Here is a 42,041-nt window from a genome sequence, read left to right as displayed (position 1 = left end):
GCCGTCTTATGAACAACGGCAAGGCTCACAGGCAAGCCATCATCGCCTGTGTCAGAAAGCTCCTCATCTTCGCCAACACCGTCGTCGAACGCGGCACTCCGTGGAGCAAAAGTCCACCCGCAAAACACGCCGCCTGAGCTAATGGTTGCGCTTCTCCCACAAGGGGAGAAGGGAAAGGCGCACCTTGTCTCCGCCCCTCCCACGGTGTACCCAATTCCCAACTCGAACATCTGGAAGGAGGGCTGCGTGAACCACTATCACCACCGTCAGCGCGGCCCTGTCTGTGCCCTGCGAGCTTGCTTGCAGGGCTGACCAGGACGGTCCGGGTTTTCCCGCTTCGATTTTTGGTCTGCCCTTCGTGGTGCCGCCGAACCTGGCCTGATGGCTTGTGGGCGCACCGTCAAAGTGCATCACAGCCCGAGTTCCTCCGGACAGACCAGAGAAATCGACATGGCCCTGATCAGCCTCAAATCCCTCGGCGTCATCATGAGTGCGCCGCTCTTCTCCAACCTCGACCTCATCATCGGCGCCGGCGACCGGCTCGGCATCGTCGCGGCCAATGGCCGTGGCAAATCCACACTTCTCAAATGCCTGGCCGGCGAATTCGAAGCCACCGCCGGCGACATCACCCGGTCGCGCGGCCTGCGCGTTGGCCATGTCGAGCAATCCGTTCCCGACGCGCTGCTCGGTCGCAGCTTCCATGACGTCGTCGCCGATGCCTTGCCGCCCGAACAGCGCGACAGCGAATTCTGGCGCGTCGACGTCGTGCTGGATTCGCTCGAGGTACCGGAAGACATGCGCGGCCGGCCTATGCGCGCGCTGAGCGGCGGCTGGCAGCGTCTGGCGCTGATCGCCCGCGTCTGGGTCACCGATCCCGACGTGCTTCTGCTCGACGAGCCGACCAATCATCTCGACCTCGCCAGGATCAGCCAGCTCGAAACATGGCTCAATGCGCTGCCGCGCGACGTGCCTGTCATCATCGCCAGCCATGATCGCGCCTTCCTCGACGCCGCCACCAACCGCACGCTGTTCCTGCGCCCGGAAGACTCGCCGGTGTTCGCCCTGCCCTATTCCCGCGCCAGGCAGGCGCTCGACGAGCTCGACGCCTCGACGGCGCGCAAGTTCGAGCGCGACATGAAGATCGCCCAGCAGTTGCGCAAGCAGGCCGCCAAGTTGAACAATATCGGCATCAATTCCGGCAGCGACCTTTTGACCGTGAAGACCAGGCAGCTCAAGGAACGGGCCGAGAAGCTGGAGGATGCCGCCGTACAAGCGCATCGCGAGCGTTCGGCCGGCGCGATCAAGCTGGCCAACCGCGGCACCCACGCCAAGGTACTGATCACGCTGGAGGACGCGGCGGTCGAAACCCCTGACGGCACGCCGTTGTTCAGGACCGGCAAGCGCCACATCTGCCAAGGCGATCGCATCGTGCTGCTCGGCCGCAACGGCGCCGGCAAGACGCGCTTCATCGCAATGATCCGCGGCGCCATCGCCGAGCCGGGATCGGTCGCGAACATCAAGGTGACGCCGTCGACCGTGCTCGGTTACAGCGATCAGGCGCTGTCGGGCATCGATGGCGGCGACACGCCCCTGGCGATGGTCTCGCGCCGCTTCGAGCTCGGCGAGCAGCGCGCCCGCTCGCTGCTCGCCGGCGCCGGCGTCGCGATCGAGATGCAGGAGAGGAAGATCGGCGCTCTGTCCGGCGGACAGAGATCGAGGCTGATGATGCTGGTGCTCAGGCTCATCCATCCCAATTTCTATCTGCTCGACGAGCCGACCAACCATCTCGACATCGACGGCCAGGAAGCATTGGAGGACGAATTGTTGAAGCATCAGGCGAGCTGCTTGCTTGCCTCGCATGACCGCTCCTTCATCCGCGCCGTCGGCAATCGCTTCTGGCTGATCGACAAGCGGCGGCTGACCGAGGTCGACGACCCGGAGGCGTTCTTCCGCTCAGTCGCCGAGATGCCGAACTGAGACGACACCTCTGTTGGGCAGGCACTGCCGGCCCGACAGGCGTTGCTGCCGGCTCGGCGATACTTTTCCACCTGCTAAAAAAAGCGCATGCTGAACTGCTTAGCCATGGAGGGAATGGGCCATGCGTGCAGTGGAAATCGTCAGCAATCTCTATCAGGCCTATGCGGACCGCGACATCGAAGGCGCTTTGTCTCGGTGCGCCGAAGATGTCGTGTTCCGCTGGATTGCCGATCCCCGGCAATCGCGTCATGCCGGCACCGCGCACGGCAAGCAGGAATTCCTCGCCAGGCTCCTGGCGCTCGACGACGACTTCGAATACCGGCACTTTGTCCCTGTCGAGATCATCGACGGCGGCGACAAGGTGGCCGCGCAGGTCGAGATCCACATGACGCGCCGCGCCACCGGCGAGGAGCTCATCATGCGCACCGCCAATTTCTGGACGGTCCGCGACGGCGAGATCATCGAGATGGTGGAATATTACGACACCGCGCTGGCCGCGTCGGTGTTCTGAAAAAAATCGAGGCGATCTGTCGGATCGCCGATTGCCGCCTCGTCCTTGGGATGCCGACACGATGATGCCGGCATCAACCAGGGAGAGACATCATGTCGGTACTGTCATCCATCGGCCGTCTTGCCAACCACTATGCCCAGGCGCGCGCGCGTCACCGCAGCGAGCGCATCCTGCTTTCGCTGCCGGCCGAGCTGCGCAAGGACATCGGCTTTCCGGAGATTTTCGAAACTCGCGAAAGCCGCCGCGCCGCCACCTTCTCGGCGAAGGTCATATAAGTCGCGCTTTTGATGCGATTGTTTTGCAGCCATGCTTGTCGCCGGAGCTGCCTGGACCAGCTACTCTAAAAATAATTCGCGGGCCATGTAGGATCGCCGCCGCTTCATCCGTCCTGGGGTCGCAAATCCGGATCAACCCGTGAAGAGGAACACGAGAATGAACGACCAGACCCCGCCCCGCGCCAAGGTCCTTGGCGGATTGACCCCCTACCTGCAGGTCGATGGCGCCATCAAGGCCGCCGAGTTCTACAAGAAGGCTTTCGGCGCGGAAGAAGTGTTCGCCTATCCGCCCGACGACAACGGCCGCACCATGCACATCCATCTCTACGTCAACGGCTCGACGCTGATGTTGGGCGATGCCTATCCCGAACACGGCCATCCGCACCAGGCGGCGCAGGGCTATACGCTGCAGCTCCATCTCGGCAGCGACGACATCGATGCCTGGTGGAAGCGCGCTGTGGATGCCGGCTGCGAGATCGTCACCCCGCTGCAGGTGATGTTCTGGGGCGACCGCTGGGGCCAGGTGAAAGACCCCTTCGGCGTCGCTTGGGCGATGAACGCGCCGGTGAAGTGAGCCCGCCGACCTCTCCGCCTGTGGGAGAGGTCGGATTGCCCCGATTTGCCCTTCGCAAATCGCCAAGCTGGAACACCCCTCATCCGTGTCGGCGCTGCGCGCCGATCCACCTTCTCCCAAAAGGGGAGAAGGAAAAAACGCCACCAAAGAGGAGAACCGCCATGTCCTACGTCGATGGCTTCGTGCTCGCCGTGCCGAAGGCAAATCTCGATGCGTACAAGAAGATGGCCGAGAACGCCGGCACCGTCTGGATGGAGCACGGCGCGCTCGCCTATGTCGAATGCGTCGGCGACGACGTGCCCTATGGCGAGTTGACCTCGTTCCCGCGCGCCGTGCAGGCGAAGGACGACGAGGTCGTCATCTTCTCCTGGGTCGTCTACGAGTCCAGACAGAGCCGCGATGCGGTCATGGCCAAGGTGATGGCCGATGAGCGTCTCAAGATGGACTGGTCCGCCATGCCGTTCGACGGCAAGCGCATGATCTTCGGCGGCTTCCAGCCCTTCATCGAGCTTTGAGGAGCGACGGAACGCCAGTGTCGGCTGATCGCAATCATTTGCGGTTGGCCGAGACGCTCGTCAGGTCGTCATCCTCGGGCGGAGCAAGGAGCGAAGCGACGCGGCGCAGACCCGAGGATCCATTCCGTGACCTATGAGCGTTGCAGCGGTGCGGAACAATCTCCGTTCTGCGCCGCCTTTAACCTTCGCGCGAGGTCACGGAATGGATCCTCGGGTCTGCGCGTCCGCTTCGCTCCCGCTCCGCCCGTGGATGACGAAGTTCGGGCGCTTCGGCCAATCGCTGACGCGTGTGCTAGTTCAGCCGATCCAGCAGCGGCTTCAGCCGCTCCCCATAACGCTTCCACAGATCGACCGAGCCCTGATACATCGGCTGGCGCACCTGCGCGGCGGAAGCGGTGCGGACCGGCCGGTCCGTCTCGTGGAAAGACAACACCTTGTCGTCCCAGGGCAGGCCGAGATACGCCATCAGCGCCCGTGACTGCCCGTCCTGGTCGGCGACGAAATCCTCATAGCGCACATCATGCACGACGCCCGGCAGCACCTTGTGCCAATGCGCCATGATGTCGGTGTAGAGATTATGGAAATCGGCGAGCTCGCCGAGGTCGTAGCCGTAGCGGTGGCTGTCGCCGCGGAAATGCACCTTGAAGATCGACAGGCACGTGGCCGCCGCGTCGCGCGCGCAATGGACGATCTTGGCCTTCGGCAACATCATGTGCAGGAAGCCGACCAGAAGGAAGTTGCCCGGCATCTTGTCGGTGACATGGCGGTAGCCCGGATAGCGGGCATGCAGCATGTCGAGATAGGCCTGGCCGGCCTCGGCGAAGGCTTTGTCGGGCATGTCGGCGATACCGGCGGGGAAGCCGCCCGGCATGCTCATCGGAAACTGCTTGCCGACGGCCGTCTTCAAGATGTTCAACTCGCCCGCGCCAAAGACCGCCGGGTGGCTGGCGATGATCTGCTCGACCAGCGTGGTGCCGGAGCGCGGCATGCCGACGACGAAGATCGGCGTGTCGTCGGAAATGCCGCTTGGCCTGTGCTTCTCGAAAAAGGCTGTGTCGAATGTCGCCTTCATCGCCTCGAATTCGCTGCGCGTGCGCGCGGGATCGTAGTCGATCACGCTGCGGCGAACGGCATTGCCCTCGGCGAAATAGTCGAAGGCGCGGCCGTAATCCTTGAGGTCGTCATTGACCTTGCCCAGTCCGAAGGAGAGCTGCATGCGCGCGAGGCTGCCTTGCGGCGCCTTGGCGTGCTCGGCCTCCATGCCGGAAAGCTCCTTGTCGCGCTCGGTCTGGCGCTTGACCTGCGTCAGCAGCAGCCAGGCTTTCGACATGTTCGGGGCGATCGCCAGCGCCTGGCGGGCGAGATCGGCCGCCTCGTCGAGCTTGCCCTTCTCCATCATCGCGACGCCAAGCCCGTAGAGAAGCTCGGCATCCTTCGGCCGGATCGACAGCGCCTCGCCAAACAGCTTGATCGCCTCGTCCAGCCGCCCGGCCTCCTGCATCGTCTCGGCAAGGCCGATGCGCGCGCGGACGTGGAACGGGTTGCGGCCGATGGTGCCGCGATAGATCTCCTCGGCCGCGTCGAGCTGTCCGAGCTGCTTCAGCGACGAGCCGAGATTGTCGCGCGCGGCCAGCTGGTCCGGCCGGATATCCACGGCGCCGCGGAAGAAATCGATCGCGGCGGCGAAGCGCCCGAGATCGCGCATGACCGTGCCCATATTGTTGAGGAAGTCGGCATTTTCGGGCTGCAGCGTCACCGACTGCTCGATGAGATCAAGCCCTTCCTCGCTCCTGCCGGTCTGGTGCAGCAGCAGCCCGAGGAAATGCAGCGCGGCGGCATGGTTCGGCTGCTGCCCCAATACCTGCCTGTAGAGGCTCTCGGCCTCCTGGCGCCGGCCGGCCTGATGCAGTTGCAGCGCCTTTTGCACATAGGGATCGAGCGGGCTCGCCGAACCACCTGGCCTGCCGCCGGCATTTGCCGCTCTTCTGTGATCTTTTTTAATGGGAAACCTGCCGTATTTGTTGGTCCGCCGGACCTAAGCCATGCCGGCAAGAGATTCAAGACAAAGCGTCAGCGCGCCTCGCAGTGTCTACCTGCCCAGATGGACACCGCGGTCCTCTCAGCACGGTCCGTCGCCGACGATGCGATAGTCCGCCGCGCGCGCCTCGCATGCGTTCGGGAAGGTCCGCACTTGCCCGTGGCGCCTGGCGCAGACCGGCGCGTATTCGCGCGTGCAGAAGGCCTGTTCTCCACCGCCACCGCCACCGCCACTACCGCCAGCGTCGCGGCAAGGACCGTCCCGCACGATGCGGTAGCCTTCCCGTTCGGCCAGGCAGGCATTGGCGAAGGTCTGCCGGTCGCCGTCGCGCCGGGCACAGACCGGTTGGTACTGCATGGTGCATAGCTGCGGATGCGGCCTGGGCGGACGCGGGCCATCGTCGACGACGACGGCGCAGGCCGCCAGCAGCGCCGACAGCATGAAAACGACAACGCCCTGCCGTGACACCGCAACTAACCGCATAGACTCCTCCTTCGTCCCGGCGCGCGATGCCGGCTCGCGGTATCCTCGCATCCTGCGCGCTAAACGCAACCGTCGTTTGTGGAGCCGCGGAACCGGTTGTCGCCTTGGCCCATGCTTGGCCCGCCTCTGGCCGATGACCGGTGATGGGGCCGGGTCTATCGAGGCCCAGCGTTGGACGCGCCGCTGGCCGCCCGCGAGCGTCGTCTTGCAACCATCACGTTTCCGTGTAATAAAAATCATGTTCGGGCATTTGCGACCCGGAGAGCGGAACGTTTTGGACGACCTTTCCCCGATAAGTGTGAATCTCTGACAACCCCGTTTTTCGGCGGGGGGTTTGACCATGCGCGAATGCATGACCGCCGAAGCAACCACCGGGATTTGCCCAAGGCGCGAGGCAGCGGGCAAACCACAAGACTGACACGGGTGAAGGAGTTTTCCCCAATGGCCCAGACCGGTACTGTAAAGTTCTTCAATGCCACCAAAGGCTTCGGCTTTATCACGCCGGATGGTGGCGCCAAGGACGTGTTCGTCCACATTTCCGCGATCGAGGCTTCTGGCCTGCGCACGCTGGTCGATGGCCAGAAGGTTACCTTCGACGTCGAGCCGGACCGCATGGGCAAGGGCCCGAAGGCGGTCAACCTGCGCGCCGCCTGATCCGCCGGAACAGCCTGTCCTTTGCGGATGCAATGGTGCGGCAGGATCATGAACCGGCTTCAGGACAGGCCTGAAATTGCGAAGGCGCGGCCGAAACGGTCGCGCCTTTTTTGCGCGCAAATGCTTGGATCGGCAGGCGAAAACTTTCTCTTGCCGATAGCGCTAAAATAAAGGACAAATTTCCTCTCGGGCAGTTTGCCGGCCCGAGACTTGACTTGATGGGATCAAAGGAGTTTCCCATGCCGCAGACCGGCACCGTCAAATTCTTCAACCATGCCAAAGGCTTCGGCTTCATCACGCCCGATGATGGCGCGAAGGATGTCTTCGTCCACATCTCGGCTGTGCAGGCGTCGGGCCTTCCCGGTCTTGAGGATGGGCAGAAAGTGACATTCGACACCGAGCCGGACAAGCGCGGCAAGGGTCCGAAGGCCGTCAATCTGTCGGTCGGCTAAGCCGGCTCGCGACGGATCCGACGGAAGCTTTTCAGGCGGGACCGCTCCCGCCCCGGAACGGGTTGTGCCCAGGTCCGGAAAGGTCGCCGGCTTCGAAAATCGCCGAGCTTCGAAAAATCGCCAAGCCACGAAAAATCCCCAGGCCACGAAAAATCGTTTACGCCGATTTCCGTTCAGCCTCCGTTCAGCCACGGTCTTCTATTAACCTTTGCTAAAGCCGGTCCGTATCCCCGAAAAATGCGCGGGCCGGCGCGAAGGAGACCGAAGATGAACCGTTTTCTCAAGACCGCTGTCCTCAGTGCTGGCATTGCCGCGACCACCTTGGCCACCTTCTCGGCGGCCAATGCCGACGACTGGCGCTGGCACCATCATCGTCACCATGGCGGTGACGCCCTCGCCGCCGGCGTTGTCGGCCTCGCGGCAGGCGCCTTGATTGGCAGCGCGCTCAGCAACCCCGGGCCGCGCTATTACGAACCGGCCTATGGTGACGACTATTATGTCGACCGGCCGGTGCGCCGCTACTACGTGCAGGAGCCGCGTGTCGTCTATGCCGACCGCTACGCCGAACCGTGGACCCGGGGCTGGTACGAGTATTGTTCGGACCGCTACCGCAGCTTCAATTCGCGCACCGGCACTTTCACCGGCAGTGACGGCGCCCAGCATTTCTGCGTCGCCAACTGACCGATCGAAACATCGCCTGGGTTCCCTGCCCAAGACAAGCGCCGCCCGCAGCGGCGCTTTTCTTTTTGAAGGTCAGGTCAGAAACGGATTGGTCCGCCGCTCGTCGCCAAGGCGGCTGCCCGGGCCATGGCCGCAGATGAAACCTATGTCGTCGCCAAGCGGTAGAAGCTTGTCCTTGATCGAGGCGATCAGCGCGGCGTGGTTGCCGCCGGGCAGGTCGGTGCGCCCGATCGAGCCGCGGAACAGCACGTCGCCGACATGCGCGAATTTGGCCGCCCGGTTGTAGTAGACGACATGGCCCGGCGCATGCCCCGGGCAATGCAGCACTTCGAACACATGGTTGCCGAACGACACCGTTTCGCCTTCGGTGAGAAAACGGTCCGGCACGCAATTGCGCACCTGATCGGTGAGGCCGAAACGTTTGGCCTGGTTCTCGAGATTGGCAAGCAGCGGCTTGTCGGCCACATGTGGGCCGATAATGTCAATGCCCAGCGCATCCTTCAGGTCCATGGCGCCGCCGGCATGGTCGATATGGCCATGCGTGATCCAGATTGCACCGGCGGTGATGGCATTGTCCTTCAGCGCTGAAAGTATGTTGTCGACATCGCCGCCGGGATCGACCACGACGCCTGACCTGTCGTCCATGTCGAAGAGAATGGTGCAGTTCTGCTGGAAGGGCGTGACCGGCACGATACCGGCATTGAGCTGACCCATGGCATTCCTTTCCCTTCCTTCGAAGTGTCGCCCTGATGTAGACAGCCCGGCGAACCTCGTCCACCATTGTCCGAACTTCGGGAGGAAATGCGCGACCGAGGCCGCCGGCCGTGTTCCAAAAGGAATGGGCGGCCGAGGCCGCCGGCTTGGTCAAAAAAGGAATGGGCGGCCGAGGCCGCCCATGGCAAAGTCCGAGAGAACCGGACCTATTTCTTCATTGCATTCATGACCGCGCCGATGATGCCGGTCAGGATCGCGCCACCGCCAACGCCGCCGAGGAGGTTCTTCAGGTCGAGCGCGCTGCCGATGCCGCGCGCCGCCGCTGCCGCGTCAACGCCGCCGCCGCCGAGCAGACTGCCGAGAATGGCCGCGCCGCCGACGCCGCCGATCGCACCGCCGAGGATTTTGGTAAGTTGGCCCATCGCCGCCTGCTTGAACGCCGCGCCAACCGCCTGGCCACCGATAACGCCGGCAATTACCTGTACAACGATCTGAATAATCGTGTTGCTGTCCATGTAACTAGTCCCTCCATAGCCGCCAGCCTCCTCGGGCCGACGCCATCATGAGACGCCGAATTGTTCGAAAGTCAAATGCGCGCGTGCTTAAATAAAAGGGGCGGCTCGAAAACCGCCCCTATTGCACAAAAAAGCTGTGACTATCCCTATTCTGCAGCGATTGCGTGCTTTGGCTGCACCGCGGCGGAATAGTCATTCATCAATGTCTTGGCGATCTCGCCGACCTCGAATCGGTATGAACCGATCTCGGAAACCGGCGTGACCTCAGCGGCGGTGCCGGTGAGGAAGCACTGCTCGAAATCTTCGAGTTCCTCCGGCATGATGACGCGCTCGATCACCTCGAAACCGCGGTCCTTCGCCAGGCCGATCACCGTGCGGCGGGTTATTCCGTCAAGGAAACAGTCGGGCGTCGGCGTATGGATCTTGCCGTCCTTGACGAAGAAGATATTGGCGCCCGTGGCTTCCGCCACCTGGCCGCGCCAATCGAGCATCATGGCGTCGGCGTAGCCCTTGGCCTCGGCGGCGTGCTTGGACAGCGTGCAGATCATGTAGAGGCCGGAGGCCTTCGACTTGGATGGCGCGGTGCGCGGATCGGGCCGGCGCCATTCGGCGACGTCGAGCCGAATGCCCTTGAGCTTCTGTGCGGGATCGAAATAGCTCGGCCACTGCCAGATGGCGATGGCGCAGTTGATGCGGTTGTTCTGCGCCGAAACGCCCATCTGCTCGCTGCCGCGCCAGGCGATCGGACGCACATAGGCGTCCTGGAAACCCTGCTTCTTCAACAGCGTGCGGCAGGCCTCATCGATCTCGGCGACCGGATAGGGAATCTTGAAGCCGAGCAGGCGCGCCGATTCATGCAGGCGCTCATTGTGCTCGGTCAGCTTGAAGATCTGGCCGCCATAGGCGCGCTCGCCCTCGAAGACGGCGCTGGCATAGTGCAGGCCATGGGTCAGCACATGGATCTTGGCGTCGGCCCATTTGACGAACTCGCCGTTCATCCAGATGAAGCCTTCCAATTGATCGAAGGGAACGGATGCCATGGAAACCTCCCGCGGGCAGGCGCCCGCAAATCGTTGTGTTTATGACCATTCGAACCGACCCCGCCACAGGATCCGAAACGCTGGCCAATGCTTGAAAGCGTAGGCGGATATTCAATCCGTGGCAAACTCAGGAAGTTCCGGAAAAATGGCTTCCTCTTGCCTTTTTGTTCGCAATCCGCCGAAAAGCTTGTCAAAAATTATCATTGCCCGGAAATTACGTCAATAGTACTGACATAATTCCCGCCTCGCATGGAGAAACGATGACGAGCCCCGCAGCCGGAAAACCGATCAGGACGGCCATCGCCGATGAGGACGGCATCGACTTCGCCATCATCGAACTGTTTTTCTTCGCCTATCGCGATTTCACCTCCGACCCGGACCAGATCCTCGCCGATTACGGCTTCGGCCGCGCCCATCATCGCGTGCTGCACTTCGTCAACCGCAGGCCGGGCCTCACCGTCGCCGAGCTGCTCGATGTGCTGAAGATCACCAAGCAGAGCCTGGCGCGGGTTTTGAAGCAGTTGATCGACACCGATCACATCGTCCAGGTGCAGGGTCCGCGCGACCGCCGGCAGCGCGAGCTTTACCCGACCGCCAAGGGTCGCGCCCTGGCCCTGGCGCTGGCGCGGCCACAGTCGCGCCGCATCCGTGCGGCATTGGAGGATTCCGGAACCACCGAACGCGCCACGATCGAGCGTTTCCTGGAAGCGATGGTCAATCCGGAACTAAGAGCGCAGATTGACATTGTGCCTGCGCAAACATCGGGGAAGAACCATGGAGACCATTGAGAAGGTCGATCATCCGTCAGCGCCCGACGATGACGCGCCGCATCTTCTGGTCGTCGACGACGACACGCGTATCCGCAACCTGCTCAAGCAGTATCTGTCCGAGAACGGTTTTCGCGTCACCGTGGCCGGCAATTCCGGCGAGGCCAGGCGCAAGCTCGCCGGCCTCGACTTCGACCTTCTGGTGCTCGATGTGATGATGCCGGGCGAGACCGGCGTCGATCTCACCAAGGCGCTGCGGGCCGAGAAGAACGTGCCGATCCTGATGCTGACGGCGCTGTCCGAGACCGACAGCCGCATCACCGGCCTGGAAGCCGGCGCCGATGACTACCTGCCGAAACCGTTCGATCCGCGCGAGCTGATCCTGCGCATCAACAACATCCTGCGCCGTGGCGGCCCGGCGGCGACGCCGAAGGTGGAGCAACTGGTGTTCGGGCCCTACACGTTCCAGATCGCCAAGCGCGAATTGAAGCGCGGCGGCGAGGCGCTTAAGCTGACCGACCGCGAGCAGGAGATCCTCGCGATCTTCGCCGCGCGCGCGGGCGAGACCATACCGCGCCATGAGCTGGTGGGCGATGAATCGGATGTCGGCGAGCGCACCATCGACGTGCAGATCAACCGGCTGCGCCGCAAGATAGAGCGCGACCCGTCCAATCCGGTGTGGCTGCAGACGGTGCGCGGTATTGGGTATCGGCTCAGCGTCGAATAGGTTACCGTCGAAGGCCCTTTGCTGAACGGCCATCGACGAGCGGAAGGGCGAATGGCGACCACGCAACTGGACAAGCCGAAAGGAAGCGGTCCCGGCGATCTCGCACTGCGGACGCTGAGGGCGATGCCGCGTGCCTGGAACCGGTTCTGGCGCCTGATCGCGCTCTACATGCCGAAGCGGCTTTACGCCCGCTCGCTGATCATCGTCATCGCGCCGATGATCCTGCTGCAGTCGGTGGTCGCCTTCGTCTTCATGGAGCGCCACTGGCAGACGGTCACGCAGCGCCTGTCGCAGGCGACCATCTCGGACATAGCGGCGGTCATCGACATGATGGAGACCTATCCGCACGACGCCGACTATGCCAACATCATCCGCATCGCCCAGGACCGCATGCAGTTGAAGGTGGATCTGCTGCCGCCGGACCCGCTGCCGCCGCCCGGCCCCAAACCGTTCTTCTCGATCCTCGACGAGGCCTTGTCGTCGGAGATCACGAAGCAGATCAACCGCCCGTTCTGGATCGACACGGTCGGCAACTCCAACGTCGTCGAGGTTCGCGTCCAGCTTGAAGGCAAGGTGCTGCGCGTCTTCGTGCGGCGCAGCCAGGCTTATGCCTCGAACACCCATATTTTCCTGATCTGGATGGTCGGCACCTCGCTGGTGCTGTTGATGATCGCCATCCCTTTCCTGCGCAATCAGATCAGGCCGATCCTGACACTCGCCGAGGCCGCCGAGAGTTTCGGCAAGGGTCGGCCGATGCCGCGCGATTTCCGCCCGCGCGGCGCCGAGGAAGTCCGTCGCGCCGGCTTCGCTTTCATCCAGATGCGAGAGCGCATCGAGCGCCAGATCGAGCAGCGCACCGCGATGCTGACCGGCGTCAGCCACGACCTCAGGACCATCCTCACCCGCTTCAAGCTGCAGCTGGCGCTGGCCGGCGGCAAGTCCGAGACCAAGGCCGCGCTGAACCAGGACATTGACGACATGCAGTCGATGCTGGAAGGCTATCTCTCTTTTGCCCGCGGCGAGTCCGCGGAGGACACCGGCCGCTTCGACCTTGAGACCTATTTCCAGAAGCTCGGCGAGGAAGCGCAATTGCGCGGCTGCAAGCTCGCGACGACGCTGGCCGGGGATCCGACCGTGCATGTGCGGCCGAACGCCTTTGCCCGTTTGCTGTCGAACGTCATCGGCAATGCTTTCCGCTATGCCAAGACCGTCGAAGTCCACGCCAATCATGGCCGCGGCTCGCTCACCGTCACCATCGACGACGACGGACCGGGCATCGCGCCCGACAAGCGCGAAGAGGTGTTCAAGCCCTTCCTGCGGCTCGACGAGGCCCGCAATCTCGATGCCAGCGGCACCGGCCTTGGCCTGTCGATCGCCCGCGACATCGCCCGCAGCCACGGCGGCGAGGTCAGCCTCGAGGACAGCCCGCTCGGCGGCCTGCGCGCCGTGATCAAGGTGCCTGCGTAAGTCGAGCCGAGACAGGCTTCATCCGCCCGTCATGAAATCATGGTCAAGAGCGCGCATGAAGCGCGCGACCTCTGTTGATTCGGCCCTGCCGCATCGCTTCGATCCGGCCCCTGCCCGGGTGCGCTGGAGCGAGGCGCGAGCGGCTGCCTGGCTGCCGTTCCGGCACCGCGCCGGCGCGCTCAGGATTTATTGCGGCGAAGGCCCGTCATCCGTGTCGGGATCGCCATGCGTATCGGGATCGCTATGCGTATCCTGATGGTCACCGACGCATGGCGGCCCCAGGTCAATGGCGTGGTGCACACGCTGGAACGCCTCACCGAGGCGCTGAAACCCTTCGACGTCGAGCTCGATTTCCTGACGCCGACCCTGTTTCGCACCTTGCCGATGCCGACCTATCCCGACATCCGCTTGGCGCTGACCACGCCTGGCCGCGTCGCGCGCATGATCGAGGCCGCCAAGGCCGACCACATCCACATTGTCACCGAGGGTCCGCTCGGCATCATGGCGCGCCGCCATTGCCGGAAGGTTGGCCGCCCCTTCACCACCAGCTACCACACCCGCTTTCCCGAATATCTCAGCGCCCGCCTGCCGGTGCCTGAGAGCTGGGCTTACAATTGGCTGCGCGACTTCCACAATTCCGGACAGGGCACGCTCGTCGCCACGCAGTCGCTGGCGGACGATCTCGCCGCGCGCGGCTTCAACAGGCTGAGGCCCTGGACGCGCGGCGTCGACACCGACCATTTCCGGCCCAACAAGCGCAAGGAAACCGGATTCCCGCGTCCGGTTTTCCTATGCGTCGGCCGCGTCGCGATCGAAAAGAACCTGACCGCCTTCCTCGATCTCGACCTGCCCGGCAGCAAGGTTATCGTCGGCGAAGGGCCCGAGTTGGCAAAGCTCAAGGCGCGCTATCCCAACGCGCATTTCCTCGGCCACCGCCCGAACGACGAGCTGGCCGAGATCTACGCGTCTGCCGACGTCTTCGTATTCCCGAGCCGCACCGACACCTTCGGCAACGTCATCATCGAGGCGCTGGCCAGCGGAACGCCCGTCGCCGCCTATCCGGTGACCGGACCGATCGACATTGTTGGCGACGGCGTCGGCGGAGCCGTATCGACCGACCTGGGCGAGGCGGCGATGAAGGCGCTTGAAGTCGATCGCGCCGAAGCGCGCCAGCGCGCGATGCGCTACAGCTGGCAGGCCTGCGCCGAAATGTTCCTCGACGCCGTCGACGAAGCGCTGGGAATGCCAAGCAAGCCCGCCGATCAGGACAGAGCGGCTCCAGTTCGCCCCAGGCTCGCCCTAGAATAGGCGCCCGCCGTCCGGCACCTTGCGCTCGATGGCGCCGAGCACGACCGCACCCTCTTCGTCGGGAAAGCCCAGCGTCAGCACTTCCGACATGAACGGGCCGATCTGGCGCGGCGGGAAATTAACCACCGCGAAGACCTGGCGGCCAATCAGCTTTTCCGGCGCATAATACTTGGTGATCTGCGCCGACGACTTCTTCACCCCGATCGCCGGGCCGAAATCGATCTTCAGCTTGATCGCAGGCTTGCGCGCCTCCGGAAATGGCTCGGCCTCGACGATCGTACCGGCACGGATGTCGACACGGTCGAAATCGGCAAAGCTGATCTCGGGCTTTCGCTCGCTGCTGGAACTCATCGGCGATGTCGGCTTCGCTCAGGCGTTTCCATGGGTCTCGAAGAGCACGCTGGACAGCGCGTCCTTGGCCGATGTACCCGACCAGACGACGAACTGGAAGGCCTGGAAATAGCATTCGCAGGCCTCCAGCGCCGAGGACAGCAGCACCTCGACCTGTTGGCTCGAAGGCTCGACCCCGCCGGCAAGCAGCAGCGACTGCCGGAACATGATCGCGCCTTCCTGTTCCCACAGATCGAAATGCCCGAACAGCATCTGCTCGTTGATCAGCGAAAGCAGCCGCATCACTTCCAGCGTACGCGTCTCCGGCACCTTGATGTCGAAGGCGCAGGCCAGATGCAGCGCCTCGAAATCCTCCATCCAGGAAAAGGAGACGTGATAGTCGGTCCAGCTGCCGGCCACCGAAATCGAAATCTCGTCGTCGCCGGCGCGTTCGAAGGACCAGTCGTTGTTGTGGGCCACCTGCTCGATGACATCTACCGGGTGGATTTCGCGGGAGAATTCGAGTTCGAGGAGTTCCATGAATGCTTCCTGTGTTCAGGGGAGCGCCACACGCTCCGCGGGGCACACACGACGAACAATCTTGTCTAGAACTCGGACGGTCAGGACTTTCCAACACAAAGACCCAACCGGACCCCACCGCCCGGCGCATGACCCTGCTTCGAATCATGCAACAAATTCAGTCTATTGATCGGGAGTCGCGTGAACAGCCCAATTTTTCGCACTGCGTCATCCGCATGTGGAAAGGTGGCTGTCACGAAGATTCATGCAATGCCGGTAAGCGATTCACGGCAAAGCGATTTTTCGGATCGCGCTATGTGGAAAAGTTTAACGATTATTTTTTTGCGCGGGGCTTCGCGGCACCCGTTGGTGCGGCCTGTCCGGTCAGTTCGGCGAGCTTGGCCTCGAGCGCCTCGACGCGCGTCGCCAGCTGGATGTTGTCTTCCCGCGCCTTGACCGCCATCTCGCGCATGGCCTCGAACTCTTCGCGCTGCACCACATCCATGGAATTCAGCATGCGCTCGGCCTGCGCCCGGAACGCCGTCTCCACTTCGCGCCGCACGCCCTGCGCGGCACCCGCAGCATCGGTCATGATCTTTGCGAATTCGTCGAGAATGCGGTTCGGTCCGGTCGACATGGCAGATCCTCGCTTTGTCGTTTTGACGTAGTCGCGCGCGGCGCGGAATGCAAGAACGTTGGGGTTTGATGCCGCCTCTGCGTTGCTATGGCGCATGGCGGCGCGCCATGCCTGAACAAAGCTATCACATCGCCCGACCTGTACTTGAAACCACCAAATCGCCTATTGTGCTGTGTATTGTTCCAGCACTCAGTTAGGATCGACCAATGGCAACGCCCCCGCGCCGACCGACAAACCCGATCGCAGCCGCGGAAGCTGCCTTCAAGCCCGTCAAAAAGCCCGTGGCGCCAATTCGCGAGGCCGCGGCGGTGCCAAATGTCAGAGAGCTTGTTTCGATAAGGGTCGATCGCGCTGTGCTCGACCACTTCCAGGAAGGTGGCCCCGGCTGGCAGGACAGGATCAACGAAGCTCTAATACGGATTGTCGCCGGCAAACCTGAAGTTTGAAATCGCTCGTCCTGGCGTTCAGAACGTCAATCGCCTTGCCTTGACCCCGCCAAAACCCTGCCGCATGGTCCGCGCCCAATCGTGACCGTCATCGGGGAACCGTTTTGAGCGAATATTTCCTGCTGCCGCTGGCCTCCCTGCCCTTCCCCAACATCGATCCGGTCATCGTCCATATCGGGCCGCTGGCGGTGCATTGGTACGGCGTCGGCTACATCGTCGGCATCCTCTTTGCCTGGTGGTACGCCAAGCGCCTGATCACCAATCCGCGCCTGTGGCCCGACGGCAATCTGCCGATGAAGCCCGAGGACCTCGACGACTTCATCGTCTGGGCGGCGATCGGCGTCGTGCTTGGCGGGCGCACCGGCTACGTGCTCTTCTACGACCTGCCGCGCTACATCGCGCATCCGCTCGACATCTTCGCGGTCTGGCAGGGCGGCATGTCGTTCCATGGCGGCCTGCTCGGCGTCATCCTCGCCATGACGCTGTTTTCGCTCAAGCGCCGCATTCCCACCTGGACATTGTTCGATGTGGTGTCGGCCGGCGTGCCGGTCGGGCTCGGCCTGGTCCGTGTCGCCAACTTCATCAATTCGGAGCTTTGGGGCCGGCCCTCGGACGTGCCGTGGGCGATCGAATTCCCCAATGGCGGCCCGTTCACCCGCCACCCCAGCCAGCTCTACGAGGCGCTGCTCGAAGGTCTCGTGCTGTTCCTGGTGCTGCGCTTCCTCACCCATTCGCGCCTGAAGCTGAAGACGCCGCGCTTCGTCGGCGGCGCCTTCATCTGCGGCTACGGCTTGTCACGCATCTTCGTCGAGTTCTTCCGCGAGCCCGACCAGCAGCTCGGCTATCTGCTCGGCACCGGCTGGCTGACCATGGGCATGATCCTGTCCACGCCGATGGTGCTGGCCGGCATCTGGGCCATGGTCACCGCAAGGCCGGCGGCCGAGCCGCGGGCGGCATGACCCGGCTGAAGGAGCGCATCATAGGCCTGATCGCCGCGGCGGGGCCGATCCCGGTCAGCGAATATATGGCGCTCTGCCTGTTCGATCCCGACGAGGGCTATTACACGACGCACGAGCCCTTCGGCGCCGCTGGCGACTTCATCACCGCGCCCGAGATCAGCCAGATGTTCGGCGAGCTTGTCGCCGTCTGGCTCTATCAGGCCTGGCAAGGTGCCGGCCGGCCGTTGCCCGCAACCTTCGCCGAAATCGGTCCCGGCCGCGGCACCTTGATGAAGGACATGCTGCGCACCTGGTCGCGGCTCGACCCGGCGCTCGTGGCCGGCGCCTCCTTTGCCATGATCGAGACCAGCCCGCGCCTGGCTGAGATCCAGAAGCAGACGCTTGCCGGCGAGAGCGCGCCGCTTGCCTGGCACCAGACCATCGACACGCTGCCGGGGCAGCCGCTCTTCATCGTCGGCAACGAGCTGTTCGACGCGGTGCCGATCCGGCAGTTCGTCCATGTCGGCGAAAGCTGGCGCGAGCGCGTGGTCGGCCTCGATGGCGCTGATGAACTGCGCTTCTTCGCCGGCGCGGGGTCTGTCGATCCGGCACTGCTGCCGGCCGCCGCGGCCGATGCGCCGCAAGGCGCCATCGTCGAAATGGCGCCCGCCCGTTCGGCGCTGATGGCGGCGATCGCCGAACGCATCGCCGGCCAGGGCGGCGCCGGCCTCTTCATCGACTACGGCCACCTCCGGCCGGGGATCGGCGACACCTTCCAGGCGCTGCGCCGGCATCGGCGCGAAGACGTGCTCGCCAATCCAGGTGAAGCCGATCTCACCGCCCATGTCGATTTCGCCCCGCTTGCAGACATGGCGCGCGCTCACGGTCTCGATGTGCAATTGTCGACCCAGGGCGAATTCCTGCTCGGCCTGGGACTGCTCGAGCGCGCCGGCACGCTCGGTGCCGATGCTGACGCCAAGACACGCCAAGCGATTTCGGACGCGGTCGAACGCCTGGCCGGCCCCAACGCGATGGGCGAGCTGTTCAAGGTGATGAAGATCCTGCCGGCCGCGAGAACAGGCTGAGATCGAACGGCGGTCATGCCGCATGGTCCCGTCGTCGTCCGAACTTCGCCTTGACGAGACCGCCCCGCACGGACGACAAACCCAACCATGCTGAATCAGACCAGACCCGATCCAGTGCGTTCGCCGCTCCTTGAAAAGGCGCAAGGCATGCGCCACGGCTATTTCACGCGCATCGGCGGCGTCTCCGACGGCATCTATCGGGGGCTCAACATTGGTACCGGCTCCAGCGACGATCAGACACTGGTCGCCGAGAACCGGCGGCGCGTTGCCGCCTGGATGGGCGTGCCGGCGGATCATCTGTTGACGGCGCACCAGGTCCATTCGCCGGATGTCGTTGTCGCCAGGGAACCCTTTGCGGGGGCCCGCCCCAAGGCTGATGCCATCGTCACCGACCGTCCGGGCATCGCCATCGGCGCCTCGACCGCCGATTGCGGGCCGGTGTTGTTCGCGGACGCCGAGGCGCGCGTCATCGGTGCCGCCCATGCGGGCTGGAAGGGTGCCTTCACCGGCGTGCTGGAAAATACCGTCGCCGCGATGGAGAGCCTCGGCGCCAGCCGCGAGCGCATCGTCGCCGTGCTCGGTCCTTCCATCGGCCCCGACAATTACGAGGTCGGGCCGGAATTCGTCGCCCGCTTCGTTGAGGCCGACGCCGGCAATCATCGCTATTTCAGGCCATCGAGGACCGCCGGCCACTCGATGTTCGATCTCAACCGATATACGGTCGACCGGCTGCGCAAGGCCAGCGTGACCGCCGAGGGGCTTGGCCGCTGCACCTATGCGGAAGAAGACCTGTTCTATTCCTACCGGCGCACCACACACCGCAAGGAAGCGGATTACGGGCGCCAGGTTTCGGCAATCGTTCTGGAGAAAGAATAATGGCGCTGCATTTCGAACGTTCGGAATTCGACGCGCGGCGCGACCGGCTGCTGATCGAGATGGCCGAGAAGAAGCTCGACGCCGTGCTCCTGTTCGCGCAGGAGAGCATGTATTGGCTGACCGGCTACGACACGTTCGGCTTCTGCTTCTTCCAGTGCCTGGTGGTGAAGGCCGACGGCTCGATGGTGCTGCTCACCCGTTCGGCCGATCTGAGGCAGGCACGCCAGACCTCGACCATCGAGAACATCGTGCTGTGGACCGATCGTCAGGGGGCCAATCCGGCGATCGACCTGCGCAACCTGCTCAACGACCTCGATCTGCTCGGCGCCCGCATCGGCGTCGAATACGACACCCATGGCCTGACCGCCTATAACGGCCGCCGCCTGGACGAGCAGTTGCAGACCTTCGGCCAGATCGCCGATGCTTCCGGCATCGTCGGCCGGCTGCGCCTGTTCAAGAGCCCGGCCGAGATCGCCAAGGCGGAAAAGGCCGCCAATCTTTCCGACGACGCGCTGGATGCCGCCCTGCCCCTGATCAAGCAAGGCGGCGATGAAGGGCTGATCCTTGCCGCCATGCAGGGCGCGGTCTTTGCCGGCGGCGGCGACTATCCCGCCAACGAATACATCATCGGCTCCGGCGCCGATGCCTTGCTCTGCCGCTATAAAGCCGGCCGCCGCAAGCTCACCAAGAACGACCAGCTGACGCTCGAATGGGCCGGCGTCTTCCACCACTACCACGCCCCCATGATGCGCACCGTTTTGACCGGCAAGGTGTCGAAACGTCATCAGGAATTGTTCGACGCTTCCCGCGCCGCCCTGCTGGCGGTCGAAAAGGCGATGACGCCGGGCAATACTTTCGGCGATGTCTTCGACGCGCATGCCCGCACGCTCGAAGCGCACAATCTGACCAAGCACCGGCTGAACGCCTGCGGCTATTCGGTCGGCGCGCGCTTCACGCCGTCCTGGATGGACATGCCGATGTTCTACCAGGGCAACATGGAACCGATCGCGCCCAACATGACGCTGTTCGCGCATATGATCATCATGGACTCCGAGACCGAGACCGCGATGACGCTTGGCCGCACCTACCTCACCACGGAATCGGCGCCGAAGCCGCTGTCGCGCCATGATCTCGACTTGATCGTGCAGTGAATCCATAATCGTTCGTTCACGCGGGGGCGTTCGCCAGCAGGGGAGTTTTCAGGCAAATGAGACGATCGCAGGTGACGACCGTGTCATTGCTTGCGGCGCTGGCGCTTGGCGCCTGCACCAATGCCAAGGACGTCCTGGAGCCTTCGGCGATCACCCCGCCGGCGGGCTCGGCCCAGTCTTCGACCGCTTCGCAGGGCACATCGACGACGGCCACAACCCCGACCACGACTGCGCCCGCTCCTTCGCCCGCGCCTTCCGCCACAGCGTCGCCCGCGACATCCAGGACACCGGCCCAGACCGCGGCTGTCGCCAAGACGCGGCTGCAGGTGGCGCCGATCGTCGGCGCGTCCGTGGAGGCTGCGGCGCCCTTGACGGCGGAACTTCAGGCCCGTGCTCGGCAACGCGGCCTGACGCTTGTCGGCAGCACCGACCAGACGGCCACGCATGTGCTGAAGGGCTATTTTTCGACGATGTCCGAGGGCAAGGACACGACCGTCATCTATGTCTGGGACATCTACGACCCATCCGGCAATCGCCTGCACCGCATCAATGGCCAGCAGAAGGCGCCCGCTGCCGGCAGCGGCGAAGGCTGGCCCGCGGTGGCGCCCGCGACCATGCAAGCCATTGCCGACCAGACGATCGACCAGTTCGCCGCCTGGCTCGGCAGCGGCGGCGCCGGTTGACCGGACCGGCACGGGCCGAATATTGCCGGCCAAACTGTTGCCGGCTTGCGATGTTTTCCGTGTTTGTTGCGGCCACCGGAAGGATTCCCGACGACGAGGCTTGCAATACCGGCCCGGCCCGCTAAAAGCCCGCTTAAAAGGCGCATGAGAGTCTCTCCGGCCTCTCCATCCTTCACCAGGAACGGTGCATGAAGCTTTTCGCGGGCAATTCCAATCGGGTGCTGGCCGAGGCGGTCGCTCGCTATCTCAACGTCCCGCTGGGAAAGGCCAGCGTCAGGCGCTTCGCCGACCAGGAAATCTTCGTCGAGATCCAGGAAAACGTGCGCGGCGAGGATGTCTTCATCCTGCAATCGACCTCTTATCCGACCAACGACCATCTGATGGAACTGCTCATCATGATGGATGCCTTCATGCGCTCCTCGGCGCGGCGCATCACGGCGGTCATCCCCTATTTCGGCTATGCAAGGCAGGACCGCCGCGCCTCGGGCCGCACGCCGATCTCGGCCAAGCTGGTCGCCAACATGATCACCCGCGCCGGCGCCGACCGCGTGCTGACGCTTGATCTCCATGCCGGCCAGATCCAGGGTTTCTTCGACATCCCGACCGACAATCTGTTCTCGGTGCCGGTGATGGCCCGCGACGTGAAGGCCAAGTACAAGCAGCTCGGCAATGTCGTCGTCGTGTCGCCCGACATTGGCGGCGTGGTGCGGGCGCGCGCGCTGGCCAAGCGTTTCGATGCGCAGTTGGCCATTGTCGACAAGCGCCGCGAGCGTCCCGGCGAATCGGAAGTCATGAACATCATCGGCGCCGTCGCCGGCAAGGACTGCCTCCTGATCGACGACATCGTCGATTCCGGCGGCACGCTTTGCAACGCGGCCGACGCGCTGCTGGCCAATGGCGCGACCTCGGTCACCGCCTACATCACCCATGGCGTGCTCTCCGGCGGCGCCGTTGCCCGTATCGCCGGATCGAAGCTGCAGGAACTGGTGATCACCGATTCCATTCAGCCGACGCAGGGCGTGCTCGACGCCCCGAACATCCGTGTCATTTCGATCGCCGACCTGCTGGGCGAAGCGATCTCGCGCACCGCGACGGAAGAATCGGTCTCGAGCCTGTTCGATTAATCAAAAATTGGTTTCCGCGGGCGCATAGCGCAGCAGCGTGACCCCTTGCGCCAGGCGCTCCGTGCCGAGCGGCCTCAACGCCAGCGACAGGCCGGACTGGAAATAGGGCTTGCCGCCGCCTAGCACGACCGGATGCATGTAAAGCCGGTATTCGTCGATCAGGCCGGCACGCGCAAGGTGCCCGGCAAGGTCGGCGCCGGAGACCGAGATCTCGCCATCTGTATCCGCCTTGAGGGTCCTTGCCACCGCCTCCGCGTCGGCCTTTACCAGGCGGGCATTCGGCCCGACCTCCTGAAGCGTGGTCGAAAACACAACCTTCGGCGTCTCCCGCCACGCGCGGGCAAAATCCCGCTCGACGTCCTCAGCCGCGATATCGCGTTCCGGGCTGTCCCAGAAGCGCATGGTTTCATACATCCTGCGCCCGCACAGCGCGATCGACGTCCGCCTCATCTCGTCGTTGAAATGCCGATGCAATTCTTCCTCGGGAACCGGCAGGTCGATGTCTCCGCTCGGCCCGGCGATGTAGCCGTCCAGCGATGTCAGCATGGCATAGACAATCGTTGCCACCAGCGTTCCTCCGATTTTGTCTCCTTACAAAGGGAAGCATAACCAATTGCAATTTGCAACCAGTATTCGGCAAACGGAACCAGACTGAGAACCGACACATCAACTCAATGCTGACGACGCTGTCTCACGCAGCGATCGGACCGCCTGTGCGGCGCGGGTTCTCACCGGCATCGCGCGCGCCACGCATATAGCCGCGCGGCGAAGCGCCGAGCATGCGCTTGAACATGGTGATGAAGGCCGGCACGCTGTCATAGCCGAGATCGAGCGCCATCCTGGTGATCGGCTCGCCGTCGGCGAGCCTTGGCAACGCCGCGAAAAGACAGGCCTGCTGGCGCCAGGTCGACAGCGACAGCCCGGTCTGGCGATGGAAGGCGCGGGTGAACGAGCGCCGGCTCATGCCCGAGGCATCCGCCCATTCGTCGATCGTCGCATGTGGCGAAGGGGCCGCCACGAAGCGCCGGCACAGCGCCGCGAGCTTCGGATCGGACGGGAAAGGCAAGCCGAGCGGCCGCTCCGGCAGGTTCGGGATCTCGTGCAGCAGCAGTCCCATGACGAGCGCCGCCCGCCCTTCGAGCTCGCCGCCCTGCGGCAGCTTCTCAGATTCGACGATGAGGCTGTGCATCAGCTCGGTGATGCCGACGACGCGCAAGCTGTCCGGCAGGCCGGCAATGGCACCCGGCATCACATAGACCGAGCGCATCGAGACGTCGCCCAACATCTCGACGGAATGCTCGATGCCGGCCGGTATCCACATCGCATGGTCGGGCGGAACCATCCAGCGCCCGCGCCTGGTCGTCACCAGGACCACGCCGACCAGCGCGTGCAGCAGCTGGCTGCGGCTGTGGCGGTGCTGCGGCACGTGATAGCCGTCCGGATATTCGGTCGGCAGCGCGACCGCCGGCCCGACGGCCTGTTCCAGCCATTGCCAGCGGCTTTCATGCAGCCGGCCGAGCTCGGCGGCGTCGCCCTTGAATATCTCCTTGCCATACGGCATCGATGTGGCCCACTTGCGAAACTATTGGACCAAACCACGAAAGAAGTCGCTTGGCAACGGGCCTATAAGGCCGCCTGCGGTTCGCCGCCTAGAGCATGATCCCGAAAAGTGGGAACCGGTTTTCGGACAAGATCATGCTCCAACGATACTACGGAGCATTGCCTTGACTGATACGACCGCCACCTCCGTCGCCGCACCGGCGCCGGCAAGCAACATCTCGGCGCAAGCGACGGCCTTCACCGTCATTCTTGCGGTGAGCTTCTGCCACTGTGTCAACGACATCATGCAGTCGCTGCTTTCGGCGATCTATCCGCTGCTCAAGGACAATTACGGTCTCGATTTCTGGCAGATCGGCCTTTTGACCTTCACCTTCCAGGTGACGGCCTCGCTGCTGCAGCCGGTGATCGGCATGATCACCGACAAGAAGCCGATGCCCTATTCCTTGCCTTGGGGCATGGCCTCCTCGCTGGTCGGCCTGGTTGTGCTCGCTCATGCCGGCCATTACTGGCTGCTGCTGATCGGCGCCTCTTTGATCGGCGTCGGCTCGGCGATCTTCCATCCGGAATCCTCGCGTATCGCCCGCTTCGCCTCGGGCGGCCGCTTCGGCCTGGCGCAATCGCTGTTCCAGGTGGGCGGCAATTTCGGCCAGGCCATGGGCCCGTTGCTCGCCGCCTTCATCGTCGTGCCGTTCGGCCAGACCAGCATTTCCTGGTTCGCCGTCGGCTCGCTGATCGGCATCGTCGTTTTGTGGCGGGTCGGCGGCTGGTACAGCCGGCTGCGCGCCTCGCTGGCAACCCGCAAGCAGGCTGCCCATGTCTCGCCCTTCGCGCGCAAGAAGGTCATGTGGGCATTGGCCGTGCTGACGCTGCTGGTGCTGACCAAGAACGCCTATATCGCCTCGCTCTCCAGCTACTACACCTTCTACGCCATGCATAAATTCGGCGTTTCGGTGCAGATGAGCCAGGTGATGCTGTTCCTCTTCCTTGGCGCCTCGGCGCTGGGCATCCTGCTCGGTGGCCCCTTCGGCGACCGCTACGGCCAGAAGGCGATGATCTGGTTCTCGATCGTCGGCGTGCTGCCCTTCACGCTGGCGCTGCCCTACGCCAATCTGGAATGGACGATGGTGCTCACCGTGCTGATCGGCCTGATCCTGTCGTCGGCCTTCTCCAACATCGTCGTCTTCGCGCAGGAGCTGGTTCCGGGCCGCGTCGGCATGATTGCCGGCATCTTCTTCGGCTTCGCCTTCGGCATGGGCGGCATCGCCGCCGCGGTGCTCGGCGTCGTCGCCGACATGAAGGGCATCGACTTCGTCTACCAGATCTGCTCGTACCTGCCCTTGCTTGGCCTGCTAACGGTGTTCCTGCCCAACATGAAGGAAGCGCGGAAGGCCTGAGCCTATCGGCAGCGGCCAAGCTGCCGTTCAACAAAAGATCGCCGCCGGGTTCGGAGCCTTGAAGGTTCCGGAGCCGGCGGCGGCGTCCCATGGCGCGACGCTTGCTTTACCCAACAAGCAGCTTCTTCCCTCGCCGCCCTCGCGACGAGATCAGCTCCTTCCCCTCAAACCCAGGCGTTGCAAAAGGCCGTGAAGAACGCGGCCCCGGCCATCGGCCGGGTTCGCCGCCGGCTGGCGTTGCCGCCTCGGCAGCGCGGCGAACAGCTCGGGAAGCTTTCGGAGCGTCGAATTCCAAAGCAGCGTGTCGAGCTGTGCGATGTCCGCCGAATTCAGCGCTTCAGGTTCGCTTCTGAGCGCTTGGGCAAGCACATCCCGGAAGTCTTCCGGCCTGTCCGCCAACCGGACATTCGGCCAATGCTGGAATTGCTCGTAGCCGCGCAACGCGAAGGATGTCGCCACGACCGGCTTGCGGCTGTACAGCGCTTCCGCGGTCTTGATATTCGTGCCGCCGCCTTCGACGATCGGAAGCATCACGACGTCGGCAAGCTCGATCAGCGCGCTGAGGTTCGCGCCGTCCTGCATGCCGAGCAGCTCGATCCGGGCATTGTCGGCGCCACGGTGCCGCAGGAATCCGGGATCGCTGCGAATCTGGTCGGCAACGCCGCCAACCACCACAATCCGCTCCGAGGCTGAGAGAAAACCAAGGTCCGGATCCGTCATCTGCAGAAAACCGCGGGCGTTGGGTGGATGGCCCGATCCGACGAACAGCGCTGTGCGCAGGCCGGCGAACCGCGATGCCCAACGATCGAGGCCGACGGGCGTTTCCCGCGGCCATACGCCGTTGGCCGCGACCACCACGCTTGGATTGAGCTTGCGAAAATAGGCTGCATCCTGCTCGCTGACCGCGACCACCAGGTCCGCCTTTGCGGCAAGATCGGACTCGATGTCCGCCGCGCGTCGCGCGCTCCAAAGGTCCGTTCCCGCGCCGGCTATCTCGGCCTCTTGCGCCAGCAATTGCTGTTCGACGTTTTGCGAGCTGTAGACGATTGAAAAACGCGCCTCGGGCGAGCACGTTTCAACATACTCACGCAAGGCCGGCCAGAGCCAGCATTGCTCCACCGCGACGACATCCGGCCTGAAGTCGTCGAGAAATCTTGCGATTTCGCGACGATGGGAGCTGCTCCGCGCGATGAATTCAGCGGTGGCGACGTCGGAACGCCATTTGCGCCTGGCCATCTGCTTGCGAAACCGGCGCGGCATCTCGATGAAAAGATCGTCGGCCTCCATTTCCCGCCTGGCGCCGCGGTTGGGAGTAACGAGGACATGGCGTGTTTCCCACCCACAGTCCCGCAGGACCTTGTGGATGGCGTTCGCCCGCAGCTGGCCGCCCTGGACCGGCTGCCGGATCGGATACGTTCCCAGCGAAACATATCTCATCGGATCGGCGTGATGCTGCAACCGCCGGCATCAAGCAGCGATCCTACGACGGCGCTCATTTTCTTGCCCCCTTCTCCAGAGGCGACAGTACCATTTTTCGATGCCAAGTCTGGAGATGATATCGGCGGCCGGGTGCTGGCTTCTCGTCGAAAGGAACGTCATCCTTGCAGCACCCGCCCGAGGCGGGTGCTTTCGCGTTTTGGCAGGCAGCCTCAGGCCTTGAAGAAGGCCAGCAGGTCGGCGTTGATGACATCCGCATGGGTCGTTGCCATGCCGTGCGGGAAACCCTTGTAGACCTTGAGCTCGCCCTTCTTGAGCAGCTTGATCGAGATGAGTGCGGAGTCGGCGATCGGGACGATCTGGTCGTCGTCGCCATGCATGACCAGCACCGGCACGTCGATTTTCTTCAGGTCCTCGGTGAAGTCTGTCTCGGAGAAGGCCTTGATGCAGTCGTAATGCGCCTTGGCGCCGCCCATCATGCCCTGGCGCCACCAATTGTCGATGACACCTTCGGAAGCCTGGGCGCCGGGACGGTTGAAGCCGTAGAACGGGCCGGCCGGCACGTCGTGGAAGAACTGGGCCCGGTTGGCCGCCAGCGCCGCGCGGAAACCGTCGAACACCTCGATCGGCAGGCCGCCGGGATTGGCCGGCGTCTTCAACATGATCGGCGGCACCGCACCGATCAGCACGGCCTTGGCGACACGGCCTCCGCCGCCATATTGCGCGACATAGCGCGCGACCTCGCCGCCGCCTGTCGAATGACCGACGTGGATGGCATCCTTGAGGTTGAGATGCTCCGCGAGCGCAGCCACATCCGCGGCATAGGTGTCCATCTCGTTGCCGGTATCGGTCTGGCTAGACCTGCCATGGCCGCGCCGGTCATGGGCGATGACGCGGTAGTCCTGTGCCAGGAAGAACAGCATCTGGGCGTCCCAGTCGTCGCTGCTCAGCGGCCAGCCATGGTGGAAGACGACCGGCTGGCCAGTCCCCCAGTCCTTGTAGAAGATCTGCGTTCCGTCCTTCGTGGTGATCGTGCCGCTGCCCGAACCCGACTTGGTTTGCGAGGTCATCTCAATCTCCTTATATTAGCGCGATAAACAATATCGCGATAACTATCTCGTAATGGAGATCGGGAGCCTTGTCCACGAAAATATGTATCGCGATACCATTTCCCGTGGTACATAAAGGATGCTCAGTCGGCAAAGGAATGCGCCGTGCCTCTCCCGTTGGACAATCAGCTCTGCTTTACCCTCTACGCCACCAGCATGGCGATCAACCGCACCTACAAGCCAATGCTGGACGAGATGGGGATCACCTATCCGCAATATCTCGTGCTTAATGCGCTGGGAGAGACGGACGGCATGTCGGTGGGCAGCATCGCGCATCGGCTGGCCCTCGAATCGAGCACCATCACGCCGCTGGTGAAACGCATGGAACAGGCTGGCCTTGTCACCCGCCAGCGCAGCCAGACGGACGAGCGCCAGGTGCAGGTCGACCTGACCGCCGCCGGACGTGCTCTGCTCGTCCGGTGCAATTGCCTGAACGAGACCCTGATCGAGCGATCAGGCATGAAGCCCGCTGAACTCGATGCCCTGAACCGGCAAATCCAGGCGCTGCGCAATGCTTTAAGCGGCGGCCAGATGGTGGACACCGCCTAGGGCTAATTGAGATTCAAGATCGGGCCGGCATCACCTGAATATCACCCTAGTGCAGGCCGAACTCGCGTAGCAACTCCTCGCGATAGCGCACGAAGCGGCTTTCGCTGCGCTCGCGCGGCCGCGGTAGGTCGACATCGATCAGTCGCGCCGCACTGCCTTTCTCCCTGGGCAGTATCAGCACCCTGTCGGCAAGATAGATCGCCTCTTCAAGGTCATGGGTCACCATAACCACGGTGACATTCTCCTCGCTCCAGATGCGCGCCAGCTCCTCCTGCATGGAGATCTTGGTCATGGCGTCGAGCGCCCCGAGCGGCTCGTCGAGCAGCAGGATTTCTGGCTGCACCGTCAGTGCCCTGGCGATGCCGACGCGCTGCGCCATGCCGCCGGAGAGCTGCCTGGGATATGCATCGCTGAATTCGGCAAGGCCCATGCGGGCGGCGGCTGACGGCGAGGCTCGGCTGCCGACAAGCGGATCGCAACGGGAACTGTCCTTGGATGGCGCCGGCACTTTCGGCCAATGCTGGGAAACCCTCAGGGAGCCACCGCCAACTCGATCAGGCCGGCGGCAAGTTCCGCGGCCTCGCTGTCGCCCAGGGGACTGAGCGCCCGCCAGATATGGAAACTGATGGCAGCTTGCACGGCGGCATCCACGTGCATTCGCCGCTCACTATCGGGCCGTGCCGCCTCCATCAGGACCCGGCGAACGGCATCAAGGTACTGGCCCAGACCTTTCTCTATGATTTGCTTGAGAGCTGGTCGCAATTCTGCGTCACGCATCACGTTGGCGGTCATCGGTTCCGTCTCGCGATACCAGCCGTAAAGATCCGACAGAACCCGACGGATTCGCCTGGACGGACTTTCGATCGAGAGCCAGGCAGCCGGATCCGGCACTGGATGAAGCTCCCGCCAGTGGGATGAGCATGCGGCAAGCAGCGACTGCTCGTCGGGAAAGTGGTCGTAGACTGTCACTCGCTGCACGCCGGCGCGGCTGGCGATTTCACTGATTTGCGTCGCTGCCGGCCCGACAGTGCGGTGGAGTTCGATGGTCGCATCCAAAATCGATTGCCGCGTCTCCGCTGCCCGCTCCGCACGCTTCTTCTGCTCATATTTTCGCGTGGTCACAAATTTCGCCTTACATCGCGTTAGATGAAACTTGACAGCTCCCATGTGGTCATACATTATCAGCTTACAATGTGTAAGCCGAAATGGAAACGCGTCATGGAAACCGCCCGCAACGTGCTAGGTCCCGACGAGGGCCAACTCGTATATCTCTTTGCTCTTAGCGCCCGCTACATGATCGACGGCAATACGACCAACCGGGCATTCAGCCTCGTCGAACATCGATTGCCTGCACGTGCGCTCGGCGCTCCATTGCACACCCACCGCAACGAAGACGAATATTCCTACATCCTCCAAGGGAGCATCGGATTGCAGCTTGGTGAGCAGATCCTGGTGGCCGGACCGGGAGACCTGGTTATGAAGCCGCGTGGCGTGCCGCATGCGTTCTGGAACGCCGGTGACGACGAGGCGCGTCTGCTCGAGCTGATATCCCCGGCCGGATTTGAAGGTTATTTTCGCGAATTGGCGCCGCTGCTGGCTGTCCAGCCCGTGGACGAGGCCGCAATCGGTGAGATCGTCGCCCGCTATGAACTCGATATCGACTTCTCCAGCATTCCGGCGCTGGCCGAGCGGCACGGCTTGCGTCTGGGATAAGCCATCGCCGCGACGCATACCATTCAGTCGACCGGCGGCAGCTGCGGCGCTTCCAGTCCGTTGAAAGGGTCGCGCCAGTCATCGATCGCCTCGAGCCGGCCATACCAGCGGCGAATAGAGGGGTAGTCGCCGAGCGGCAATCGGGCGGCATCGTTGAAAGGCAGGAATGTCGCCATGCGGAAATCGGCATAGGAGACGGAATTGCCGACCAGCCAATCGCGTCCGGCAAGCTCTGGCTCGAGGATCGCGGCGGCGGCGTGGAACTGCCTCAACCCCTCCTCGACCAACGCCCGATCGATAGGACCGAGCCCATAGCGCTGCTTGGTCCCACGCTCGAAATGCACCATGTCGCAAGCGAAAGCGAACCGTTCCTTGCCCCAGCTGATCCAGCGGATCATGTCCGGCTCGTCCTCCCCGCTGCGCCAGAAATCCGAATGCGTCTCGCGCGAAAGCCGGCAGGCGATGGCGTCGGCCTCCCAAAGGCTCCATCCCGGCCCGACCAGGATCGGCAAGGTCAGATTGGGGTTCAGCGCGCGATAGCGTTCGGCCTGCCCCGGCGCCATGGGCGATGCGAACTCGAACGCGATCTCCGCCTTGAGATGGCGCGCCGTGGCGACCGCGAGGCGAGGATTGGGATTGCGGCTGAACAGAAGCTTCATATCGGTCCCCATTGGGTCTGGTCAGATGCCGCAGGACGGCTGAGAACCACCCGTTCCTACATTTGCCGCAAATCGGATTTCCGGTTTATGCTTTCGGTGCTTGGTAACCGCCCGCAACCCTTCCGGCCAACCGCTTGCACCCTTGCCCGCCTTCCGCTATAGAGCCGCCACCCGCGTAGACACCCTTGGAGGCAACGCGGAGGAAGGCCGGCCAGGCCTGCATGATCCCCAAGACGCTTTTGGATCGCCAAACGCATCGACAGATCGTGCAAGGCGCGACGGCTTTCGACGTTTACGGACGGGTTTGCCGGCCGCGAACGCTCCACAACACGCGAAAGGAAATGCCATGAGCCACGATGCTTATGAGCTGAAAGCCGAAGCGCGCGAACAGGTCGGTAAGGGGTCCGCCCGTGCAGTTCGTCGCGACGGTAAAGTGCCTGCAGTTATCTACGGCGACAAGCAGCCTCCCCTGGCGATTGTGCTCAACTACAAGGACATCTTCTACAAGATCCATGGCGGCGGGTTCCTGACCACAATCGCCACGATCGATGTCGACGGCAAGAAGATCCAGGTCCTGCCGAAGGATTTCCAGCTCGACCCGGTCAAGGACTTTCCTGTCCATGTCGACTTCCTGCGCATCGGCAAGGACACCGAAGTCAATGTCGACGTGCCTGTCCACTTCATCAATGAAGACAAGTCGCCAGGCATCAAGCGCGGCGGCGTGCTTAACATCGTTCGTCACGAAGTCGAGTTCCACTGCCCGGCCAACGCGATCCCGGAGTTCATCACCGTCGATCTCACCGGCACCGATATCGGCGATTCGATCCACATCTCGTCGGTCAAGCTGCCGGCCGGCGTCAAGCCGGTCATCTCCGATCGCGATTTCACCATCGCGACCGTTGCCGGCTCCTCGGCGATGAAGCCGGAGACGGAAGCGACCACGGAAGCAGTGGAAGAGACGGCGGCCCCGGAGGCCGAAGAGAAGTAATTCTCCGGGCCGGATGATTTCATCCGGCTCTAAACCAAAGAAATAGGGCATGATGTTTTCCGAAAATCGCTTCACACTTTTCGGCATCGTGCTCTAAGTCTGGAGGCGACGATGCTTGTCTTTGCAGGCCTCGGCAATCCGGGCGCGAAATACGAAAACAACCGGCACAATGTCGGCTTCATGGCGGCGGACGCGATTGTCCGCCGCCATTCCTTTTCGCCCTGGTCGAGAAAATTCCAGGGCCTGGTCTCAGAAGGCACGCTCGGCGGCGAAAAAATCCTGCTGATCAAGCCGCAAACCTTCATGAACCTCTCCGGACAGTCGGTCGGCGAAGCGCTGCGCTTCTACAAGCTCGAACCATCCGCCCTCACCGTCTTCTACGACGAGATCGACCTTGCCGCCGGCAAGCTCCGGGTCAAGGTGGGCGGCGGCTCCGGCGGCCATAACGGCATCCGCTCGCTCGACCAGCATGTCGGGAACGCCTATCGCCGGGTGCGCATCGGCGTCGGCCATCCCGGCGTCAAGGAGATGGTGCACGGCCATGTGCTTGGCGATTTCGCCAAGGCCGACCGCGAGTGGCTCGATGTCCTGCTGGATGCAATTGCCGACGCTGCCGGCTTGCTCGCCAAGGGCGACGACAGCTCGTTCATGAACCGGGTCACGCTCGCCTTGCGCGACAAGCTTGTGCCGACCGGCGACGACGACCGCCCGCCGCCCAAGGCGCCGAAGCAGCAAAGCCATGTCCGCCAGGCGCGCCCGCAGCAGCCAGCGGCAAAGCTTCCGGAAAGCGGCCCGATGGCTGCCATGCTGAAGAAGCTCTTTGGCAAGGACTAAAGCATGTCTCCCGAAAGTGGGAACCGGTTTCGGGGTAAAGACATGCGCAATATCAAAAGCCTAAAGCGCAGGGAGCGAATCTAAAAGATCGCGACGCGCTTTAGGCCCTGTCACGGTAAAGGCATGGGGCTTGACGTTCGTCACCCCTATCGCCCATAGCCCTCACCAAAATCGAATTTCCGACAGGATTGGACGAACATGGGTTTCAAATGTGGCATCGTTGGCTTGCCCAACGTCGGCAAGTCGACGCTGTTCAACGCGCTGACCAGGACGGCTGCCGCGCAGGCCGCCAACTATCCTTTCTGCACCATCGAGCCGAACACCGGCGAGGTGGCGGTGCCCGATCCGCGCCTGCAGAAGATCGCGGCGATCGGCAAGTCGAAGGAGATCATCCCGACCCGCATCTCCTTCGTCGATATCGCCGGCCTGGTGCGCGGCGCCTCCAAGGGCGAAGGACTGGGCAACCAGTTCCTCGCCAACATCCGCGAGGTCGACGCCATCGTGCATGTGCTGCGCTGCTTCGAGGATGACGACATCACCCATGTCGAAGGCCGCATCGACCCTGTCGCCGACGCCGAGACGGTCGAGACCGAGCTGATGCTCGCCGACCTCGAAAGCCTCGAGCGCCGCATCGCCCAGATCCGCAAGCGCGCCGCCGGCAAGGACAAGGAAGCCATGGCCGTCCTGCCCATGATGGAGGCCGCGCTCGAGCTTCTGCAGGCCGGCAAGCCGACGCGCTTCCTGCTCAACGGCATCGCGACGGAGGACCTGCGCATCCTGCAGGGGCTGAACCTGCTCACCTCGCATCCCGTTCTCTATGTCTGCAACGTCGCCGAAGCGGACGCCGCCACCGGCAACGAGCACACCAGGGCGGTGGAGAAGATGGCGGCCGCGCAGGGCGCCGGCACGGTGGTGATCTCGGCGGCGATCGAGGCGGAAGTCGCCCAGCTTTCCGATGAGGAAGAAATGGAGTTCCTTGCCTCGATCGGACTCGATGAGCCGGGCCTCAACAAGGTGATCCGCGCCGGCTACGAGCTCCTGCATCTGATCACCTATTTCACCGTCGGGCCGAAGGAAACGCGCGCCTGGACGATCCACAAGGGCGACAAGGCGCCGCAGGCGGCCGGCGTCATCCACACTGACTTCGAGCGTGGCTTCATCCGCGCCCAGACGATCGCCTACAACGACTTCGTCACGTTGGGCGGCGAGGCGGCCGCCAAGGAAGCCGGCAAGGCGCGCGACGAAGGCAAGGAATATGTCGTCCAGGACGGCGACATCATGCTGTTCAAGTTCAACACCTGATCTCCAGGAGACCCGGCGATGATAAAGACCTTCGTCGTGGACAATGATCGCCTGCGCCTCACCGAGGACCTCGCGGCGGACGGCGACAGGGTTGTCTGGGCCGATCTTTTCAACCCGACCAAGGAGGAAGAGGCGCGCATCGAGAGCTGGCTGGGCATTGCCATTCCGACCCGCGAGGAGATGGAAGAGATCGAGATTTCGAGCCGTCTCTATATCGAGGATGGCGGCTACTTCATGACTGCCGTGCTGCCGGCGCAGACCGAGGCCGACGATCCCTTGATGTCTCCGGTGACCTTCGCGCTCGCCGGCAAGAGGCTGATCACCATCCGCTATCATCAGCCCAAGGCCTTCAAGACCTTCCCGCAGCGCGCCGAGAAGGTGGCGACCGGCTGCACCAGCGGCGACACCATCCTGATCGGCCTCCTCGAGGCGATCGTCGATCGCCTGGCCGATATCCTTGAGCGCGCCGGCCGCGAGGTGGAAACGATCTCGCGCGACATTTTCGAGGCGCGCTCGACCAAGGCCTCGAAGCGCAACCGCGATTTCCAGGAGCTTCTGAAAGGCATCGGCCGCAAGGAGGACATCGCTTCCTCGGTCCGCGACAGCCTGATCTCGTTGCAGCGCCTTGCCGGCTTTCTCGCCCATGTCGCGGACCAGACCAAGATGAGCAAGGATGTGCGCGCCCGTATCAAGACGCTGTCGCGCGACGTGCTCTCGCTTGCCGACCATGCCACCTTCCTGTCGCAGAAGATCTCCTTCCTGCTCGATGCCACGCTCGGCATGATCTCGATCGAGCAGAATGCCATCATCAAGATCTTCTCGGTCGCCGCCGTCATCTTTCTGCCGCCGACGCTGGTCGCCTCGATCTACGGCATGAATTTCGACATCATCCCCGAGCTCAAATGGGAGTTCGGCTACCCCTTCGCCATCGCCCTGATGGTGGTCTCGGCGATCCTGCCCTTCTGGTATTTCCGCCGCCGCGGCTGGCTCTGACGGACTTGGCCGGCGTTGGCTGGCTTACCAGAAATCACTTGACCAAATCGACTTGGGCCGGCATCCGGGTTTTCCGATCCTCGGGATCGCGTTCGTCAACCGGATTGCCGACATGACCGGAAAAACCTGGGCTTATGAGGATTTCGCCGAAGGCGCCTCGCTCGACCTCGGCAGCAAGGACGTAAGCGCCGCCGAGATCATCGAATTCGCCTCGGAGTTCGATCCGCAGCCGATGCATCTCGACGAGGAAGCCGGCAAGGCGAGCATCCTCGGCGGGCTTTCGGCTTCGGGCTGGCATACCTGCGCGATGTTCATGCGAATGCTGTGCGATGCCTTCCTGCTCGATTCGACCTCGCAGGGCTCGCCCGGCATCGAGCATGTGAAATGGAAGAAGCCGGTGCTGGCCGGCGACAGGCTTACCGGCACGCTCACCATACTTTCCAAGCGCCAGTCGAAATCGAGGCCGCAGCTCGGCTTGGTCACCATGCGCAGCGAGCTCGTCAATCAGCGCGGCGAAAGCGTCTTCGAACTCGAAAACACCGGCATGTTCCTAGCGCGTGATACCACAAGGGACCTGTCATGACCCTGGACGAGTATTTCCTGATCGGCGAGACCGTCACGCTCGGCTCGCATAAATTCGAAGCCGACGAGATCAAGGCGTTCGCCAACAAATACGATCCGCAGGTCTTCCACGTCGATGAAGAGGCTGCGAGGAAGAGCGTGCTTGGCGGGCTCTGCGCCTCGGGCTGGCACACTGCCGCCACCTGGATGAAATACAACCTCGAAAAGCGCATGGAGACCGAGGGCGTGCGCTGGACAGGCCCCGATCCGCAGCCCGAATTCGGCCCCTCGCCCGGCTTCCGCAATTTGAAGTGGCTGAAGCCGGTCTACGCCGGCGAGACCGTGACTTTCACGCGCACCGCGCAGGCGCACCGCCCGCTCGCCGGGCGGCCCGGCTGGAACCTGCTGACGCTGCGTTCGGAAGGTTTCGATTCGACCGGCGACAAGGTGATCGAGTTCGACAGCGCCGTTCTGGTGAAGGTGGGATAGCGCCTCTCCTTCTCCCCTTGTGGGAGAAGGTGTCGCCGAAGGCGACGGATGAGGGGTGCTCCAGGGAAAGCCAGCGCCTCACTCCGCTGGAACACCCCTCATCCGTCTCGGCGCTGCGCGCCGATCCACCTTCTCCCACAAGGGGAGAAGGGGAAAATCGCTCAATGCCCCTCGAACCCGATCAGCGTCCTCACCGGCACGCCTAGCGCTTCCAGCTTCTGGCGGCCGCCGAGATCCGGCAGGTCGATGACGAAGCAGGCCGCGACGATATCGGCGCCGATCTGCCTGAGCAGCTTCACCGCGGCTTCCGCCGTGCCGCCCGTGGCGATCAGGTCGTCGACCACGATCACCTTCTCGCCCGGCGAGACGCCGTCCTTGTGCATCTCCATCTCGTCCAGGCCGTATTCGAGGCTGTAGGCGACGCGCACCGTCTCGTAGGGCAGCTTGCCTTTCTTGCGGATCGGCACGAAGCCTGCCGAAAGCTGGTGCGCCACGGCGCCGCCGAGGATGAAGCCGCGCGCCTCGATGCCGGCGATCTTGTCGATCTTCAATCCGGCATAGGGATGGACCAGCTCGTCGATGGCGCGGCGGAAGGCGCGCGCGTCGCCAAGCAGCGTGGTGATGTCGCGAAACAGGATGCCGGGCCTGGGGTAGTCCGGAATGGTGCGGATGGCCGCTAGCAGCGTGTCTTCGAGGGAGGATTTCATGGGCGGTTGATCCGTTGCCGCACAGTTTTGCCGGCAAGCGGCTGAAAAGAAAAGGGCGCCATTCGGCGCCCTTGCATTTTTCTGGGGCAAGCCGCCTCAGTGCGCCACGTCGGCCCACACCCTGCGCTTGGTCATGTAGACCAATGCGCCGAAGACCAGCAGGAAGATCATGACGCGGAAGCCTGTCTTCTTGCGATCCTCGAGATGCGGCTCGGCGGCGAACATCAGGAAGGCCGAGACGTCGCGGGCATACTGGTCGACGGTCTGCGGCGAGCCGTCGTCATAGGTCACCTGGCCGTCCGAGAGCGGCTTGGGCATCTTCAACGACACGCCGGACAGGAAGTACGGATTGTAGTGCGTGCCTTCCGGGATCACCATGCCGGCCGGCGGCGTCCGGTCGTAGCCGGTGAGCAGCGAGTGGATGTAGTCCGGACCGCCCTGCGCATACTGAGTGAAGATGTCGAAGATGAAGCGCGGGAAGCCGCGCTCGACGCCGCGCGCCTTGGCAAGCAGCGACATGTCGGGCGGCGCGGCGCCGCCATTGGCGGCAGCGGCGGCCTCTGTGTTCGGGAACGGCGCCGGGAAGTGATCCGACGCCTTGCCGGGACGATCGAACATGTCGCCGGCATCGTTCGGGCCGTCATGGATGGTGTATTCGGCGGCCAGCGTCTTGATCTGCGCCTCCGAATAGCCGAGGCCTTCCAGCGTGCGGAAGGCCACCAGGTTCATCGAGTGGCAAGCCGAGCAGACTTCCTTGTAGACCTTCAGGCCGCGCTGCAGCTGCGCCTTGTCATAGGTGCCGAACGGACCGGCGAAGCTCCAGCTCATTTCCCTCGGTTCGTTGATCGGGAAATGCGTCGGAGCGGCCGCGTTGTGTTCCTCTTCGGCGGCGATGGCAGCGGTGCCCGCGACCACCAAGCCAAGCAGCGCCAGCGAGGTGAGAATCTTCTTCATACCCAAAATCCCCTCAGATTCTCAGCCCGTGGTTTCCGGCGCGGCGGCAGCGCGTGCCGGATGTCCGCTGCCGCCCTTTTTCTTTTCAAGCACAGCCTCGGTGATCGAGTTCGGCAGCCTGCGCGGCGTCTCGATCAGGCCGAGCACCGGCATGATGACCAGGAAGAAGGCGAAGTAGAACAGCGTCGCCATCTGCGCCATGAACACATAGCTGCCTTCCGCCGGCTGCGAGCCCAGCCAGCCGAGCAGGATGGCGTCGGCTACGAACAGCCAGAAGAACAGCTTGTACCATGGACGATAGACCGCCGAGCGCACCTTGGAGGTGTCGAGCCACGGCACCAGGAACAGCATGGCGATGGCTCCGAACATGCACAGCACGCCGCCGAGCTTGGAGTTGATCGGGCCGATGTTGAAGGTGATGGCGCGCAGGATCGCGTAGAACGGCAGGAAGTACCATTCCGGAACGATGTGGGCCGGCGTCTTCAGCGGGTTGGCGACCGTGTAGTTGTCCGGGTGGCCGAGAAAGTTCGGCAGGTAGAAGACGAAATAGGCGAAGACGAACAGGAACACGATCATGCCGAACGCGTCCTTGATGGTGGCGTAGGGCGTGAAGGCGACGGTATCGGTCTTCGACTTGACCTCGATACCGGTCGGGTTCGACTGGCCCACGACATGCAGCGCCCAGATGTGCAGCACGACGACGCCGGCGATCATGAACGGCAACAGGTAATGCAGCGCAAAGAAGCGGTTCAGCGTCGGATTGTCGACGGCGAAGCCGCCGAGCAGCAGTTCCTGGATCCAGTTCCCCACCAGCGGAATGGCGCTGAAGAAGCCGGTGATGACGGTAGCGCCCCAGAAGCTCATCTGGCCCCAAGGCAGCACGTAGCCCATGAAGCCGGTGGCCATCATCAGGAGGTAAATGATGCAGCCGAGGATCCACAAGAGCTCGCGCGGCGCCTTGTAGGAGCCGTAGAACAGGCCGCGGAAGATATGGATGTAGACGGCGACGAAGAAGAACGAAGCGCCGTTGGAATGGAGATAGCGCAAGAGCCATCCCGAATTCACGTCGCGCATGATCTTCTCGACCGAATCGAAGGCGAGATTGGTGTCGGAGGTGTAGTGCATCGCCAGCACGATGCCGGTCAGGATCTGCGCGGCCAGCATGATCGACAGGATGCCGCCGAACGTCCACATGTAGTTGAGGTTGCGCGGCACCGGATAGGCGACGAAGCTGTCATGGACCAGCCGCGGCAGCGGCATGCGGGCGTCGAACCAGCGCTCGATACCGGTCTTGGGCGTATAGGTCGAGTGTCCCTCGCTCATCGAAATGTCCCCTGCCTCAACCGATAAGGATCTTGGTATCGGAAATGAACTTGAATACCGGGATCGCCATGTTCTCCGGCGCCGGGCCTTTGCGGATGCGGCCGGCGGTGTCGTATTGCGAACCGTGGCACGGGCAGAACCAGCCGCCGAAATCGCCTTCCTGGCCTAGCGGGATGCAGCCGAGATGCGTGCAGACCTGCACCATCACCATCCAGGCTTCCTTGCCGGGCGTGGTGCGGTTGGCGTCGGTCGCCGGCGCGTCGGACGGCAGGTTGGCGTTGCGCGCGATCGGATCCTTGAGGTCGGCGAGATTGACGGCCGCGCCGTCCTTCATTTCCTTTTCGGTGCGGTTGCGCACCACCACGGGCTTGCCGCGCCACTTGACGACCAGCGAGCTGCCGGGCTGCAGTGAAGAAACATCGACCTCGACCGAAGCCAGCGCCAGCGTCGAGGCGTCCGGGCGCATCTGGTCGATGAACGGCCACGCGACGGCCCCAGCGCCGACAACGGCGGCCATGCCGGTAGCCACGTAGAGAAAATCGCGACGGTTGGGATCGTGGATGTCGGTTGCGCTCACGGGTGCCTGATCCTTTCGCCTCTTCCTAACCGGAGGCCGAGCCTTGTCCCCGCTCAATCGCACCTGCCCGACAGCGCATGGCGAACAGGCTAGCGAATTCCTCCGGCATTTGGAGTTCGGTTTATGCGTGCGGCCCGTTTTTGTCCAGCGGGGTGAGACCACAAGGGCAGATTGTCGCGGGGATACGCGACGGCCGTGCCTAGCGCGTCTCCGCCAGGCGGCCGGACAGGTTGAAACAGCCGGAAATCCGGGGGCAAATCGGGCGGGTGTTCGCCTCGACATCGGCTGCTGGCCCGGTCTATTCTGCCGCCATGGCGTATGTCATTGAACGCTACAGCTGGGCCGACGCCCCCGACCGCTGGATGGGCGAGCTGCAATGCGGCCAGTTCGGTGCCAATTCCTGCCTGATCTTCAACTATCAGCCGACGGTCGGCGGCGGCCCGCGCCTCCACAAGCATCCCTATGCGGAAATCTTCGTCATCCGTTCCGGCACCGGCCTGTTCACGATCGGCGACCAGGAGATCAAGGCCACGGCCGGCCAGATCCTGATCGTGCCGCCCGACACGCCGCACAAATTCACCAATCTTGGCCCCGGCCCGCTCGAAAGCACCGACATCCACGAGAACGGCCACTTCATCACGGAATGGCTGGAATGATTCTTCCGATCGTCGGACCGAGCCTGTCCGAAGGCTGATTGCAGCCTAGTTCCATCGATCTGGCATCGATGGAGACGAAGCATGCGACTGCGCACCGTTGAGGTCGAGGGGCTGGCTATCGCGATCCGGGACGTAGGGCCGGCCGATGCGCCGGGCCTTCTGCTGCTGCATGGCTGGCCGCAGAGCTCCCATGCTTTTGAGGCAATCGTCGACGACCTGGCCAGCGACCAGCGCGTGGTCGCGCCGGACTTGCCGGGCATCGGCGGTTCACACGGCACGCCCGAGACCGGAGAAAAGGCCTATCTGGCCAGACTGATGAAGGGGCTGATCGCCGTTTGCGGCTTGCGGCAGGTCATCGTCGCCGGTCATGACGTCGGCGGCCAGATCGTCTTCGCGCTGTTGCGAGACGAGCCCGAAGATTTGTCCGGCGCGGTGATCATGGACGTCGTCATCCCCGGCGTGGCGCCGTGGGAAAATGTCATCCGCAACCCGCATATCTGGCATTTCGCCTTTCATGCGATTCCGGCCTTGCCGGAGATGCTGGTGAGCGGCCACGAGCGCGCCTATTTTGATTTCTTCTTCGATATTCTTTCGAAGGAAAAATCGGCGATCCCTGCGGAAGCCAGGGACATCTATGCCAAGGCCTATTCGCGGCCGGAAAGCCTCAAGGCCGGCTTCGACTGGTACCGCGCTTTCGTCGCGGACGCCAAGACCAATTCCGGCCCGCTCAGAGCGCCGATCGCCACGCCGGTTCTTTATCTCAGAGGCTCGGCCGAATCCGGCGACATCGCCGACTATCTCGGCGGCTTGAAGGCAGCAGGCCTGTCCAATGTCGAAGGCGACATCATCCCGGGTAGCGGCCACTTCGTCGCCGACGAGAATCCCGGAGGCCTTGCTGCGCGATTGGCGCGTTTTCGCCAGGAAATCAGCGCCTAGCTGGCGCCGAGCCTGACCAGCACCGCGCGTGGGATATTGTACTCCCGGATCACGGCATCGTGCTTGCGCAGACCGCAAAGCTCGCGCTGGATGAAGTAGGCGTGGACGGCCGCGGCCGCTTCCTTGAGCAGCCTGTTGCGGTGCTCGCCCTCGCCGCTCTCGCGCAATCTGGCAAGGCTTTCCTCGACACGCCGGCCGGCGCGGCCGAGCGCTGCGGCCTTCTCGGCGAGGATTTCGTGGCCGAGCAGATCGAGCGCGCTTTCCTGCGCGCCTGACCGTCCGAAATTGGTAGGCATGCGTACCGACATGATGCCGTTCTACTCCGCCGGCCGCGTCTCTTCCAGCGCGCTTTCCTCGTTGAAGAGGAAGCCGCCGGACTGGCGTTTCCAGAGCCGCGCATAGAGCCCGTCGAGCGCCACCAGCTCGTCATGCGTGCCCTGTTCGACGATGCGGCCGCCGTCCAGCACCACGAGCCGGTCGAGCGCCGCGATCGTCGACAGCCGGTGCGCGATGGCGATCACGGTCTTTTCCTCCATCAGTCTGGTCAGATTCTCCTGGATCGCCGCCTCGATGTCGGAATCGAGCGCGGAGGTCGCCTCGTCGAGGATCAGGATCGGCGCATCCTTGAGGAAGACGCGCGCGATGGCGACGCGCTGCCGTTGGCCGCCGGAGAGCTTGACGCCGCGCTCGCCGACATAGGCCTCGTAGCCAGAGCGCTCGCGGTTGTCGCGCAGCCCCAGGATGAAGTCATGCGCCTCGGCTTTCCGGGCCGCGGCGATCACCTGCGCATCGGTCGCGTCCGGCATGCCGAGC

Annotated in this window: 50 protein-coding genes and 1 pseudogene (1 of these 51 running past the window's edge); 30 read left to right on the top strand and 21 right to left on the bottom strand. The window is 63.4% G+C overall.

Translation table 11 applies throughout. From position 1 onward, the window contains the following. Nucleotides 1-450: 450 nt before the first annotated feature. From FJ419_RS08050 to FJ419_RS08030, 5 genes are all read left to right on the top strand, one after another. Entirely contained in the window at nt 451-1,977 is a 1,527-nt protein-coding gene (locus FJ419_RS08050) for an ABC-F family ATP-binding cassette domain-containing protein (protein ID WP_140689297.1), read from the top strand. 121 nt (nt 1,978-2,098) lie between these two features. Continuing rightward, nucleotides 2,099-2,488, top strand: coding sequence for a nuclear transport factor 2 family protein (locus FJ419_RS08045; RefSeq protein WP_140689296.1), 390 nt, complete (start codon nt 2,099-2,101; stop codon nt 2,486-2,488). Between the two features lie 92 nt (nt 2,489-2,580). After that, nucleotides 2,581-2,763: a hypothetical protein gene (locus FJ419_RS08040; RefSeq protein ID WP_140689294.1), complete on the top strand. Its 183-nt coding sequence runs from the start codon at nt 2,581-2,583 to the stop codon at nt 2,761-2,763. Nucleotides 2,764-2,920: 157 nt separating this feature from the next. Further along, complete coding sequence (locus FJ419_RS08035) at nt 2,921-3,337, top strand: glyoxalase/bleomycin resistance/extradiol dioxygenase family protein (RefSeq protein WP_140689292.1); 417 nt, start codon at nt 2,921-2,923, stop codon at nt 3,335-3,337. A 161-nt stretch (nt 3,338-3,498) separates the two neighbouring features. After that, nucleotides 3,499-3,852 carry a DUF1428 family protein gene (locus FJ419_RS08030; protein WP_140689290.1) on the top strand — a complete coding sequence of 118 codons (354 nt, stop codon included), beginning with the start codon at nt 3,499-3,501 and terminating at the stop codon, nt 3,850-3,852. A 292-nt stretch (nt 3,853-4,144) separates the two neighbouring features. Here the strand turns inward: FJ419_RS08030 and FJ419_RS08025 are convergent, their stop codons facing one another. Both FJ419_RS08025 and FJ419_RS08020 read right to left on the bottom strand, forming a co-directional pair. Continuing rightward, entirely contained in the window at nt 4,145-5,779 is a 1,635-nt protein-coding gene (locus FJ419_RS08025; RefSeq protein ID WP_140689288.1) for a sulfotransferase, read from the bottom strand. A 192-nt stretch (nt 5,780-5,971) separates the two neighbouring features. Then, a complete protein-coding gene (locus FJ419_RS08020) occupies nt 5,972-6,373 on the bottom strand; it encodes a Kazal-type serine protease inhibitor domain-containing protein (RefSeq protein ID WP_140689286.1) in 402 nt (133 codons plus the stop codon). A gap of 441 nt (nt 6,374-6,814) precedes the next feature. On the opposite strand from FJ419_RS08020, the gene FJ419_RS08015 reads away from it, so the two are divergent. From FJ419_RS08015 to FJ419_RS08005, 3 genes are all read left to right on the top strand, one after another. Next, nucleotides 6,815-7,027, top strand: coding sequence for a cold-shock protein (locus tag FJ419_RS08015; protein WP_006202520.1), 213 nt, complete (start codon nt 6,815-6,817; stop codon nt 7,025-7,027). 239 nt (nt 7,028-7,266) lie between these two features. Further along, nucleotides 7,267-7,479: a cold-shock protein gene (locus tag FJ419_RS08010; protein ID WP_008877668.1), complete on the top strand. Its 213-nt coding sequence runs from the start codon at nt 7,267-7,269 to the stop codon at nt 7,477-7,479. A gap of 267 nt (nt 7,480-7,746) precedes the next feature. Further along, nucleotides 7,747-8,160, top strand: a complete 414-nt coding sequence (locus tag FJ419_RS08005) for a BA14K family protein (RefSeq protein WP_140689284.1) — start codon at nt 7,747-7,749, stop codon at nt 8,158-8,160. Between the two features lie 72 nt (nt 8,161-8,232). Here the strand turns inward: FJ419_RS08005 and FJ419_RS08000 are convergent, their stop codons facing one another. From FJ419_RS08000 to FJ419_RS07990, 3 genes are all read right to left on the bottom strand, one after another. Beyond that, nucleotides 8,233-8,874: an MBL fold metallo-hydrolase gene (locus FJ419_RS08000; RefSeq protein ID WP_140689283.1), complete on the bottom strand. Its 642-nt coding sequence runs from the start codon at nt 8,872-8,874 to the stop codon at nt 8,233-8,235. 206 nt (nt 8,875-9,080) lie between these two features. Next, nucleotides 9,081-9,389 carry a hypothetical protein gene (locus FJ419_RS07995; protein WP_140689281.1) on the bottom strand — a complete coding sequence of 103 codons (309 nt, stop codon included), beginning with the start codon at nt 9,387-9,389 and terminating at the stop codon, nt 9,081-9,083. Between the two features lie 146 nt (nt 9,390-9,535). Next, nucleotides 9,536-10,429 carry a branched-chain amino acid aminotransferase gene (locus FJ419_RS07990; RefSeq protein WP_140689279.1) on the bottom strand — a complete coding sequence of 298 codons (894 nt, stop codon included), beginning with the start codon at nt 10,427-10,429 and terminating at the stop codon, nt 9,536-9,538. Between the two features lie 260 nt (nt 10,430-10,689). Here FJ419_RS07990 and FJ419_RS07985 point away from each other — a divergent pair, with 260 nt between their 5' ends. The 4 genes from FJ419_RS07985 to FJ419_RS07970 all read left to right on the top strand — a co-directional run bounded on the left by FJ419_RS07985 (nt 10,690) and on the right by FJ419_RS07970 (nt 14,698). After that, entirely contained in the window at nt 10,690-11,217 is a 528-nt protein-coding gene (locus FJ419_RS07985; RefSeq protein ID WP_140647554.1) for a MarR family transcriptional regulator, read from the top strand. Then, nucleotides 11,204-11,923, top strand: a complete 720-nt coding sequence (locus FJ419_RS07980) for a response regulator transcription factor (protein WP_095766537.1) — start codon at nt 11,204-11,206, stop codon at nt 11,921-11,923. The genes FJ419_RS07985 and FJ419_RS07980 overlap by 14 nt, the downstream gene beginning before the upstream one ends. Before the next feature lie 51 nt (nt 11,924-11,974). Then, on the top strand, nt 11,975-13,390 hold the full coding sequence (locus FJ419_RS07975) for an ATP-binding protein (protein WP_140689277.1): 1,416 nt from the start codon (nt 11,975-11,977) through the stop codon (nt 13,388-13,390). Nucleotides 13,391-13,633: 243 nt separating this feature from the next. Further along, nucleotides 13,634-14,698: a glycosyltransferase family 1 protein gene (locus FJ419_RS07970; protein WP_246679151.1), complete on the top strand. Its 1,065-nt coding sequence runs from the start codon at nt 13,634-13,636 to the stop codon at nt 14,696-14,698. On the opposite strand, the gene FJ419_RS07965 is transcribed toward FJ419_RS07970, so the two are convergent. The 3 genes from FJ419_RS07965 to FJ419_RS07955 all read right to left on the bottom strand — a co-directional run bounded on the left by FJ419_RS07965 (nt 14,690) and on the right by FJ419_RS07955 (nt 16,184). After that, on the bottom strand, nt 14,690-15,049 hold the full coding sequence (locus FJ419_RS07965; RefSeq protein WP_140637133.1) for a tRNA-binding protein: 360 nt from the start codon (nt 15,047-15,049) through the stop codon (nt 14,690-14,692). The genes FJ419_RS07970 and FJ419_RS07965 overlap by 9 nt on opposite strands. 18 nt (nt 15,050-15,067) lie before the next feature. Next, nucleotides 15,068-15,568 carry a YbjN domain-containing protein gene (locus tag FJ419_RS07960; protein WP_112098904.1) on the bottom strand — a complete coding sequence of 167 codons (501 nt, stop codon included), beginning with the start codon at nt 15,566-15,568 and terminating at the stop codon, nt 15,068-15,070. Nucleotides 15,569-15,881: 313 nt separating this feature from the next. Then, nucleotides 15,882-16,184 (bottom strand): accessory factor UbiK family protein, encoded by a 303-nt coding sequence (locus FJ419_RS07955; RefSeq protein WP_140543231.1) that lies wholly within the window; start codon nt 16,182-16,184, stop codon nt 15,882-15,884. Nucleotides 16,185-16,390: 206 nt separating this feature from the next. Between FJ419_RS07955 and FJ419_RS07950 the strand changes: the two genes are divergently transcribed. The 7 genes from FJ419_RS07950 to FJ419_RS07920 all read left to right on the top strand — a co-directional run bounded on the left by FJ419_RS07950 (nt 16,391) and on the right by FJ419_RS07920 (nt 22,487). Next, the gene (locus tag FJ419_RS07950; RefSeq protein ID WP_140689275.1) at nt 16,391-16,630 is read left to right on the top strand and encodes a BrnA antitoxin family protein; all 240 of its coding nucleotides are present in this window, start codon (nt 16,391-16,393) and stop codon (nt 16,628-16,630) included. A 104-nt stretch (nt 16,631-16,734) separates the two neighbouring features. Beyond that, complete coding sequence (gene lgt / locus FJ419_RS07945) at nt 16,735-17,589, top strand: prolipoprotein diacylglyceryl transferase (protein ID WP_140689273.1); 855 nt, start codon at nt 16,735-16,737, stop codon at nt 17,587-17,589. Beyond that, complete coding sequence (locus FJ419_RS07940) at nt 17,586-18,653, top strand: class I SAM-dependent methyltransferase (RefSeq protein ID WP_140689272.1); 1,068 nt, start codon at nt 17,586-17,588, stop codon at nt 18,651-18,653. Before lgt ends, FJ419_RS07940 begins: the two co-directional genes overlap by 4 nt. 87 nt (nt 18,654-18,740) lie before the next feature. After that, the gene (gene pgeF / locus FJ419_RS07935; protein ID WP_140689270.1) at nt 18,741-19,529 is read left to right on the top strand and encodes a peptidoglycan editing factor PgeF; all 789 of its coding nucleotides are present in this window, start codon (nt 18,741-18,743) and stop codon (nt 19,527-19,529) included. Continuing rightward, nucleotides 19,529-20,680 (top strand): Xaa-Pro peptidase family protein, encoded by a 1,152-nt coding sequence (locus FJ419_RS07930; RefSeq protein WP_140689268.1) that lies wholly within the window; start codon nt 19,529-19,531, stop codon nt 20,678-20,680. Before pgeF ends, FJ419_RS07930 begins: the two co-directional genes overlap by 1 nt. 56 nt (nt 20,681-20,736) lie before the next feature. Next, nucleotides 20,737-21,363, top strand: a complete 627-nt coding sequence (locus FJ419_RS07925; protein ID WP_140689266.1) for a hypothetical protein — start codon at nt 20,737-20,739, stop codon at nt 21,361-21,363. A gap of 188 nt (nt 21,364-21,551) precedes the next feature. Beyond that, nucleotides 21,552-22,487 (top strand): ribose-phosphate pyrophosphokinase, encoded by a 936-nt coding sequence (locus tag FJ419_RS07920; RefSeq protein ID WP_095766529.1) that lies wholly within the window; start codon nt 21,552-21,554, stop codon nt 22,485-22,487. On the opposite strand, the gene FJ419_RS07915 is transcribed toward FJ419_RS07920, so the two are convergent. Together FJ419_RS07915 and FJ419_RS07910 are read right to left on the bottom strand one after the other, a co-directional pair. Continuing rightward, on the bottom strand, nt 22,488-23,054 hold the full coding sequence (locus FJ419_RS07915; protein ID WP_140689264.1) for a dihydrofolate reductase family protein: 567 nt from the start codon (nt 23,052-23,054) through the stop codon (nt 22,488-22,490). Nucleotides 23,055-23,178: 124 nt separating this feature from the next. Beyond that, nucleotides 23,179-24,048, bottom strand: coding sequence for a helix-turn-helix transcriptional regulator (locus FJ419_RS07910; RefSeq protein ID WP_140689263.1), 870 nt, complete (start codon nt 24,046-24,048; stop codon nt 23,179-23,181). A gap of 163 nt (nt 24,049-24,211) precedes the next feature. On the opposite strand from FJ419_RS07910, the gene FJ419_RS07905 reads away from it, so the two are divergent. Next, nucleotides 24,212-25,441, top strand: a complete 1,230-nt coding sequence (locus tag FJ419_RS07905) for an MFS transporter (RefSeq protein ID WP_181170637.1) — start codon at nt 24,212-24,214, stop codon at nt 25,439-25,441. Nucleotides 25,442-25,591: 150 nt separating this feature from the next. Here FJ419_RS07905 and FJ419_RS07900 read toward each other — a convergent pair whose 3' ends face one another. Both FJ419_RS07900 and FJ419_RS07895 read right to left on the bottom strand, forming a co-directional pair. Beyond that, nucleotides 25,592-26,899 carry a glycosyltransferase gene (locus FJ419_RS07900; protein WP_140689261.1) on the bottom strand — a complete coding sequence of 436 codons (1,308 nt, stop codon included), beginning with the start codon at nt 26,897-26,899 and terminating at the stop codon, nt 25,592-25,594. 191 nt (nt 26,900-27,090) lie between these two features. Next, entirely contained in the window at nt 27,091-27,948 is an 858-nt protein-coding gene (locus FJ419_RS07895; protein ID WP_140635461.1) for an alpha/beta hydrolase, read from the bottom strand. Between the two features lie 144 nt (nt 27,949-28,092). Here FJ419_RS07895 and FJ419_RS07890 point away from each other — a divergent pair, with 144 nt between their 5' ends. Beyond that, entirely contained in the window at nt 28,093-28,536 is a 444-nt protein-coding gene (locus FJ419_RS07890) for a MarR family transcriptional regulator (protein ID WP_140689259.1), read from the top strand. Between the two features lie 46 nt (nt 28,537-28,582). On the opposite strand, the pseudogene FJ419_RS07885 reads toward FJ419_RS07890, so the two are convergent. Together FJ419_RS07885 and FJ419_RS07880 are read right to left on the bottom strand one after the other, a co-directional pair. After that, nucleotides 28,583-28,966 (bottom strand): annotated as a pseudogene (locus FJ419_RS07885) (ATP-binding cassette domain-containing protein); the annotation flags it as partial. 101 nt (nt 28,967-29,067) lie between these two features. Beyond that, nucleotides 29,068-29,658 carry a TetR/AcrR family transcriptional regulator gene (locus FJ419_RS07880; protein ID WP_181170636.1) on the bottom strand — a complete coding sequence of 197 codons (591 nt, stop codon included), beginning with the start codon at nt 29,656-29,658 and terminating at the stop codon, nt 29,068-29,070. 96 nt (nt 29,659-29,754) lie between these two features. Between FJ419_RS07880 and FJ419_RS07875 the strand changes: the two genes are divergently transcribed. Then, nucleotides 29,755-30,249, top strand: coding sequence for a cupin domain-containing protein (locus FJ419_RS07875; RefSeq protein ID WP_210241650.1), 495 nt, complete (start codon nt 29,755-29,757; stop codon nt 30,247-30,249). Between the two features lie 23 nt (nt 30,250-30,272). On the opposite strand, the gene FJ419_RS07870 is transcribed toward FJ419_RS07875, so the two are convergent. Beyond that, nucleotides 30,273-30,908 carry a glutathione S-transferase family protein gene (locus FJ419_RS07870; RefSeq protein ID WP_140543246.1) on the bottom strand — a complete coding sequence of 212 codons (636 nt, stop codon included), beginning with the start codon at nt 30,906-30,908 and terminating at the stop codon, nt 30,273-30,275. A gap of 346 nt (nt 30,909-31,254) precedes the next feature. Between FJ419_RS07870 and FJ419_RS07865 the strand changes: the two genes are divergently transcribed. From FJ419_RS07865 to FJ419_RS07840, 6 genes are all read left to right on the top strand, one after another. Next, nucleotides 31,255-31,896, top strand: a complete 642-nt coding sequence (locus FJ419_RS07865; RefSeq protein ID WP_140689255.1) for a 50S ribosomal protein L25/general stress protein Ctc — start codon at nt 31,255-31,257, stop codon at nt 31,894-31,896. A 111-nt stretch (nt 31,897-32,007) separates the two neighbouring features. Further along, a complete protein-coding gene (gene pth, locus FJ419_RS07860; RefSeq protein WP_140689253.1) occupies nt 32,008-32,730 on the top strand; it encodes an aminoacyl-tRNA hydrolase in 723 nt (240 codons plus the stop codon). A 198-nt stretch (nt 32,731-32,928) separates the two neighbouring features. Then, complete coding sequence (gene ychF / locus FJ419_RS07855; RefSeq protein WP_140543248.1) at nt 32,929-34,032, top strand: redox-regulated ATPase YchF; 1,104 nt, start codon at nt 32,929-32,931, stop codon at nt 34,030-34,032. An 18-nt stretch (nt 34,033-34,050) separates the two neighbouring features. Continuing rightward, a complete protein-coding gene (gene corA, locus FJ419_RS07850; protein ID WP_140689251.1) occupies nt 34,051-35,025 on the top strand; it encodes a magnesium/cobalt transporter CorA in 975 nt (324 codons plus the stop codon). Between the two features lie 112 nt (nt 35,026-35,137). Beyond that, complete coding sequence (locus FJ419_RS07845) at nt 35,138-35,608, top strand: MaoC family dehydratase (protein ID WP_140635452.1); 471 nt, start codon at nt 35,138-35,140, stop codon at nt 35,606-35,608. Continuing rightward, nucleotides 35,605-36,075, top strand: coding sequence for a MaoC family dehydratase (locus FJ419_RS07840; RefSeq protein ID WP_140689249.1), 471 nt, complete (start codon nt 35,605-35,607; stop codon nt 36,073-36,075). The genes FJ419_RS07845 and FJ419_RS07840 overlap by 4 nt, the downstream gene beginning before the upstream one ends. Nucleotides 36,076-36,236: 161 nt before the next feature. Here the strand turns inward: FJ419_RS07840 and FJ419_RS07830 are convergent, their stop codons facing one another. The 4 genes from FJ419_RS07830 to petA form a co-directional block, all read right to left on the bottom strand. Further along, nucleotides 36,237-36,782 carry an adenine phosphoribosyltransferase gene (locus FJ419_RS07830; protein ID WP_095766724.1) on the bottom strand — a complete coding sequence of 182 codons (546 nt, stop codon included), beginning with the start codon at nt 36,780-36,782 and terminating at the stop codon, nt 36,237-36,239. Between the two features lie 96 nt (nt 36,783-36,878). Continuing rightward, a complete protein-coding gene (locus FJ419_RS07825) occupies nt 36,879-37,736 on the bottom strand; it encodes a cytochrome c1 (protein WP_140689247.1) in 858 nt (285 codons plus the stop codon). A gap of 21 nt (nt 37,737-37,757) precedes the next feature. Beyond that, entirely contained in the window at nt 37,758-39,059 is a 1,302-nt protein-coding gene (locus FJ419_RS07820; RefSeq protein ID WP_140543252.1) for a cytochrome b N-terminal domain-containing protein, read from the bottom strand. Nucleotides 39,060-39,075: 16 nt separating this feature from the next. Further along, nucleotides 39,076-39,636 carry a ubiquinol-cytochrome c reductase iron-sulfur subunit gene (gene petA / locus FJ419_RS07815; RefSeq protein ID WP_095766509.1) on the bottom strand — a complete coding sequence of 187 codons (561 nt, stop codon included), beginning with the start codon at nt 39,634-39,636 and terminating at the stop codon, nt 39,076-39,078. Between the two features lie 311 nt (nt 39,637-39,947). Between petA and FJ419_RS07810 the strand changes: the two genes are divergently transcribed. Both FJ419_RS07810 and FJ419_RS07805 read left to right on the top strand, forming a co-directional pair. Continuing rightward, entirely contained in the window at nt 39,948-40,292 is a 345-nt protein-coding gene (locus tag FJ419_RS07810) for a cupin domain-containing protein (protein ID WP_140689245.1), read from the top strand. Nucleotides 40,293-40,373: 81 nt separating this feature from the next. Then, on the top strand, nt 40,374-41,228 hold the full coding sequence (locus FJ419_RS07805) for an alpha/beta hydrolase (protein ID WP_140689243.1): 855 nt from the start codon (nt 40,374-40,376) through the stop codon (nt 41,226-41,228). Here the strand turns inward: FJ419_RS07805 and FJ419_RS07800 are convergent. Then, nucleotides 41,225-41,536: a DUF6665 family protein gene (locus tag FJ419_RS07800; protein WP_140689241.1), complete on the bottom strand. Its 312-nt coding sequence runs from the start codon at nt 41,534-41,536 to the stop codon at nt 41,225-41,227. The genes FJ419_RS07805 and FJ419_RS07800 overlap by 4 nt on opposite strands. Nucleotides 41,537-41,545: 9 nt before the next feature. Next, nucleotides 41,546-42,041: the 3' end of an ABC transporter ATP-binding protein gene (locus FJ419_RS07795; RefSeq protein WP_140689239.1), read on the bottom strand. Its footprint extends 1,388 nt past the window's final position; the window shows 496 of its 1,884 coding nt (coding positions 1,389-1,884); its start codon lies off the right edge, out of view; it ends in the stop codon at nt 41,546-41,548.

It is taken from the genome of Mesorhizobium sp. B2-6-2, from assembly GCF_006440615.1.
Lineage (GTDB): Bacteria > Pseudomonadota > Alphaproteobacteria > Rhizobiales > Rhizobiaceae > Mesorhizobium.
The sequence above is the reverse complement of the archived record's forward strand: the minus strand, read 5'-3'. Positions and strand labels throughout refer to the sequence as shown.

Excerpts from the sequence above, each read along its gene's own strand:
- FJ419_RS07870 (WP_140543246.1), bottom strand. The coding sequence starts at position 30,908 with ATGAAGCTTCTGTTCAGCCGCAATCCCAATCCTCGCCTCGCGGTCGCC.
- FJ419_RS08035 (WP_140689292.1), top strand. The coding sequence starts at position 2,921 with ATGAACGACCAGACCCCGCCCCGCGCCAAGGTCCTTGGCGGATTGACC.
- FJ419_RS08045 (WP_140689296.1), top strand. The coding sequence starts at position 2,099 with ATGCGTGCAGTGGAAATCGTCAGCAATCTCTATCAGGCCTATGCGGAC.
- FJ419_RS07980 (WP_095766537.1), top strand. The coding sequence starts at position 11,204 with ATGGAGACCATTGAGAAGGTCGATCATCCGTCAGCGCCCGACGATGAC.
- FJ419_RS07825 (WP_140689247.1), bottom strand. The coding sequence starts at position 37,736 with ATGAAGAAGATTCTCACCTCGCTGGCGCTGCTTGGCTTGGTGGTCGCG.
- corA (WP_140689251.1), top strand. The coding sequence starts at position 34,051 with ATGATAAAGACCTTCGTCGTGGACAATGATCGCCTGCGCCTCACCGAG.
- FJ419_RS07830 (WP_095766724.1), bottom strand. The coding sequence starts at position 36,782 with ATGAAATCCTCCCTCGAAGACACGCTGCTAGCGGCCATCCGCACCATT.
- FJ419_RS07875 (WP_210241650.1), top strand. The coding sequence starts at position 29,755 with ATGGAAACCGCCCGCAACGTGCTAGGTCCCGACGAGGGCCAACTCGTA.
- pth (WP_140689253.1), top strand. The coding sequence starts at position 32,008 with ATGCTTGTCTTTGCAGGCCTCGGCAATCCGGGCGCGAAATACGAAAAC.
- FJ419_RS07865 (WP_140689255.1), top strand. The coding sequence starts at position 31,255 with ATGAGCCACGATGCTTATGAGCTGAAAGCCGAAGCGCGCGAACAGGTC.
- FJ419_RS07950 (WP_140689275.1), top strand. The coding sequence starts at position 16,391 with ATGGCAACGCCCCCGCGCCGACCGACAAACCCGATCGCAGCCGCGGAA.
- FJ419_RS07810 (WP_140689245.1), top strand. The coding sequence starts at position 39,948 with ATGGCGTATGTCATTGAACGCTACAGCTGGGCCGACGCCCCCGACCGC.
- FJ419_RS07965 (WP_140637133.1), bottom strand. The coding sequence starts at position 15,049 with ATGAGTTCCAGCAGCGAGCGAAAGCCCGAGATCAGCTTTGCCGATTTC.
- FJ419_RS07925 (WP_140689266.1), top strand. The coding sequence starts at position 20,737 with ATGAGACGATCGCAGGTGACGACCGTGTCATTGCTTGCGGCGCTGGCG.
- FJ419_RS07800 (WP_140689241.1), bottom strand. The coding sequence starts at position 41,536 with ATGTCGGTACGCATGCCTACCAATTTCGGACGGTCAGGCGCGCAGGAA.
- FJ419_RS08020 (WP_140689286.1), bottom strand. The coding sequence starts at position 6,373 with ATGCGGTTAGTTGCGGTGTCACGGCAGGGCGTTGTCGTTTTCATGCTG.
- FJ419_RS07805 (WP_140689243.1), top strand. The coding sequence starts at position 40,374 with ATGCGACTGCGCACCGTTGAGGTCGAGGGGCTGGCTATCGCGATCCGG.
- FJ419_RS07895 (WP_140635461.1), bottom strand. The coding sequence starts at position 27,948 with ATGACCTCGCAAACCAAGTCGGGTTCGGGCAGCGGCACGATCACCACG.
- FJ419_RS08040 (WP_140689294.1), top strand. The coding sequence starts at position 2,581 with ATGTCGGTACTGTCATCCATCGGCCGTCTTGCCAACCACTATGCCCAG.
- FJ419_RS07985 (WP_140647554.1), top strand. The coding sequence starts at position 10,690 with ATGACGAGCCCCGCAGCCGGAAAACCGATCAGGACGGCCATCGCCGAT.
- FJ419_RS07975 (WP_140689277.1), top strand. The coding sequence starts at position 11,975 with ATGGCGACCACGCAACTGGACAAGCCGAAAGGAAGCGGTCCCGGCGAT.
- FJ419_RS08005 (WP_140689284.1), top strand. The coding sequence starts at position 7,747 with ATGAACCGTTTTCTCAAGACCGCTGTCCTCAGTGCTGGCATTGCCGCG.
- FJ419_RS07955 (WP_140543231.1), bottom strand. The coding sequence starts at position 16,184 with ATGTCGACCGGACCGAACCGCATTCTCGACGAATTCGCAAAGATCATG.
- FJ419_RS08015 (WP_006202520.1), top strand. The coding sequence starts at position 6,815 with ATGGCCCAGACCGGTACTGTAAAGTTCTTCAATGCCACCAAAGGCTTC.
- FJ419_RS07960 (WP_112098904.1), bottom strand. The coding sequence starts at position 15,568 with ATGGAACTCCTCGAACTCGAATTCTCCCGCGAAATCCACCCGGTAGAT.
- FJ419_RS08000 (WP_140689283.1), bottom strand. The coding sequence starts at position 8,874 with ATGGGTCAGCTCAATGCCGGTATCGTGCCGGTCACGCCCTTCCAGCAG.
- FJ419_RS07840 (WP_140689249.1), top strand. The coding sequence starts at position 35,605 with ATGACCCTGGACGAGTATTTCCTGATCGGCGAGACCGTCACGCTCGGC.
- FJ419_RS07845 (WP_140635452.1), top strand. The coding sequence starts at position 35,138 with ATGACCGGAAAAACCTGGGCTTATGAGGATTTCGCCGAAGGCGCCTCG.
- FJ419_RS07940 (WP_140689272.1), top strand. The coding sequence starts at position 17,586 with ATGACCCGGCTGAAGGAGCGCATCATAGGCCTGATCGCCGCGGCGGGG.
- FJ419_RS07990 (WP_140689279.1), bottom strand. The coding sequence starts at position 10,429 with ATGGCATCCGTTCCCTTCGATCAATTGGAAGGCTTCATCTGGATGAAC.
- FJ419_RS07970 (WP_246679151.1), top strand. The coding sequence starts at position 13,634 with ATGCGTATCCTGATGGTCACCGACGCATGGCGGCCCCAGGTCAATGGC.
- FJ419_RS08030 (WP_140689290.1), top strand. The coding sequence starts at position 3,499 with ATGTCCTACGTCGATGGCTTCGTGCTCGCCGTGCCGAAGGCAAATCTC.
- ychF (WP_140543248.1), top strand. The coding sequence starts at position 32,929 with ATGGGTTTCAAATGTGGCATCGTTGGCTTGCCCAACGTCGGCAAGTCG.
- FJ419_RS07910 (WP_140689263.1), bottom strand. The coding sequence starts at position 24,048 with ATGCCGTATGGCAAGGAGATATTCAAGGGCGACGCCGCCGAGCTCGGC.
- FJ419_RS08050 (WP_140689297.1), top strand. The coding sequence starts at position 451 with ATGGCCCTGATCAGCCTCAAATCCCTCGGCGTCATCATGAGTGCGCCG.
- FJ419_RS07995 (WP_140689281.1), bottom strand. The coding sequence starts at position 9,389 with ATGGACAGCAACACGATTATTCAGATCGTTGTACAGGTAATTGCCGGC.
- FJ419_RS08010 (WP_008877668.1), top strand. The coding sequence starts at position 7,267 with ATGCCGCAGACCGGCACCGTCAAATTCTTCAACCATGCCAAAGGCTTC.
- FJ419_RS07820 (WP_140543252.1), bottom strand. The coding sequence starts at position 39,059 with ATGAGCGAGGGACACTCGACCTATACGCCCAAGACCGGTATCGAGCGC.
- FJ419_RS07930 (WP_140689268.1), top strand. The coding sequence starts at position 19,529 with ATGGCGCTGCATTTCGAACGTTCGGAATTCGACGCGCGGCGCGACCGG.
- FJ419_RS07920 (WP_095766529.1), top strand. The coding sequence starts at position 21,552 with ATGAAGCTTTTCGCGGGCAATTCCAATCGGGTGCTGGCCGAGGCGGTC.
- pgeF (WP_140689270.1), top strand. The coding sequence starts at position 18,741 with ATGCTGAATCAGACCAGACCCGATCCAGTGCGTTCGCCGCTCCTTGAA.